Below are 57,671 nucleotides of genomic sequence, written 5' to 3' on the forward strand. Positions count from 1 at the left end.
GCATTTTTTTAAGACAAATAGCAATCCTGTGAACAAGTTTAGGCAAAAATGATCAAAAATTAGTGATTTTTAATCAAATTGATTGACCAAAAAATTCACTGAACTATTTTCTATGGCAAATTCAATCAAATTTATTTCCATACATTCGCACACTTGGTTACAATTATTTAAATATTTGAATTTTATAAATATAATAAACAAAAAAAACCACATACAACTTTAGTCTTATTCCTATTGCATCTTAGATAAATCATAAAATTAGCCTATTGGTTAGATAAATTTGCATCTGGAATGATGCATAAACAAAATTTTAAAAATTAGGAGTTTTCCATGAATATTTCTGAATCAGTGCCTCATGGTATCCATCAAACCCAACAATTCCATCGTCAATATGGCGTCAATGCCATATTGCCTGAAATTGATTGGAAAACTGTTTTCCCACATACTAAATTAGAAAATACTCAATTAAATGCTTTAAATGCGCTTTATCAGGCAGCCGTTCCTTTGGCTTTGAAAGTCTTTGAAGAGCTCAAATTTGATGTGTTTTTGCCTGCTGCGTATCAACCACAAGGTTTAGGTTTATTTGATAAAATCGCACAACAAGAAGAATTACTCATTCAAGAACTTAAAGATGAATGCAAATCTTTAGATGAAGAAACACGCCATCAAATTTGGAGCATGTTGCTACGAGGTGGTGCTGTTCTGGTTTTTAAAGCATGGCTAGGTAAAGTTAAAACAGGTGAAAATAGTTTAGATTTAACTCAATTTGATGAACTTTCTGACTTATTATTTGTGAAAACCTCACCAACCACATTGGCACAACGCTTAAATGTAGACACACATGCAGATTATGATCATGTCTTTTTAATGTATGGTGATGATATTTTCTTAGATCGTTTCAATAGCTTAGAAACAGCAGCTTTATTTGTTGATCTTGAAGTTTATGATGCTGCTTTCCTGAGCTTACGTGATGATCGTGTTGCGGAGTATTTAAAATCAAAAGATTATGTAACCCAAGAGCAAATCGATGATCTTAAATACGCGTTAAATCCATTAGGATGCCCTGACTTGATTTCTAAACAAGATTGTCTAGCTTAAACATCTAAAATGGATCATGCCTAACTTTCCTCAGTTAGGCATTTTTTATGGGTGATGAGAAATTTTTCAATGAATGCCGAAACTTGCTCAGCATGCACATGTGCTAAATCATGTTGTCCATTTTCAATGATATGCAGTTCAGATTGAACGATTTTCTGATGTAAATACTGCCCAACTGTTACAGGGCTGATCGGGTCTGAACCGCCCCAAATCAGTAAAACGGGACACTGTATTTTTTCCAACTCAGCATCAAGCTCGACATGATGTTGAACAAACCAATCAGGTACAGCAAAATTAAGTTGATAGTCTGTACGCCAGTCGGCAACTTCAAACTGACTCAAATCAATTCCACCTGAAGTTGCAATCAAAACCAAAGTAATAACCTGCGTTGATTTTTGTAAAGCGGCTTGTACTGCAAATATTCCCCCCATAGACTGCGCAATCAATACAGAAGGTTGCTGAATTTGCTGCAATACATGGTGTTGTAAGTCTTCAAAACTGTGCACATGATCATTATCAGGATGACCACCAAAGCTTGGATAGGCAATCACTTGTGTAGTGACATCTAATGTTAAGCACTGAATAACATTATTCCAAAATGTGGTATTGCCTGACGCACTAGGTAAAAAGATCAAATTCATCAATAAAACCCAATATAAAAAATGGCATTTTCCTTAAAAAACACCATTTTTTATTTTTCTATGACTAAAGAATAGACGTGTTGATTTCTACACTTCGTAATAATGTCTTTGTTACAGGGGTTTTCTGACAAATATCCAAAACTTTTTGATGTAATTCTTCAGTCAAAGGCTGTGCAAAAGCCAAACGAGGATCTATCCATTCTTTGCCTTCTTTATTGGCATTAAAATCAGCTTCAACTGTAAATTCACCTAAGTCAAAACCTTTATGCTGTGCGTACATGCGTAGCGTAATCATGGTACATGAGATTAACCCTGAACAAATAAAATCATAAGGCGCTAAACCCTGATCTTGTCCACCAAATGACTCGGGTTTATCCGTAATGAGTCTGTGCTGACCACTACTGACCTCTCCTGACCATGCTTCGGACAATGTTTTTACCTTTGCATTTGCGATAATTGCCATTTTATTTTACTCACTTTTCACTATTTTTATTTTGAAGGACGCATTTTATCAGGAAATACAGGTGCTTCTAAACGAGGACCGTCATAACTTGGAATACGTCCAAAACGCGCATCTTCTGCTACCCATTGCTCACGTGCAATCTTTAACTCTTCTTGCGTACGACCAACAAAATTCCACCACAGTAAAATTGGAGATTCAAAAGGCTCACCACCAATGAGCAATAGACGAGCACCTTTATGGAGTTGTACTTCAATTTTATGAATACCAGGTTCTAATACCACCATATTATCGCTGTTGAGTTCATGTCCATTCACAACAGCCTCACCTTCGAGTGCCATAAAACCATATTCAAATTTTGGATTTAAAGGAATGATGGTGGTGGTTGATTCTTTTGCATAAAAATCGACTCCAACCAGTTCAGAATGTACCTTCACAGGCGAAGTTGTTTTTAGAAACTCACCCACTAAAACTGTAAATTCAACCTCATCTTGTTCAACCACAGGCAACTCAGGATAATGGTCAAACTGTGGAGCCATATTTATTTTATCATCAGGCAAAGCAATCCAAAGCTGAGCTGCATGCATTTTTGTTTCATTGTCAGGTGCAACTTCTGTATGGGAAATACCATAACCTGCGGTCATGAGATTGACTTGTTTAGGTTGAATGAGTTGATTGGTCGTACCCAGACTATCACTATGCAACATCGTCCCTTCAATCATCCAAGTAAAGGTTTGTAAACCAATATGTGGATGTGGTCCTACATCTAAGCCATCACCTTGAGGAAAAGTTACAGGTCCTGCATGATCTAAAAAACACCATGCGCCAATCATACGCTTATGACGGCTTGGTAAAGCACGTTTAATCACAGTGCCTTTGCCGATCTCCGCAGAGCGAATTTGAAAGTTTTGAATAAATTGATTGACGTATTTTTCGCAATCATCAGAATTAGAGATTTCACTATAATTGGTATTTGTCATATTTTTATCCTAAATAAATGCTGCATAAAATTTGCGATGGCGATGCTGATCTATCCATATTCTAGTCAATTTTCAAGATTTGACCTAGATAACATTTAATACGCTGAATACTAGTAATAGGACAATAACAGAATTGTTTTTGTTGTAAATTTCTTTTAATTTTTATTTTTTTCAGCTTTGTCTTAAAAGAGCAGTCCCTGTTATTATTTTTCTTCTTGGACTTTGAAAACTAAGCATGACTGAAAATGATTGAGCATTATTTACTTTGCTCTTTAACTTCCAAATATTCAATTTCTGCTGAGTCAGCAGGCAAATTTAAACGAATTTGACAACCTAATTCATATTCACTTTTTTGGATAACCAAAATTTCGGATAATACTTCTATTGGGCGCCCAACTTTAAAATCCGTTTTTTCCAAATACTGCCCAAGCTGTTGTGCATAAATATAATCTAATTGACCAATTTTAATGTCTTTTAACATCACATCGATCATATATTTTTCATGCTGAGACTCTGGCACACGTTGTAAGCGTACTTTTTTATAATATGGCTGTGCTGTCGGTTTCAACATCTGCTCAGTAATGATCTTACGCTGAGCTGCATAGCTGATCTTGAGTTGATAGGAAAATTCTGTTGTATCTTCAATAACTAAGGGATGAGATCTAAAAAACATATCTCGTTCAAACTGATAACGTTGCCAGCGTCGCTCATCCATTTTTTGCACAATAACAAAACCAAATATAACAACAACAGCAACCAAAACTAAAAACACCATGAGTGCATTAACCTGAAGCAAATCTATTTAACAAAAATAAGGAGCGATACGCTCCTTAAATCTTAATTATGTAATCTAAAAGATTAAATACCATATTTCACACGGTATGCTTCCATTTTAGCTAAGGCTTCTTTTTCACCTTTTGCATCTAAATAGTCCATCAAATCTTTCATGGTAATCAAAGCATGTACAGGAATTTCTAACTCTTTTTGTACTTCTTGAATCGCAGAAAGTTGACCTTGACCTTTTTCTTGACGATCTAACGCAACCAATACACCTGCAATACTTGCACCTGCATTTTTAAGAACCGTCACGACTTCACGAATTGCTGTGCCTGCCGTAATAACATCGTCAATAATCCAAACCTTTTTGCCTTCAACCGCAGCACCAACCAAAACACCACCTTCACCATGATCTTTTGCTTCTTTACGGTTAAAACCCCAAGGCACACTTACGCCATGAACTTGAGAAAGTGCAACAGCCGTTGCAGCAACAAAAGGAATGCCTTTATAAGCTGGACCAAAGATCACTTCAACATTGTTACATTGTGTGAGTTTATCTGCATAACCTTGTGCTAACAGCGATAATGCTTCACCGTCATTGAGTAAGCCTGCATTAAAAAAATAAGGACTCACACGACCTGATTTTAAAGTAAACTCACCAAATTTAAGCACACCACGTGATAAGGCAAGTTCGATAAAAGTTTGCGGATTGAATGTCGCTGCTGATGTCATGAGGTGCTCCGAAATTCTGTAATAGAGGTAAGACTTGCGCATGATACCAAAGAGTAGCTATCCAAGTGATCAAAAAATTTTAAGAGTTGTCTCAATTAACGTAAATGGTTTACGTGCATCTGTCACAAAAGGCTTGCTAGATTGGCTTGAACAGTCTGAGGCGGATGTCATTTGTATGCAAGAAAGTCGGATCACACATACACAGTGGACTGATAAATTTAAACCTGAAGGTTGGTACACGCATCTATTTCCCGCAGAAAAAGCAGGCTATGCAGGGACTGCTATTTATAGCCGATTACCTTTTGTTTCCATCAAAGATGGTTTAGGTTTTGAATTAGCCGATTCACAAGGTCGTTTTATCAGTGCTGAATTTGATCTTGGTTTAGAACAAAACGTACATATCTGTTCCCTTTACCTTCCTTCAGGTTCTTCAGGTGATGAAGCACAAGCACGCAAAGATCATTTTTTAGAAGAATATAAAGTCATTCTAAAAAAATGGCGTGATGAAAATAAATCAGTCATTGTCTGTGGCGATTACAATATTGTGCATAAACGTCTTGATATTAAGAACTGGTCAGGCAATCAAAAAGCATCAGGCTGCTTACCACATGAACGTGCTTGGCTCGATCATATTTATGATGATTTAGGTTATGTAGATACCTTCCGTGAAGTACGCAAAGAAGCTGATGTTTACTCTTGGTGGTCAAATCGAGGACAAGCACGAGCAAAAAATGTCGGTTGGCGCATTGACTATCAGGCATGCTCGCCTGACTGGAAAACCCGTACTGTCAACGCTTGGGTCTATAAAGAACAATGGTTTAGTGACCATGCACCTGTCATTATTGACTATCAATTATCAGTTTAAAATATAGAACCCTCACTATTAAGTGAACACTTGTTCACTTAATAAGTGTAAATATCTCACAATACTTGTCGTGTTATCGTATTTTTTCTTCACCCCAATAAGCGCATTATTGTCTCACGGCACAGGGACATTGTCAGGATGACAGCAAAAGGATAGGACGCCGTAGGACGAAAGGAAAATACTAAACGCAAGTTTATATTTTTAATGGATTTGACATTGGACGTTGTACTGAGACCCGCATAGTCAGGATGATTAGATGCGGGTTTTCTCTTTCTTATGTTTTAAATAATTACTTTGTTATTTTCAAGTCTTTTCGTTGTTTATCTTTATAATTTTTCTTCATGTTTATAGCAATTAATTTAAAGACTTTATCTTTCATTTTTATGACAACTTATATTTTCACATTATATTTCCCATTTTAAATTTTAAATGGTTTTAGTCCACGCATTTTTTTTGCTACCCTAAAATTCAGCAATATCAAAATTTAAAGACAAATAGGTTATATATTATGTTGAAAATTTACGGAATCAAAAACTGTAGTTCGATGAAAAAAGCGTTTGACTTACTCAATGAACTGTCTATTCCTTATGAATTTCATGATTATAAGAAACAAGGCATTGATGCTGAAACATTAAAAAGATGGCTCAACCAATTAGGACAAGAGCTTATTCTCAATAAAAAAGGCACAACATGGAAAAAACTTTCTGAACAAGAACAAAAAGAAGCTTTAGAAAACCAAGACAATCTGATTCAAGCTTTAATCGCACATAGCAGCATGATCAAGCGTCCTGTTATTGAAAAAGATGAACAATATGTCGTCGGCTTTGATGAAGAAAAAATCAAAGCTTTAAAATAAAATAGCGTCTATCTGCTGTTTAATAAACAATAAAAAGCTCGATATTAATATCGAGCTTTTTCACATGATTGATGCAAAAATTAGTTAGCACGAATCCAAGTTTGGTTACGACCTAAAGCCGAAACGCCCATATAGCCACGAAGGTTGAGCTTACTGCCTGCTAACTCACCTTTTAGCTTATAGCTTTTGCCATTTTTAGGGTCAAGAATTGTACCGCCTTCATATTTACCATTTACATTTTTTAATCCATGAACAATGGTGACACCTTTCAAAGATTTATTGTGATACTTGCCTTCACACTTCGTACATACATTTTCTTCGCCTGGCGTCACAATACTTTGGATCGTGGCAGAAAGTGTGCCATTACTTTGCTCAGTAAATTTCACAATCGCTTTCGGCTGTTTGGTTTCATCATCAATGGTTTTCCATACTGTACCATTGAGTGGATCTGCTGCATTAGCAAATGCCGTCGCTGCGAATAAGCCGATCATCAATGCTATTTTTTTCATTTTTGTTGATTTCCCTAGTCATCATTAACATATGATAGTATTCAAAAATTGCAACAAATATGCAATTTTTGAATGTGACTATTTAGTGTACCCTTGTAAATAATGTTGGTCATTCAACAAATAAAAACAGTAAAGATCAAACAAAATGGAAAAAGCATGAAGATTAATCCGTTAATGAAACAATTCATCACAGAAGCTATTTTAAAGACCAGTTTTAAAATGCCAAGTCGCTTAAATCTCCCACCGACTGCTGTGCGTTTTACTCTCGAACAACTCACACGTGTTTTTCCTCAACCAAAAGATGTTGTGCTTCGTTCTTTGCGTATTGCGGGCATACATGCTGAAGAAATAAAGCCGCAAGCCACAACTACACAGATGATTTTTCACATTCATGGTGGTGCTTTTTTCGTTGGTTCACTCAAAACACATCGGGCTTTTTTATCTGAAATCGCTGTTCGAACACAAATGCAAGTCTTACATGTTGACTATCCATTAGCACCTGATCATCAATATCCTGAAGCAAGCGATGCGATTTATGACATCTATCAAATGCTGATGGATCAAGGCGTACAACCAAAAGATATTATTGTTTCAGGGGATTCTTGTGGTGCAAATTTAGCTTTAGCTCTTGCCTTAAAACTCAAAAAAGAAGATCCAGAACATCTACCAAGTGGCTTAATTTTAATGTCACCTTTTTTAGATTTAACATTAACCAGTGAATCTTTACGTTACAACCAAAAACATGATGCATTACTTTCTGTAGAAGCTTTAGAAACAGGAATTAGTTACTATGTCCCTAAAGATATAGATCCTTCAATTCCTGAAATTTCACCTATTTTTGGTGATTTTTCAGGTCTTCCACCCACCCTTGTTCAAGTGGGTTCAAAAGAAATCTTGATGGATGATGCCATCCGTTTCGAGAAAAAAGCCAAAAAAGCTGATGTCGATGTCACCTATAAACTCTATACAGGCATGTGGCATAACTTTCAGATGTTTAGCCCATGGTTTGATGAAGCCAAAAAAGCACTTGCTGATATTGCTGACTTTGCTCATCGACTTGATCAAACTTGATCAATTTTTTAAAACAAAAAGCAGTCAGTGGCTAAATAGCTGCTTACTGCTCTGCTTGCATGATATTTTTAGAAATAATTTATAAAATACAATTCTTTAATAATTTTAGATAAAAACATGCAGAAAATAATCATTTAGGTTTATAATTTCATCGCACATCATTTATGCATTATTTTCTCTTTTAGTCTATTTAACACTGACTGAAACTATATGTAAAATATCTCCTCGGTCAGCTTCATAACAGATTAAATTTCAAAATGCTCCCATAAAAATACTGTATTTTTTCTTAAAATATTTTACATTTTTAGAGCATGTATAGGAAATACATGAATAACGAGTTAATCTAACCAAAATAAAATGGATTTAATATAACTCCCATGAATAATTTAGCAAAAAAAATGATCAGTTATATACAGTCTAATATTATTATGAGTTGGTCTAACATTCATAAATGTATTTTAGTTTTGGTATTGGCTATTTTAATTCATTTAATCTGGATTATGTGGAAAGTTTATATTTTAATCACACCAACACTTTGGCAATGGTTAAATATTTCATTATTAAAAAATCAGCTTATGATCAATATTATTTCGATTATTTGCTTAACGATTTTAATTATTGTCAGTATTTTCAATCATAAAAAGACATGGATAAATCATTATTTTAGCTACTTTGTGATTACAACCTTTATTTTAATTTTAGTTTTAGACGGTTATCTAGTTGGAATTTATAGTCCTGCAACGATTTTCACGAGTGTTTGTGTAACAGGTATAGGATTAGTTTTATTTAATCAAAAAATTATTTATTTTAATTTAATTTTAGCTACATCTATTTTTTCTGCCTTAATTTATCTGACCACTAAAAACATCATTCCTTATGCACCTATTTTTAGCCATCAATTATTAAATAGTATTCCCTATCATAATAATTTTTGGGTTTATAGTATGATTTATTTCATTATACCTGTGTTATTTGCGGGTCTACTTTTCTTTGAAATACTTTTACTACAGTGGCGTCATAGAGAATCTTTATTTCAAGAAATTAGCCAAATAGATCCATTAACGGGTTTGTATAATCGGCGTTTTTTTAATGAAAAAATTAAAGAGTTACAAAAACAACAGCTTTCTTATCTCATAATTTTACTGGATTTAGACCATTTCAAAGCAATTAATGATCATTATGGGCACTATACAGGTGATTTGGCACTCAAACACATCGCAAAAACATTGTCTCTTTCAGTTCGCAAAACGGATATTGTTGCGCGTTATGGTGGTGAAGAATTTATTTTACTCTTACCACAAATTACAGAAACACAAGCTTTAGAAATCGCAGAAAAGTGTAGAAAAACGATTGCCAACCATCCTTTAAAACTCAATGATGGGCAACAAATTTATCTGACGGCTAGTTTTGGTTTAGGGCTAACTTGCCCTCAATCGAATATTGATCAAGCGATTTATTTAGCAGATCAAGCACTCTATCACGCCAAACAAGCAGGACGAAATCAAGTACAAATTTATGATGGAACAACATTTCAGTCATTCCAACATAAAACGCTAAAATCTTGAATAATCAAGTTTAAGCACTATGCTCTACTTCTAAAGCAGGATAATCAATATAGCCTTCTGCCGTTTGTGAACCGATCATATTTTCAAATACCAGTTCATTCAAAGGTGCATCCTGAAGTAGGCGTTCATATAGATCAGGGTTGGCAATATAGGCTTTACCAAAAGACACGGCATCGGCTTTGCCTGAGGCTAACAGTTCAATAGCATCTGCACGGCTTAACTTCATATTGGCAATATAAGGTACGCCACCTGAACGCTGTTTTAAATAACCACTGATGCTACCTTCATCAATATGCTCACGGGTAAAGAAGAACGCGATTTTACGTTTACCCAATTCTTCGAGCGCATAGCCAAATGTTTCACGTGGATCAGCATCGCCCATATCATGTTCATCGCCACGAGGTGCTAGATGCACACCTACACGACCTGCACCCCAGACTTCAATCAAGGCATCAGTCACTTCAAGCAATAGACGGGCACGGTTTTCCACAGAACCGCCGTATTCATCATCACGCTGATTAGTTTTGCTCTGTAAAAACTGATCGATCAAATAACCATTGGCAGCATGGAGTTCCACACCATCAAAACCTGCATCTTTGGCACGGATTGCAGCCTGTTTATATTGCTCGACAATGGTTTTGATTTCAGAAATCTCTAAAGCACGTGGCACAACATAATCACGTTTTGGACGCAGTAAACTGACTTGCCCTGCTTGCTGTACGGCACTTGCAGAAACAGGCGTTTCACCACCCAGTAGATCAGGATGTGAAACACGCCCAACATGCCAAAGTTGAGCAACAATCAAACCACCCTTATCATGTACTGCCTGCGTGGTCAGCTTCCAGCCTTCAACCTGAGCATCGGTGAATAATCCCGGCGTGTTTAAATAACCATTGGCTTGTTCAGAAATTACCGTCGCTTCAGAAATGATTAAACCTGCACTTGCTCTTTGAGCATAGTACTCTGCCATCATTGCGGTAGGAACACGGTCTATGGTCGCACGACTGCGGGTTAAAGGTGCCATGATGACACGGTTTTTAAGGTGTAAATCGCCTAAAATAAGCGGAGAATTCAGTTCAGCCATTTTTGCCTCATTCAGCACCAAAGAGAGAGAATCTCAGCCTCTGCTGAGTCTTACAGTGCTTGCTGTAAATGTTCAATATATTGCTGAATAAGGGTTTCATTGCGGGAAAAATAAGACCATTGACCATATTTTTCAGCCTGAATTAGACCTGACTGTTGTAACACAGACAAATGATTTGACATGGTGGATTGTGAGACCTTACCGAGTTTTTCGATATTCCCTGCACAGACCCCACGACTAAAGCCTCCACACTGCTCTTCACACAGATATTGCTGCGGGTTTTTCAACCACGCCAAGATCTGCCGTCGAGTCGGATTTGCCAACGCTTTAGAAATTAAATCAATATCCATACTTATAACTCGTATCAGACACATTCAAATTCACAACAAAGCATTATCCAGCATTGTTAAACTCAATATATCGTATTTTTTCGATTTTAATATCGATTATTTTAGATATATTGTAAACATGTAGATAATGCTTTGCTTTTTATCAAAATTTAATTTCAGCAATTAAAGCCCTTGCTTTAAGCTCGCCTCAATAAATTTATCCAGATCACCATCAAGAACCGCACCTGTGTTGGAATTTTCCACGCCTGTACGTAAGTCTTTAATACGTGAATCATCCAATACATACGAACGAATCTGACTGCCCCAACCAATATCAGACTTCGAGTCTTCAAGTGCCTGTGCTGCTTCGTTACGTTTACTCATTTCCAGTTCATACAATTTTGCACGTAACTGTTTCCATGCATGGTCACGGTTGGCATGTTGTGAACGTTGGTTCTGACACGCCACCACGATGCCTGTTGGTGCATGTGTTAAACGTACCGCAGAGTCCGTTTTGTTAATGTGCTGACCACCTGCCCCTGATGCACGGTAGGTATCTGTGCGCACATCGGCAGGGTTAATATCAATTTCAATATTGTCATCGACTTCAGGTGAAACGAATACTGCTGAGAATGAGGTATGACGACGGTTACCTGAGTCAAACGGTGACTTACGCACTAAACGGTGTACACCCGATTCGGTACGTAACCAACCATAGGCATATTCACCTTCAACACGAATGGTTGCAGATTTAATCCCTGCCACATCACCATCCGATTCTTCCATCAGTTCGGCTTTAAAGCCATGACGTTCAATCCAACGCATATACATACGCAATAACATTGACGCCCAGTCCTGTGCTTCTGTACCGCCAGAACCTGCCTGAATTTCCACATAACATGGGTTCGGGTCCATTGAGTTACTGAACATACGGCGGAATTCAAGTTTCGCCAATTCTTCTTCAGCAGAAGTCAATTCAGCCTGAACATCGGCAAGCAAACTTTCATCCTCAGCTTCAACAGCAAGGTCAAGCATTGCCTGAGCATCTTCAAGCTGAGTCGCTAAGCCTTCAAGTACATTAATGACGTTTTCAAGCTCGCCTTTTTCTTTTGCCATCGCCTGCGCACGGCTCTGATCATTCCAGATGGCAGGGTCTTCCAGCTCGCGAAGTACCTCTTCTAAACGCTCTTTCTTTAGATCGTAGTCAAAGATACCCCCGTAGTGTTTGACCACGGTCGTTTAAGTCTTTTAGCTGTATTAGATAAGGATTAATTTCCACGCGTTTTTATCTCACGGTTAATGATGTTTAATTCGCAGGCATTCTACCACAGAGTCAATAAAAGATAAGAATTTGCGTTTCTGTCCGACAACTGTATTGACCAAACTGTATTTTTTATGAACAATTCACGCTCATTATTTATGACAATTTTCTTAAACAACAATAACCTAAACTGAATGGGGAATTCATGAAACGTGTATTCATCGCTTGTACTTTAGCAACACTCACTATGTCTAGTTTTGCTTATGATGCTCAAATTGAGGGTGGCTTTACCTATTTAAATCATGATGATGATTTTACCAAAACCGACCATCAGCTTGATGCCAAAGCGACATTCTACTTTTCGCCAGTACAAACAAAAAGTGCTCCTCTAAATGAAGCCGCTTTTTTAGGAAACGTAAGTAATCTCTATGGCACATATCGCTATAATTTTCTAGAAAGTGAAAATTATATTGATATGTTTGGTGCTCATAATGCGATTGCCAAAAGTGAACGTGATATTCATTCTGTTGTGGGTGGTTTAGAATATTTTTATCAGCAATTTTATGTGAATGGTGAAATTGGTTATAGCCAACTTCAAGATCAAACTGTTGCACATGTAAATGGTGGAAAAGAGAAATATACTCACGACGTTGATGTAACAACCTATCGTGCATTGGTCGGCTTTATGCCAGTCAGTAATTTATTACTTGCGGCTGGTGTTGACGGTTATACAACAGATGAAGATGACCAAGCCAATCTTGCTCTAAAAGCAAAATATGTTACTTCCCTTGGGCAAAGTGGACAATATTTAAACTTTGAAGCTGATGGTACTTTTGGTGATCTAGACCAATTTACCTTAGCTACAGATTATTATTTTAATTACGCTTTTAGCTTAGGCGCAAGCTACACACTACAAGATGATAATCACAGTAATATTGATTTTTTCTCAGTACGTTCAAAATATTTCATCAACCAAAACTTGGCGCTTGGAGGTGAGGTTGGTTTTGGTGATGACTTGCAAGGCGTTCATGTAAATGCAACTTATCGCTTCTAAAAATATAAGAATGATTTAGATAAAATATTGAAGCATTTCATACATGAGGTGCTTTTTAATTACACTTTTCTCTTATTTTTTACCTAAATATCAAGATTATTCATAATATTCACACAATTTTAATAAAACAAAACAATGTTTTTATTGTTTAAAAATCAAATAATTAGTGTTGTAATTTTACACAAAATTACCAACATTACAGTTCTGTTACTTTGCAGTGATTGACGCGCTTTTTATTTCCCTTAGACTGAAGTTGTAACAAAAGATTTAAAACACGAATGAAATCATATTTCAGAGGGGAGAAGAATCCATGAAAAAACTAGCGTTAGCTTCAGCAATCGCACTATCAGCGATCGCAGTTTCAAGTGCTGCAAATGCTTATCAAGCAGAAGTAGGCGGTTCTTATACTTATACTGATTGGGATGATTTTGATGCAACTCATCAATTTGGTGTAGATGGAACTTATTATTTTAACCCAGTACAAACACGTAATTCACCTTTAAATGAAGCAGCCTTCCTTGACCGCGCAAGTAATGTAAAAGCCAATGTCGGTTATGCAGATAACGATGGTGTAAAAGATACGCAATATGGTGCAGGTATTGAATATTATGTGCCAGGCAGTGATTTTTATGTCAGTGGTCGTGTAGGTCGTGATGAACTTGAAGTAGACAACACACCGATTGACTCTAAAGTAACAACTTACGGCGCTGAAGTCGGTTACTTACCAGCACCAGGTTTATTACTTGCTTTAGGTTTAACAGGCTATGATGCAAAACATGGCGATGATGGCGTAGACCCAACAGTTCGTGCCAAATATGTTACTCAAGTGGGTCAATACGATGCAAACTTTGAAGCATTTGGTGCATTTGGTGATTTAGACGAATATCGAGTTCGTGGTGATTTATACCTAGACAAAACTTTAAGTGTTGGTGCTGATTACTACAACAATGACTTAACAGAACGTGATGAATTCGGTGTTTCTGCTAAGAAATTCTTAAATCAAAATGTAAGTGTTGAAGGTCGTGTTGGTTTTGGTGATGACTACAATACTTATGGTGTACGTGCAGGCTACCGTTTCTAAGCCGCATAGATCACACATAAAAAAACCGCTCAACATGAGCGGTTTTTTTATTTTTATATCAAATCAATGCATTAAATGCAAAATTCTGAGTTGCAGACTTACATTTCCATTAAATTGATTTTTATCTAGTTCATAAACAAGATGAACTTTTTCTTGTGTAGGATCAAACTGAAATTTATCTCGTGCATTAAAAGCAATCGCATCAACACATCGTCCATCTTGTAAAGCGACCTTTAACTTCAAATGCACTTCTTTTAGCCAACGATGCTCCACGACCTTAAACTGACCTTCAAAAATTGGAGCAGGAAATTTATGCCCCCAAGGACCTAAATTTTCTAGCAAATTCACAGTGTGGATTTGAAAATCTTGCGCAGCTAATTCACCATCTGTCCATAAAGTTGCTTGAAATAACTCAGCATCAGATTGGGCAATGAGTTGATTAAAAACTTGTTTAAATTCTTCAAAATGCTGTTTTTTGATCGTCAAACCTGCTGCTGCTGCATGACCACCAAAAAAACTGACCAAGTGAGGATGCTGTTCTGCCACTTTTTCAATACAGTCTCGAATATGAATACCATCAATAGAACGTGCCGAACCTTTGATATGAAGCCCATCTTTATCTGCTGCAAAGACGATACTTGGTCGATGGAATTGTTCTTTTAAGCGTCCAGCGACAATCCCAATGACACCTTGATGCCAATGTTCTTCAAACAACACCAAGGCTACAGGTAAATTGGTTTGATCAAACTGTAATTTTTCAATTTCAAGCAAAGCTTCTTGCTTAATTTGTGACTCGACTTGACGGCGTTCAAGATTTAAATCATTTAACTGTTGTGCCAAAGCATAAGTACTTTGCATTTCGGTTGCTAACAGACATTCAATACCAATATCCATAGTTTCCATGCGTCCAGCAGCATTGATACGTGGACCAAGAACAAAGCCCAAATCTGATGCTTGTAACTGGGCAGGATCTCGTCCTGCAATATCCAATAATGCACTGATGCCAACACGGCACTGATTTTGCTGAATCCGCTTTAATCCTGCATCAACCAAAATTCGGTTGTTATAGTCTAAACTTGCAACATCAGCATAAGTACCTAATGCAACCAAGTCTAAATATTGCGACATTTTTGCAGTGGATTTAGCTAACTTTGCGCGATAACTACTTAAATTTGCCAGTAAATAAAATGCAACTCCGACACCTGCCAAAGCTTTACTTGGAAATTCACAGCCTAATTGATTTGGATTGACGACAGCTTCTGCTTGTGGCGTTTCTTTTGTTGTTAAATGATGATCTGTAATAATGACTTGCATAGCATGGGCTTGCGCTTGTGCTACACCTGCATGGCTCGAGATTCCATTATCTACCGTGATTAACAAATCAGGTTGATACATTTCAAAAGCTAAATCAGCAATTTTTGGCGTTAAGCCATAACCATATTTAAAACGGTCAGGGACTAGATAATTAACATTCGCGCCCATTTCAGTCAGAGCAAGAATCATCAAGGCTGTACTGGTTGCACCATCGGCATCATAATCGCCAACAATAACGATTTTTTTCTGTGTATCAATTGCTTGATCAATAATTTGAATGGCTTGATCAAGACCTTTCATCGTCGGTGCAAGTAAATACTTTAATTTTAACTCTAGCTCTTGCTCAGATTGCACACCACGGCGTGCCAAAATATCGGCAACAAATGAGGAGACGCCCTGAATGTTTTCAGGGCGTGTGATAAAGGGGCGTTGTTGAATTTTAATTTTTGACATTTACGGCATCAAACGTTGTAAAGTCCAGAGACTATTTTCTTTTTTATAAATCAAGCGATCATGTAATCGATTTGGGCGACCTTGCCAAAACTCATAATGATCGGGTTGTAAACGATAACCACCCCAAAATTCTGGTTTGGCTAATTCATTTTGTTGCTCAACCTGATCATGTAAGTCTTTAAAGCGTTGTTGTAATAACTCACGGCTTGCAATCACCCCACTTTGTGGCGTACTGATATGTGCTGCAATTTGGCTGTCACGCGGTCGCTTATGATAATAGTCTGTTGATTCCTGTTCAGAAATCCGAGTCACTCGCCCACTAATACGAATTTGTCGCTCTAATTCAGACCAATAAAATAAAATTTCTGCATAAGGATTTGCAGCTAAATCTAGACCTTTTTGGCTGTCATAATTGGTATAAAAATCATAACCATCTTGCGTTGCACCACGTAACAAAACAGTGCGTACATGCGGACGACCTTGACCGTCCGCAGTTGCCAGTGACATTGCATAAGGTTCATGAAGATTTGCATTTAAAGCAGAGTTAAACCATTGAAGAAATTGCTCATGTGGATAAATATCCACATTTTCCTCATGCAGTTCATCTTTTTGATAAGTCAGACGCAGCTCACTTAAATCTTTAATTACATCACTCATGAACTTTCCTCTTTTATATTAAGCGTTAGCGTTTTGACGTACTTGATCTGCCAAATGGTTAGCTAAATCAGTTACTTCTTGCTGATTATCACCTTCAACCATGACGCGAATAACAGGTTCAGTCCCTGACTTACGAATCAAAATACGACCACGCCCTTTAAGTTTTGCTTCAACTTGATCAAATTCTGCGACTAATGCAGGAATTGCAAAAGGATCAAACATTTGCTCTAAACGAATATTCACTAAAACATTCGGTAATAATTTAAAGTCTGCAACCAACTCATCTAAAGCTTTATCTTGTTCAACCATAACCGTTAATACTTGCAATGCGGCAATGATTGCGTCACCTGTTGTACTCTTATCCAAAGTCAAAATATGTCCTGATGGCTCACCACCTATCACCCAATTATTTTCTTCAAGATTTTGTAATACATAACGGTCACCCACTTTGGCACGTACAAAAGGTACTTGTGCTTTTTCTAAAGCGAGTTCAAGCGCCATATTGCTCATCACTGTACCCACAATCCCAGCAGGTTTAGTATTGGCTTGAGTCGCTAAGATATACAAAATGTGATCACCATCAATCAAGTTACCATGACGATCGACCATGACAACACGGTCAGCATCACCATCAAAAGCAATCCCAAGATCAGCTTGATGTTCAACTACAGCAGCTTGTAACTTTTCAGGATGTGTTGAGCCACAACCTTCATTAATATTTAAACCTGTTGGTTCATTATATAAAGCTATAACTTTTGCACCCAACTCACGGAAAACAGCAGGTCCAACGCTATAAGCTGCACCATGCGCACAATCCACCACAATTTTTAAATGGCGCAAGTTGTAATGATATGGGAATGTTGATTTACAAAACTCAATATAACGTCCATTTGCATCGTTGACGCGCACACTTTTTCCTAAGTTTGCATTATCATCAATGACTATTTCATTTTCTAATTCTTGGTTAATCGCTTCTTGAATTGCATCAGGTAGTTTTTTACCTTCACCAGAAAAGAATTTAATTCCATTATCAAAATATGGATTATGTGATGCCGAAATCACAATACCTAAATTGGCATGCAAAGCACGTGTTAAATGTGCAATTGCTGGCGTAGGTAATGGTCCAAGCAAATGCACATAAACACCCGCAGCATTTAAACCTGCTTGTAATGCAGCTTCTAAAATATAACCAGAAAGACGTGTATCCTTACCTAAAACAACAATAGGCTTAGTTTTTGGACTGATTTGCTTTAATACTTTTCCTGCTGCAAATCCTAGTTTTAATGCAAATTCTGGGGTAATTGGGAGTTCACCAAATTTGCCTCGAATCCCGTCTGTACCAAAATAACTCATTTTTTACCCGCTTATTTATCGTGTTGTTTAACAGTTGATTTTCAATCGCATTACTTTACACCAAAATAAAAAAACCGCCATAAAATGGCGGTTTTAAAATGTAAAATTACACGAAAATATTAACCAACACGGTAGTTTGGCGCTTCTTTTGTAATTGTTACATCATGTACATGTGACTCAGACATACCTGCTGCGGTAATTTTTACAAACTTCGCATTTTGACGTAAATCTTCGATTGTTGAAGAACCTGTATAGCCCATAGATGAACGTAAACCACCCATCATTTGATGCACGATATTGCCCATAGGACCTTTGTACGGTACACGACCTTCAATACCTTCTGGTACTAATTTTTCAGCGCCTGCTTTTGAGTCTTGGAAATAACGGTCAGCAGAACCTGTCGCGCCTGCCATCGCACCCAATGAACCCATACCACGGTATGCTTTATAATAACGACCTTGGAAGAATTCAACTTCGCCAGGTGCTTCTTCAGTACCTGCCATGAGTGAACCGACCATGATTGTACTTGCACCTGCACCAATCGCTTTTGCCATATCACCAGAGAAGCGAATACCACCATCTGCGATCAATGGAATTTGATCTTTCAATGCATTTGCAACAGAATCAATTGCAGAAATTTGTGGCATGCCAATACCTGCAACAATACGTGTTGTACAAATTGAACCAGGACCAATACCGACTTTAACTGCATCTGCGCCTGCATCAAGCAATGCCAATGCTGCATCACCTGTTGCAATGTTACCGCCAATGACTTGAACTTGTGGATAGTTTGCTTTTACCCAACGTACGCGTTCAATTACACCCGCAGAATGACCATGTGCAGTATCAACCACAATCGCATCGACACCTGCTTCAACCAATGCTTCTACACGGCTTGGTGTTTCAGCACCTGTACCTACAGCAGCACCTACACGTAAACGACCCAAATCATCTTTACAACTGTTTGGATAAAGCTCAGCTTTACGGAAGTCAGTGACCGTAATTAAGCCTTTAAGTTCGTTGTGCTCACCAACCACAATCACTTTTTCAATACGATTTTTTTGAAGAAGTGCTTGGATATTTTCTTTAGACTCATTTTCACGTACTGTGACTAAACGGTCTTGACCTGTCATGATATTGCTAACAGGTTGTTCAAGATTGGTTTCAAAACGCGTATCACGACCTGTCACGATGCCAACCACTTTGCCATCTTTAACAACAGGTACACCACTGATATTGTTTGCTTGAGTAATCGCAATCAATTCACGTACAGTTGTTTCTGGTGTTACAGTAATTGGGTCTTTCACCATACCTGCTTCAAATTTTTTCACACGGCGAACTTCTGCTGCCTGAGCAGAAATGTCCATGTTTTTATGCAGGATACCGATACCACCATTTTGCGCCATTGCAATCGCCATACGTGACTCAGTCACAGTATCCATTGCTGCTGAAACCATAGGAATATTCAGTTGAATGCCGCGGGTAAGGCGTGTCTTTAGAGAGACATCTTTTGGGAGGACAGTAGAATAGGCAGGGAGTAATAAGACATCATCGAAGGTAAGGGCTTCTTGAACGATGGTCAACATAACAGTCTCGCTGGTAATTTCCGTGAGCTATTATATACAAATTTCAGTTTAAATTTCATTTTTTATTGTGATGAATTGCTTTATTCTTGATTAGATCAATTTTTTCAACCACTAAGAAAAATCAAAATGGGCTTTGAATATAAAATTTTAGTCAATTTAACACCACAACAATCCTTAGAACTTCATTGAATTTAGACATTCTAATAATGACAATCCTAACTGGAGACCAAATTTAAATTTATTGTTTGAAAATGACGTTATCTATATTTGTAATAATTCAATCATACTGATCTGGAATGATCTGTAGATCATCAAAAGTTATCTTGAACAGCATGATTTAGTATATTGCCTATTTGATTATTCAGAATAAATTCAAACGACATTTATTTTGAAGTATAGGCAAATGCCATTTTATGCCTCTTGGAATCATAAAGAATGAGCCTTAAATCAACAAAACGATATTGAACATTCAATATTTTAGCTGTTTCTATTTCACTCATTAACCGATTATTTTTTGCTAAGGCAAAGTCACTGGTCAAATACACATCATCTGCAAGCAAATTAAAAGTCATCAAAAGACCTCATCCTTTAACACACTTGGTCATAACCATCATCATTACTTGGTAATACAGGTTCAATTTCAACCAATGGAATTAAACCATGTGCAGAACGTGCTTTATTACACTGTGCATCACCTGCTTGAACTTCTTTACAGCTTGAACTGCGTTGTTCATACATTGTGCAACTCACTTGTTGCCCAATTTCACCTGACAACATCACACAACGTGGATTTTTTTGATTGGTACCTTTCATACATGAATAGACAGGCGTTAATTCATCTACCACACCTTCAGGCATAATTTCACCTTCTGCCCAATAAAATGAAACCCTGAAAAAGGCGCAACACGCCCCACAGCTTAAGCACGCATCCTGTGCTGAGATTTGAGACAACATATTTTTAAAATTCTCGCGGTCAAAAAAACCTCCTTCATTTTTTAGTCATGAAAGAGGTTTCAAAAAATAAATCAGAGTTTTTACAACACATCAAAAAGTGGCGATCTATCCCGTTTTAAACAAATATAGATCACAACTCAAATGAGGAAAAAATCCATTGTGTAATACAAATCCTAATTATTTTTTTTCTTCAACTCAATATTTTTTTCTAATTTTTTGTTCATTTATTGTGGGTATGAAAATACCATTTCATCCATCAAATCTATGCCACATTGCAGATTTTCAATCCAATCTAAAAATTCATTAATCATCGTTTTACCTACAAAAGGCGTTCCATGTTGCGGCACGATCATTTCAATATCCATTTGACGCACCATTTTCACCCAAAGACGAATCACACGATTTGAACACATATAACGCTGATGAAAACCTTTCATTGTGGGAATATGTGCTGCAAAATTATCAATCGGTTTCGAAGCATCTTTCACCATAGATGCCCCCATATCACCAGAAAATAAAATTTTGGAAATTGGATCATAAAATTGAAAGTTTCCAACCGAATGTAAAAAATGTGCAGGCACAGCAATAATTTGACATTCGCCTAAAGAAATCGCAGCTCCTTGATCAGGTAACTCAACTAAGCGCTCCAACCAACCACCTTTCATACGATCACTCATAAATGCAGAGTTTAAATGTGGTAAAAAACGTGCCCATAATTTTGAAGCAACCACTTTGGCATCGGTATAGACCAACCAACGCGGCATAGAGGTAATAATGTCAGGGTCTTGGTGCGATGCCATGACATAATCAAGGTTTTGTAAACGTGTATATTTATTGAGTTCCATGGTGAGTGGAACATAAGTCAAATCACCCCCCGGATCTAAAACCGCAGCACGCTCATGATCAAGAATCAGAAATTGATTGGCTTGTACCCCCTCTCCTTTCACCAAACTGGTAAAACTAATACATTTATGCGTACCGTTATCAAACAGCACTTGCGATGTTGTACGATCCAAAGCCATATCCAACCCCAAAAAATTCTTTAAATAAAATCGTTTTTTAATTTAATATTCACAATATAAGTAGTTTAACAAAGTTACAATACATACACATAAAAATTTTAGGGATTTATTTTTATTTTAAATTTTCCAAAAAAAAGCCCAAATATCATTGAGCTTTTAATCTATTCATTTTTAAATTAGAAGAAATAATGTTGTACCAATGCAGCAACACCAATCACCAAGAAAATTAATGCACCAATTTTATGAATTAATGAAATTGGAAGTTTATCCGCCAATTTATTACCAATAAATACTGCAGGTGCATTCACTAACATAATCCCGATGGTTGTACCTAATGTCACCCAACCAATACTGTCAAAACGCGCAGCTAAAGCAACAGTCGCAATCTGGGTTTTATCGCCAATTTCAGCCAGAAAGAACAACACAAATGTTGCGCCAAAAACACCATATTTTTGCCATTTATTAATACTTTCAGATTCATCATCCAACTCATCTGGAATCAGCATCCAAGCTGCCATCGCAATAAAACCAAGAGAAACAATCCACAACAAAACAGTTGGACTTAAAACAGTGGTAATCCATTGTCCAAGTACAGCAGAAACACCATGATTCACCACAGTTGCTAGAAAAATAGCGATAAGAATCGGTACAGGTTTACGAAAACGTGCAGCAAGTAATAATGCAAGGAGTTGGGTTTTATCACCCATTTCTGATAAGGCAACAACCACTAAAGAAATAAGAAAGGCACTAAACATGTCATATTCTCTGGCTAGCAATATTTACCGATGACTTACCCCTCCTGCTAGCCTAGATGAATAGTTGCCTATCCAATGCAGAGTGATAAATCAAAGGTCTTGCCAACAAAAGAAACTGAATCTTCAGTTAAATTGGTTCTTTGCTATGATGACCATGTTCTGTTGAACAATTATGTTGACCATCACCTATTCACAAAAATGTGAATAGCGGCTACTCCCCAATGAAGTGTATTGCTATATTAATCTGCTTCTGTTTTATTTTCAATGAAATTCAGCTAAAGCGACTTTTCTTGAGTATACCTATAAAAAAACCTTGCCGAAGCAAGGTTTTTTTATTGATTTTTAAGGCTGAAATTACAGCAAAATATTACGAATATCTGCTAATAGCTTGGTCAGTTTATTGGTAAAACGCGCCGCATCCGCACCATTAATCACACGGTGATCATAAGACAATGACAACGGCAACATCAGTTTTGGATCAAAACCTTCACCATTCCATACAGGTTGCATGGTCGCAGGTGAAATGCCCAAAATTGCCACTTGAGGCCAGTTTACTAACGGTGTAAATGCTGTACCGCCAATAGAACCCAAGCTAGTAATGGTAAAGTTGGCACCTTGTAAGTCTTTCGGTGAAAGTTTCTTATCACGGGCTTTTTTACTGAGTTCACCCAATTCAATCGCAATTTGCTTAATTGATTTTTGATCAGGATTACGCAGTACAGGAACAGTAAGACCATCAGGTGTTGCGACAGCAATTCCCATATGGATTTCGTTACGTAATACAACTGACTTTTGATCATCCGCTAAATGACCTGCAAAGTATGGTTCTTCTTTCAACAGGAATGCCACCGCTTTAGCAATGAATGCCAAAATCGTCAGGCTGATACCATCTTGTTTGAATTTACCTTTGAGTTCACCACGCCAAGCTTCAAGCTCAGTGATATCTGCCAAGTCAAACTGAGTCACTTGTGGAATGAAATTATTCAATGATAACTGCGGTACAGACACTTGCTGTAAACGGGTCATTGGTGCAATTTCACTACCACCAAATGCACTAAAATCTGGTAATGCTGGCAAACCTGAAGCAACAGGAGCAGCCACTGTCTGAGCTGCTTGTGGCGTTGTCAATTTCACTTTCACAAATGCGAAAACGTCTTCCTTCATGACACGTTCATGTGGACCTGAAGCTTTTACTTCCGCTAATACCACGCCTAATTCACGTGCAAGTTTACGTACTGCTGGACCTGCATAGACTTTGGAATTGGCTGCATTTTGTTCTTTGCTTAACTTATCTGCGCTGTGTGTTTCAGATGCTGTTTGAACAGGAGCAACTGCTTTCGGTGCTTCAACTTTAGCAGGTGCTTGTGCAACAGGTGCAACAGCTTGACCTTCAGCCTCAATGGTCACTAAAGCAATACCTTCAGATACATTTTGCCCTAAAGTGACATGAATGGCTTTAATGGTACCTGCTGTTGTACTCGGTACTTCTACCGTTGCTTTGTCTGATTCAACCACAATGATGCTTTGGTCTTTCTCAACCTTGTCACCTACTGCAACTAAAATCTCAGCCACCGCTGCTTTATCTACACCCAAGTCAGGAACTGCGATTTCAACAGCACCTTTTGGCGCTGCTGCCACAGGTGCAGCAACTTCAACTTTAGCAGTTTCAACCACAGGAGCCGTAGCTGGTGCAGCCACAACTTCATCTGCGACAGGTGTAGCTGATGCAGTTTTCACTTTCAGTAATACAACACCTTCTTTAACACTATCGCCAACTTGGATGATCACAGCGTCAACAATACCTGCAACAGTACTTGGTACTTCAACAGTCGCTTTGTCTGACTCAACCACCACAATGCTGTCATCTAAAGCAATTTCATCACCAACAGCAACTAAAATTTCAGATACTGTGGCTTTTTCAACACCAATATCAGGCACTTGAACATCAACCACTTGCGAAGATGTAGCTGTCACAGGTGTTTCAACAGTTTTTGCTTTCTCTTCAGCAGCAACAGCTTGTGTTGCTGTTTCTACTGGTGCTGTTTCAGCAACAGGCGCTGCCGTTTGACCTTCAGCCGCTAATTCGATCAGTACAGCCCCTTCAGCGACTTCATCGCCCTGCTGAACTAAAATACTTTTCACCACACCTGCCGAAGTGCTTGGCACTTCAACAGAGGCTTTGTCAGATTCTAATAATACAATACTGTCATCGACAGCAATCGTATCACCGACTTTGACCAAAATTTCAGCCACTGTGGCTTTATCTACACCAATATCAGGAGTCGTAATGTGCATAATTAGTTCTCCTCTTTATAGTCAGCAACAGCATTGACTGAAGGTGTTGCTTGAGGTGCCCAAGCCACAGGACGGTCGGTTTCTAGTTCAAAGCTAACAATTGCATCTTTCACTAAACGAGGATTTACTTCGCCTTCATCGGCAAGTTTCTTCAAGGTTGCGACCACAATATGAGCTGCATCAACACCAAAGTAACTACGTAATTTTGCACGTGTATCAGAACGACCATAACCATCTGTACCTAATGCCACGAATGGGCGGTTATCAGGTAAATATGCACGAACTTGTTCACTATAAGCACGCATATGATCCGTTGCAGATACGATAATACCTTTGGTATCACGTAATTGTTCAGTGATCCATGCTTCTTTCTGTTCTTCAGTCATTGGATGTAAGCGGTTATATTCTTCACATGCCATACCATCACGTGCCAATTCGTTGAAGCTTGTTACACTCCATACGTTTGCATGAATTTGATATTCTTCACGTAAAATTTTCGCTGCTTTAATCACTTCACGTAAAATAACACCTGAGCCCATCAACTGCACAGTAGCTTTGTCATCTTTTTCAAATAAGTACATACCACGCTTAATGCCTTCTTCGGCATTTGCAGGAATCGCAGGATGTTCGTAGTTTTCATTCATCACGGTTAAGTAATAGAACACACGCTCTTGGTTGACATACATGCGTTTTAAACCATCATGCACAATCACTGCTAACTCATAACCAAAACATGGATCATAAGAAATACAGTTTGGAATCGTGTTCGCAAGAATATGTGAATGACCATCTTGGTGCTGCAAACCTTCACCGTTCAGCGTTGTACGACCCGCAGTTGCACCAAGTAAGAAACCTTGTGCCTGTGCATCACCTGCCGCCCATGCAATATCACCAATACGTTGGAAACCAAACATTGAGTAATACATATACATTGGAATCATTGGTAAGTTATTGGTTGAATAACTTGTACCCAAAGCAGACCATGCACTCATTGCACCTGCTTCGTTGATCCCCTCTTGTAGCATATGACCGTCTTTAGCTTCACGGTAATGCATTAACTGTTCTTGGTCTTCAGGGGTATATTTTTGACCATGTGCGGCATAAATACCCAATTGGCGGAACATACCTTCTAAACCAAATGTACGTGCTTCATCAGGTACAATTGGAACTACACGGTCTTTAATGGCTTTTTCTTTCAGTAAAGATGAAATCAAACGTACCATTAACATGGTGGTCGACTGTTCTTTACCTGCAGAGCCTTTCAAAACCGCATCAAAAACTGATAATTCAGGAATCGCCAATTGTTCGCTTTCTTTACGACGTGCAGGCAAATAACCACCCAATGCTTCACGACGCGCCTTCATGTATTTTAATTCAGGCGAGTTTTCACTTGGACGATAGAACGGAACTTCTTCAAGTTGCTCATCAGTAAATGGTAAGTTAAAACGGTTACGTACATATTTTAAAGATTCAAGCTGCATCTTTTTAATCTGATGCGTTTTATTCACCGCTTCGATCTCTTCAGATAAACCATAACCTTTCACTGTTTTCGCTAAGATAACAGTTGGTTGACCTTTAGCAGTCATCGCTTCGGCATAAGCTGCATAAACTTTATATGGGTCATGACCACCACGATTGAGATTATCAATATCTTCATCGCTTAAGTTCTTCACCAGCTCTTCTGCTTCAGGGTAGCGACCAAAGAAGTGCGCACGTGTATATGCACCACCTTTTACTTGATAACGCTGATAATCACCATCTACCGCTTCTTCCATAATGGCTTTTAAAGCGCCTGTTTCATCTTTCGCTAACAGCGGATCCCAATGACGACCCCAAATGACTTTGATCACACGCCAACCTGCGCCACGGAACAATGACTCAAGCTCTTGGATAATTTTACCATTACCACGCACAGGACCATCAAGGCGCTGTAAGTTACAGTTCACCACCCAAATAAGATTATCAAGTTTTTCACGACCTGCGAGTGAAATTGCACCTGTACTTTCAGGTTCATCCATTTCACCATCGCCAAGGTAAGCCCACACTTTACGGTTTTCTTCTTTGATTAAACCACGGTTCATCAAATACTTTTGAATGTGTGCTTGATAGATCGACATGATCGGACCAAGACCCATTGATACGGTCGGGAACTGCCAATAATCAGGCATTAAATATGGATGTGGATATGATGGTAAACCCACGCCATCCACTTCACGACGGAAATTATTTAAATGCTCTTCAGTCAAACGACCTTCTAAGAAAGAACGTGCATAAATACCAGGCGCACAGTGTCCTTGGTAATAAATCATGTCACCACCAAAGTGGTCACTGTTCGCACGGAAGAAATGGTTAAAACCGACATCATAAAGCGTTGCAGAAGAAGCAAAACTTGCCAAGTGACCACCAAGATCATCACCTGTTTTGTTGGCACGTAGCACCATTGCCAATGCATTCCAACGAATGAGCGCACGAATACGACGCTCCATATCTGCATCGCCTGGCATTGCAGGAGTTTCTTCTACAGGAATGGTATTTAAGTAGGGGGTATTTAATCGCTGAATAGGAACATGCTTAGAAATCGCTTGCTGATAGAGTTTTTCTAATAAGAATGCAGCACGCTCAGTTCCCATATGTTGCAACACAGAATCGAAGGCATCTTGCCACTCTTGTGTTTCTTGAGCGTCGGTATCACCATAATACGCCATATCCCATCTACTCCTTGAACTATTTTCTATATCTTATATGTATCATGTTTTAGGGGTGTTAAGTTATCGTTACAAATGAATGTCGATTGTGAGCATTATTTAGTAACTAAATACTTAGTGACTATTTAACACACAAAGAAACAAAAAACCGCCAATTTAGGCGGTTTTTTATACAATATAGATTTATTTTAATGATAAGCTTTTAGTCTAGAAATACATTTTGCTCATCATGTAAGGCTTAAGGCAGCATTGCTAAATAAGTTGATGGATTGCGACGTTGACCATCTTTTACAACTTCATAATGCAAGTGTGGACCTGTACAACGACCTGTACAGCCGACATTGGCAATATGTTCACCTGCTTGTACTTGATCACCTACACGAGCAATTAAACGTGAAGCATGTGCATAACGTGTGATATAGCCATTACCATGGTTGATTTCAACATATTGACCATAACCTGTGCCCCAACCTGACTTGGTTACAATACCTGGACCAGTCGCATAGATGGGTGTTCCACTTGGTGCAGATAAATCTAAACCTGAATGATTTTCAGCACGTCCACCCATAGTGCGTCCACCATAGTTTGAACTCACGCGCTTCATATCAGGTAGTGGATGTGCAATTAACCATGAATGTTGAGAATTTGCTGAGTAATTTACTCTAGATGAAGATGAAATTGCAGCTGAACCATATTTTTGTGCAATCGTTGCGTTGTTGAGTTCAACTGGTTTTTCATTTGATGTACGCAAATGCGGTTGGAATGTTACGCTTCCTGGAATATCCATATCGTCAGGATGAGTATATGAGCCTTGAGATACGGTGGTATGAGATAGCGTCTTAGAAAGTTGCTCTAAGCGATCTGGAGCAGATGTATTAGAAGCATCTAATTGGACTAAATCTGCGAATGCAACCGATGCAGCAGAAGCCGCCAAAGAAAATGCCAATAAAATACGTCGCGAATGCATAAAAACCTCTTTTAACTGTTCTTAATCAAGTTCCTTGAGTGATCTCGTCCTTGATATCTACTGAAACGAGGGCTTAAGATAAGACATAACTATGTAGGAAAAATGTATGTCTGAACCTAAAAATCTCTTTCATCAAACAAGACAACACGTAAAAACAGGAAACTTATCGTTTCTTAAAAAGCAAGTTGCCGAATGGCAAAAACTCACTAAGCTAATCCAACCTTTGCTACCTCAACCAGAAGTATGGCAGGTTGTCTGTTATGAACATGGTATTTTGACCATCACCGGTGAAAATCAAGCCATGATTAGTCAACTCGGTTATCTTCAAAAACAATATATTTTTCAATTGTCACAATTAGAAGAATTTCAAAATCTAAAAAAATTGCAAATTAGACTACGTGAAAACACAGAAAAATCGACAATTCCTCAAAAATCTGTTCAATCCCTCACACCAGAAACACAAGAGATGTTGCAACATGCTGCTAGTTTTGTGAACGACGCTAAGCTTAGCCAAGCTTTGTTACGTTTGGCAAGCAATAAAAAGTAAACAATAAAATAAAATATTGGATATTGTATTTACAAAAAGCCAACCGTGTCACATTATTTTGCGTTACTTTATAACATTGCCGCTTAAAAGCAAGGACTTATAAGACTTGTACATATTGTATTGGACAGCTTTTCATGTCATCAAATGTTACAATTTCATAACTGCTTGGATCACTTTTAACATTGCGTAAAAGTTGATTATTGAGCGCATGTCCAGATTTATAGCCATCAAATTTCCCAATAATTTGATGACCCAGAAGGTATAAATCCCCAACTGCATCTAAAATTTTATGACGGACAAACTCATCAGCAAAACGTAAACCTTCTTCGTTTACGACACCCGTATCATCTAAACCAACAGCATTTTCCAAACTCGCACCTAGAGCTAAATTATGTGATTTTAAATAGTCTAAATCTTTCATAAAACCAAATGTACGCGCTCCACTGACTTCATAAACGAAAGTTTCAGTAGAAAAATCGATGGTTGCTGACTGATATTCTTTAGCAAAAGCAGGATGATCAAAATCAATTTCAAAGTTTAGTTGAAAACCATGATGAGGTGAAAAAATAGCTCTTTTGTCATCAATTAATGCTTCAACAGGTTTAAGCATACGAATAAATTTTTTAGGTGCGTCTTGCTCAACCAAACCGCCCTGCATAAGCAAGTAAATAAACGGTCCCGCACTCCCATCCATAATTGGGATTTCTGACGCAGATACTTCAATAATGAGGTTATCAATGCCTAAACCAGCAATGGCACTGGTCACATGCTCAATAGTGCCTACTTTGGCATCTTTTTCGACTAAATTTGAACACATGAATGCTTCTTGGATCAGCATTGCATCTGCCTGAATATCAACGGGCGGATTTAAATCAATACGACGGAACACAATACCCCCATCAGCTACATGAGGTAAAAAGTTAATCATGACTTTCTGCCCGCTATGTAATCCGATTCCACTCGCTTTCACGACTCGTTTCAGGGTACGTTGTTTCAACATGCTAATTCGGTCTTCATTCTCAAATCCGCTATACGTTAGCACATTTAGCCATTGATAAAAAACAAAAAAGGCAGTGAAACTTACTGCCTTTTTCGATCATGATCAGTCTTTATTTGAATTATCAATTATTTACGTTGTTGATTTTTCAAATAATCTTGAATACTCATTGGAGTAGAACGTGGCGATGCACTTGAGTTCGTTGCAGGCGCATCACTGTTTTGACGCTTGCTGATCGCAGGTACATCATCTTCATCAACTGGATTTTGGCTGGTTTTTTGCACATTTGCAGCAACATTAACAGAAGCACGACGCTTTACTTCTGCTTCATTGGCATTGCGTGTTAAACCTGTTGCAATCACAGTCACACGAATTTCATCACGCGCATCTGGATCAAATACTGTACCAAAGAAAACTTCACCTTCATCAAGGTCAACAATCTGATTGACCACATCTGTGATGATCTCAGTTTCACGTAAAGTCACATCTGCGCCACCTGTGATGTTAATTAACACCCCTTTGGCATTCATGATATTTACGTTATCTAATAATGGACTACGAATAGCAAGACGCGCAGCTTCTTCAGCGCGGTCTGGACCACTGCTCTTACCTTCACCCATCATTGCATAACCACGTGTACTCATCGCAGTTTTTAAATCGGCAAAGTCAAGGTTAATATGACCAGGACGAACAACGAGATCAAAGATACTACGCACAGCGTTCAGTAATACGTCATCTGCTTTACGGTAAGCATCTTGCATAGAGATGTCACCATAAACACTTAATAAACGCTGATTTGGAATAATAATCAATGAGTCTACATGTGCTTCAAGCGCTTCAATGCCCTTTTCAGCCGAACGTTGACGACGACGACCTTCAAAGTTGAATGGTGTTGTGACAACACCAACGGTCAAAATACCCATTTCCTGAGCAATTTCAGCAACAACTGGCGCAGCACCTGTGCCTGTACCACCGCCCATACCAGCGGTAACAAAGACCATGTCTGCACCTTCAAGGTGTTGACGAATCAATTCACGACTTTCTTCAGCAGCAATTTGACCTACATCTGGGTTTGCACCTGCACCCAAACCACGGGTACTTTGTTCACCGAGTTGGATTTTAAATGGCGCATTCATACGATCTAAAGCTTGTTTATCTGTATTTGCACAAACAAACTTTACCCCTTTAATGTCAGACTGCACCATGTGTTGTACGGCATTACCACCGCCACCACCAACACCAAACACAGTAAAACGGGCTTGACCGTTACTATCGGTTTGTTCATCTTCTAAAAATTCAAATGAGGCCATGACCTTTAGATTTCCTACTTAATGTATGGCAGTCACTTAAGCCCGTATACTGCCTTGATCTTCAATAATAAAATTTGTTTTTAGGATGCTGTTCATTGTCAGACTTGTCAAGTACAGGACGACATGCTTACAACTTTTTAACAATATTCCCAAAAAACCACACCTAAAAAATACCTTTTAATTTGTTATTCAACGCGACCCAGCCATTTGCCACACGTTCCCAAACTGAACGATGACTATTAACTTCAGGCTCTTCTACAGCATCTTGCATATCACTTTGGCTGAATAACAATAAGCCAGATGCAGTTGCATACATTGAACGACGTAAAGCAGATAAATGTTGGTCATCAGCATGAACATTAACTGTTGGATTACCCAAATGGGCAGAAACACCCAACATTCTACGTGCTAACGTTACCATACCTTCGATTTGACATACATCCCCAGTCAATACCACGCCATGATATAAGCTTTGCAATGCGCCACGTTGTTCTAATTCATGATGAACTAAACTCAAAATTTCTTCGTAACGTGCAATAATAATTTCTGCAAGTTCAATACGACTAATCGTTTGAGTTCCATCAATTGCTTCAAACTGAATCATATGTTCAGGTTTAACTTGATGCAAATCTACACAACCATAGAGTAACTTAATTCGCTCTGCTTCTTCTGTAGTCGTTTGTAATACAGCTGCAATATCTCGCGTCACATTTTCACCACCACGTTGAATGGTATGCGCTAAAACGAGATGCCCTTCTATATAAACTGCAATATTGGTGGTACCTGCGCCAATATCAAGTAAACATACACCATATTCTTTTTCGTCTTTGAGCAAACTACCTTCAGCAGTTGCCAAACACGATACCACCATTTTTTCTACAGAAATATTTGCGCCTTTCATTGCCCGATCTAAGTTTTGCATCGTAGCAATAGGCATCATCATTAATTGATAATGCGCAGTCATACTATGCGCCGTTAAATTAATCGGGTTTTGCACCCATTCAGGCGAATCATCTAACTCAAAACCTAAAGGTACTGCTGTAGCAAGATAATGATCTGCCGTCATATGACTGGCTTTAGCAAGATCTAATGCGCGTACAACTTCTGAAGTGGTAATCGTACGTTCTGGGTTTGAAATAGGTGTACGTCCAACTGCATAATGACTTTGTAATTCTGTACTTGGAATAGATACCCATGCAGAATGTACACGGCATTCTGCCATGTCTTCCGCTTCTTGTACGGCTTGTTTAATTGCAGTTATGACTTTTTCTAGGCTGACAATTTTGCCTTTGGTCATACCTTTATTGCGTGCACTAGCCATGCCAATAACCTGAATATTATCAGGGGCATGCACCTTACCTATTAGAACTGAAACTTTATGTGTCCCAATGTCTATCGCAACAACTGAGGGAACAGCTTCACTCATCACTTCGCTACCATTATCTTCATTGTTTATCTTTGGCTCATCGCCTCTTTATAAAGCCATCTATTATGGCTGCACTACTCTTGCATCTGCAACGCTTGGTTCATCGCTCGTTACAACAAAGCCACCATTCAAAATTTTCGGTGACCTTGAATCTTTCCATTGAATTGCAAGACCATTTCGATAACGTAAATCAATCGCAGAAATCGTTGACCAAACAGGTTTTAAATCGGTTTGTGCTAAATGACTTAAACGTTGCAACTTGCTCATCGTCTGATCTTGATCAACAATAATGCGTAAACCCGAATCAAACTGCATAAACCATGTCATACGCTCAGTTAAATACAATTCTTTTAATCGCAAATTCGCAGGATGAAATAATTGATTTATTTCATTATAACGACGCATCATGACTTTAGATTGGCTGAGTGGACCATGTAAAAGAGGTAAATTGCTATGATTACGCACTTGTACCTCAGTATAAACATCTCCACTGTCACTTAATAATCGCCCCGTTCCCCAACGGGCAATCGCATGACGCGGCATCACTCGAACACGAATTCCATTTGGCCATGCACGTGCGACAACCACTCGATCAACCCATGATACTTCAAGGGCTTTATCTCGGATTTGCTCTAAGTCTGAAGTAAAGTAATTGTCTTTTACAACAGGTGCTAAGTGCTGCGACAATACTTCATTTTCCAGTGCTGATTGAGTACCTACCACTTGCAAGGTTGCAACCTTAGCATCTGTCACAACTTTGTATAAACCAAACAATCCTACACACAATACAAGAAAGGCGATCAGGAGCAACACCCATCCTCCCGCATTGATGAACTTCTCTTTGCGGGTAGGTGGTTTATCATGTATTGATGTAATGGCTGCGCGTTTACGACGCATTGAAGCAGGAAGTTGAGCCATAAACTTAGTGTGCTTGTTCCGTTAAAGTCTGCGCTAAAATCGCTACACACAATTCATCAAAGCTGTAACCTACAGCATTTGCAGCTTTAGGCACAAGAGAATGGCTCGTCATACCTGGTACAGTATTTACTTCTAATAACCAAAAGTTGCCTTGCTCATCTAGCATGGCATCAATACGTCCCCAACCGCTTGCACCAACTGCTTGGAATGCACGTAAACAAAGCGCTTGTAGTTGTTTTTCTTCTGCATCACTTAAACCACATGGAATACCATATTCCACATCATTACGATTATATTTTGCTTCATAATCATAAAAAGCTACATCAGCAGGTGGTTGTAAACGAATAACAGGAAGAGGCTGACCGTTTAAAAATGAAATTGTATATTCACGCCCTGTAATCCACTTTTCAGCCATGACAATAGCATCATGCACAGTGGCTTTATCAATCGCATCGGCAAGGTCTTCAATTTTTTCAACCTTACTCATACCCACACTAGAACCTTCATGTACAGGCTTGATGATTAGAGGTAAACCCAGATTTGCAACAATTTCTTCTAAATCAGAATCTTTTGAAATAATACGATAAGGTGCAGTTGGTAAGTCAGAACCTTGCCAAATTTGCTTGGTTTTAACTTTGTCCATACCAATGGCTGAACCTTGTACACCAGTTCCTGTATAAGGAATGTTTAACCATTCCAAAACACCTTGGATTTGACCATCTTCACCACCACGACCATGCAATACAATAAATGCACGATCATAATTTACAAGTTCTGTCACGCTACGCTCTTGCGGATCAAAAGCTTCTGCATGAACACCTGAACGTAATAATGCTTCTAATACAGCTTTACCACTATCTAATGACACCTCACGCTCAGCGGATTTTCCACCAAGCAATACCGCTACTTTGCCGAATTTAGAAGCATTTGACACGTTTAAATCCTTAAACTTATAAGTTAGTCAATAAAATAAATACTGAGCTTCATCTATACAACAGTACAGATGAAGCACTTTACTCAGTCATTATTTTAAATAAAGTTGGTTTTGAGCCAATTCTACCGAAATTGCACCCACGTTACCCGCACCTTGTGTTAATAACAAGTCATTTGCTTGTAACACTTTTTGTATCGCGTTTTGTAAATTACCTTCAACAGGATCAATTAAAATAGGTTCAACTTCACCACGCAAACGAATACTACGTGCTAAAGCACGACTGTCTGCACCCACGATTGGTTTTTCTCCCGCAGGATATACTTCTAAAAGAAGTAATTGATCAACCTGAGACAGCACATCAACAAAGTCATCAAAACAATCACGTGTACGACTGAAACGATGAGGTTGGAACATCATCACCAAACGACGCTCTGGATGACTCGCACGTGCCGCTTTAATTGTTGCTTCAACTTCTTTAGGATGATGACCGTAGTCATCAACAAGTTTTACATTACCTTCACCAAGTTCAAATTCACCTTGCACTTGGAAACGACGACCAACACCACTAAAGCTTTCTAAAGCACGTGCAATGGCAGCATCTGAAACACCTTCATCGGTTGCAATACCAATCGCAGCCAAAGCATTTAAGATATTGTGCAAGCCCGGCAAGTTAATGGTTAAACGCAAAGGTTCACGATCTTTACGTAAAACGGTAAAGCTTGATTGCATGCCAATTTGTTCAACATCAATTGCACGAATATCATTGTCTTCATTAAAACCATAAGTTAAAACAGGACGACCGATACGCGGCATAATTTCACGAATATTGGCATCATCACCGCAGACAACAGCTAAACCATAAAATGGCATTTTTTGTAAAAACTTAACGAAGGTATCTTTTAATACATCAAAGCTACCGCCGTAGGTATCCATATGATCTGCATCAATATTCGTTACAATCGCAGCCATTGGTTCTAAGTGTAAAAATGATGCATCTGATTCATCTGCTTCAGCAACGATATAACGACTTGCTCCAAGCGCTGCATTTACACCTGTACGATTTAATAATCCACCAATCACATACGTTGGATCCATATTTTCTTCAGCAAGCATGCAAGTGACTAAGCTGGTTGTTGTCGTTTTACCATGCGTACCTGCAACTGCGATGCCATGACGGTAACGCATCAGCTCACCCAACATCTCAGCACGACGAACGACAGGAATGCGGTTTTCAATTGCTTCTTTAACTTCAAGATTTTCAGGGTCAATGGCAGTTGAAACCACTAATACATTTGCACCTTGAATATTTTTAGCTGTATGCCCGATATAAACCTTAATGCCATTTTCTTCAAGCTGTGCTGTTGTTTTAGATGCCTTAATATCAGAACCTGAAACTTTATAACCTTGGTTTTTCAACACTTCGGCAATACCACACATGCCTGCACCACCGATACCCACAAAATGGATATGTTTAATACGGCGCATTTCAGGAATTTTAATGAGGCTTTTTGCTTTATCAGCTGGGCTTGTTGGAGACATAATCAACTCTAACTTACAAATCTTGAATTAAACCAACCACACGCTGTGTTGCGTCAGGTTGGGCTTGTTGACGAGCTTTAACCGCCATTTCCATCAATAATTGGCGATTCATCAACGGCGTTAATAAATCCTTTAACGAATCAGGTGTCATGGTGGCTTGCGGGCAAATTTTAGCAGCACCAATTTTCTCTAAAAAACGAGCATTTGCTGTTTGATGATCATCTACTGCACTTGGTAAAGGAACAAAAACTGCGGCTACACCTGCAGTTGCAACTTCAGTTACAGTCAGCGCACCTGCACGACAAATAATTAAATCAGCGTCACTATATGCTTTTGCCATATCTTCAATGAATGGCTGGACTTCAACATGCAAATTTTCAGGTAAATTTACATATAAAGCTTGTGTTGTTTCTTGTTTATTTTGACCACATTGATGAAAAACATGAAGTGGAACATTGAGCTGTTTTAAAGCGTGTGGCACACACTCATTTAAAGCTTGTGCACCTAATGAACCACCCACAATAAGAATACGAATAGGTTCACTTGAATTTTCACGTTCTTTGTAACGATAAGTTGGGTTGTAAATTGCAGTAATTTCTTTACGTACAGGATTACCTGTAGTCACAATTTTTTCAGATGCAGGAAAGGTATTTGGAAATGCCTCACATACTTTTTTTGCCACACGTGAAAGTTGTGTATTGGTAAAACCTGCAACCGCATTTTGCTCATGAATAATGACAGGAATACCCAATAAGCGTGCAGCCAAACCACCCGGACCTGCAACATAACCGCCAAAGCCTGCAACAGCATCAACTTTAAGTTGTTTCATATGACGCATTGCGCTTAAGGTCGCTTTTAAAATTTTAAAAGGTGCTGCTAATTTACGGACAAGACCATTGCCACGCACACCTTGAATATCGATTTGATAAATTGGAATATCATGTTGTTTTAATAAACGATTTTCCATTCCTGTCGGGGTTGCTAACCATGAGACTTGGCACCCTTGTTGTTGCAACTCTTTAGCGACCGCTAAGGCTGGAAATACATGCCCACCTGTACCTGCTGCCATCATCATGACATGTTTAGGTGTAGTTTGTTGAGGTTTGCTCACAGTCTAATTCTTCAATACCAAAAAATAAAATTTAACGAGTCTTTAAGCAGACAATTGTAATCACAAACCATGAGAGGGAAAAGTTTATTTACTTTTTTTCGCCTGACACTTCATTGTTTTTTTCTACTGATTTGAAAGTTTAAACTAGTTTTGTTATTAATCTATCAGAAAATACTTATTTTTGTACAATTTATATATTTTAAATAGAGATTCCTGTATGCCTTAAGTATTTATCGTATCTTTCTCTTTATATGAAAAATTTATCTATAAACTTAAAATTGTTTTTATAGAAATATATTTTATTCTCTTTATACTCAAATTTTACTTAAAAATTATTCATGGAAGAATAGACATCGTGACACAACATACTTCACGACATGATCTTTGGATTATTGCAGCAGGATATTTGGCTGCGGTTCATGTTGGTAAACTCTCCCCGATTATCCCTATTTTACAAAAACAACTCGATCTAAATCTTGCACAAGCAGGACTTGCTTTGTCTTTAGTACAAGCGGCAGGTATGTTATTTGCGTTATGTTTAGGAAGTTTTAGTGAGAAAGTTGGACTTAAACAGTGCTTTATTGCGGGTTTAGTGATTTTAGGTTGTGCGAGTTTAAGTGGTGTTTTTATTAGTTCACTATTCAGTTTATTTTTCTTTAGATTTTTTGAAGGAATTGGCTTTTTATTGATTACCCTCACTGCCCCTGCAATTTTAAAAAGAATCTGTGATCCACAAAAAATGAATGTCAAAATGGGCATCTGGGGGTCTTATATGGGACTCGGTGTAGGAATTGCCATGCTCAGCATTCCGTTATTATTACAGTACTTTTCTTGGCAGCATATTTGGTTTGGTTTAGGACTGCTCTGTTTAGGCTTTGCAGCAATTGTACAAGTTTTACTTCATCTTCCACGTACACATTCAACACAGACCTCATCATTATCATTTTTAAGTGTTGTTAAAATGACACTGCGTCACGCACCTGTTGTCTGTTTAGCCATCATTTTTGCTGCTTATACCAGTCAATGGCTGACCGTCATTGGTTTTTTACCAAGTATTTATCTCAATGCAAAAATTGATTTTCAAGTTGCAGGGATATTAACCGCTATTGTTTCAATTTCTAATATTGCAGGAACCTTGGCTGCAGGTGGACTTTTGCATCATGGTATTACTGCCAAAAAACTCATCATCACAGGTTTTTTGACCATGTGTACGATGTGTTTCGTTATGTTCGTATTCAATCAATATTTACCATTTCCAATTCAATATTTAAGTGTCATTATTTTTTCTGCTGTAGGCGGGCTGATTCCTGCAACCGTTTTTGCGATTACTTTAAATTACGCACCTCATCCGAATGCAATTGCAGCAAGTGTCGGTTTAGTATTACAAATCTCAGCTTTTGGACAATTTATATTGCCACCTCTGAGTGGAATGCTCGTTTCATATACACATAATTGGAGCAATATTGTCTGGATTACCACAGCTTTATCTTTACTTGGCATAGGTGCAGTTTGGCAGTTATTTAAAGCGCACCCCTTAAAAATACAATAAATGTCATTTAAAAATTTCATACATATTAAGAAAACACCAGCTTGATGCTGGTGTTTTCAAATCGACTTAAAACGATTAACGTCCTGCTTCTAGGACAGCAAATAAGTCATCAGCAATTGAGGTGCCAAATTGTGTATCAATTTCTCGAATACACGTTGGGCTGGTGACATTAATTTCAGTGACATAATTACCAATCACATCTAAACCAACAAAAACTAAGCCTTTTTCTTTTAAAAATGGACCCACTTTTGCTGCAATCGCTTTGTCATTTTCAGTCAATGGTCGAGCTTCACCTAAACCACCTGCTGCCAAGTTACCACGCACTTCTCCATTTTGTGGAATACGTGCCAAGCAATATGGAACAGCTTCGCCATTGATCATGAGAATACGTTTATCACCGTCAACAATTTCAGGAATATAGCGCTGTGCCATAATCGGTTGTGTACCGTTATTTGTTAAAATTTCAATGGTTGAACCAATATTTACCCCATCTTGGTATAAACGAAAAATACCCATTCCACCCATACCATCTAAAGGTTTAACAATCACATCACCATGTTCTTTTAAGAATTCACGAATCAGGCTTTGTTGTGATGTCACTAAAGTTGGCACTTGTAGCTCAGGGAACTGAGTTGCAAATAGTTTCTCGTTACAGTCACGTAGGCTTTGTGGCTTATTAATAATCCATGCACCTTCACGCTCTGCTTGTTCTAAAATATAAGTAGTATAAACAAAGTTCATATCAAATGGTGGATCTTTACGCATCAAAATCACATCATAATCAGCCAAAGATTGCTTTTGTTTTTCACCCAATTCGTAATAGTGGTTGTAATCTTCAAATACTGTTAAAGGATGAATTAAGCCAAACGCTTTACCTTGATCAATATATAAATCTTGCTGTAATGCATAGCCAAGTTCATGCCCACGTCGTGATGCTGCCCATAACATTGCCATGGTTGAATCTTTTTTGAGATTTACATTTTCAATCGGGTCCATCACTACAAGTACACGCATATTACTGCTCTTTTTCAATGTTTAATGGTTTTAGTATAGCGGAGATTTTTCTTGCATTTCCCTGATTTTTGGTAAACCTTTAACTGATATTGTGCTAAATGTTTTGAGGAATATCATGCAACAAGCCATGATTGCTTTTCATATTGACCATGAAGGTCATTGGGTGGCTGATCTTGCTTGCGGTCATACGCAACATGTTCGTCATACGCCACCTTGGCAAAATCGTCCGTGGGTTATGACTGAACAAGGACGTAATGAAAAGATCGGCATGATGTTGCAGTGTAAAGAATGCGATTTACAACAAACGTCTGCTGAAAATATTTTAAATCCTCCCAATAAAATATAAAAATACCCAATAAGCAATATCACACTTATTGGGTTTAATCTGTCATAAATGATGTTGGCTTACTCAGACAAATCAACACATAAATATTTCATTTCTAGATAATCATCAATGCCGTATTTAGAACCTTCACGCCCCAAACCTGACTGTTTAATCCCACCAAAAGGAGCTACTTCTATAGAAATCATTCCTGTGTTGACTCCCACCATGCCATACTCTAGTGCTTCACCCACTCGCCATTGACGTGATGCATTTTGTGTAAATAAATAAGCAGCCAAGCCAAATTCAGTATCATTTGCCATTTGCACAGCATCTTGTTCTGTTTTAAACGAAAATAATGGTGCTAAGGGTCCAAAAGTTTCTTCACGTGCAACACGCATCTCTTGTGTAACACCCATTAAAACTGTGGGTTCAAAGAACGTATTACTTTCACTTAAGCGCTTACCGCCTGTAGCAAGCGTCGCCCCTTTTGCCAGTGCGTCTTGAATGTGTGATTCAACTTTGGCAACTGCAGCTTCATCAACCAATGGACCTTGCGTCGTCCCCTCGATTCGACCATCGCCGACTTTCAGTTTATTTACTTCTTCTATTACACGTTGTGCAACAGCATCATAAATACCCTCTTGAATATAGACACGATTGGCACAGACACAGGTTTGTCCACTATTACGGAACTTACTTGCCAAAATCCCTTTTACTGCTTGTTCAATATTGGCATCATCAAACACAATGACAGGTGCATTTCCACCCAATTCTAGAGACAGTTTTTTAATGGTTGGCGCACATTGTTCCGCCAAAATACGCCCAACTTCAGTTGACCCTGTAAACGTAAGTTTACGGACAATATCACTTTCACACAGTGTTTTACCTACTGCGACTGAGTCACCACTCAATGTGATCATCACATCGGATGGTAAACCTGCCTGTATTGCCAAGACTTGTAAAGCATAGGCACTTAGTGGTGTTTGTTCCGCAGGTTTAATGAGCATTGAACAACCTGCTGCAATTGCAGGTGCGATTTTACGTGTAATCATTGCCGCAGGAAAATTCCATGGTGTAATCGCAGCCGTCACACCAATGGGCTGTTTGATCACCAATAAACGCTGCTGTGCTTGTGGTGATGGTAAAATATCTCCATCTATACGGCGCGCTTGCTCTGCAAACCAACGAATAAATGAAGCTGCTGACCCAATTTCACCACGCGCTTCTGCGAGTGGTTTACCCTGCTCTGCAGTTAAAATCTGTGCTAGATCTTCTTGATGATCTAACATCAAGCGATACCACGCCATCAAAATATCAGCACGTTGTAAGGCTGTGAATTTTTTAAATGCAGCCTGCGCTTGCTCGGAACGTAAAATAAAATGTTCAACAGAAGCACGATCATGCTGCTTGACCCAAGCTAAAGATGTGCCATTGGCAGCATCTTTTACTTCGATATATGCACCTGAAGTCGGCGCTTCAAATGCAATATCAGCATGATTTAATAAATAATGATATTTTTGATCAATCATGCAGGCATATCCTCTTTCTTCGTCGCAATCGCAGCAAAGCCTTCCTTAATAATCTCCAAAGCATTTTGGAACTGTGCATCTGGAATTGTTAAAGGATATAAGAAACGAATCACATTAGCTTTTTTACCACAAGACAATAAAACCAGTTTTTTGCTCATCGCATATTCTTGTACCACTTTGACTTGCTCAGCCGTATTCAGTTCAATCGCAATCATTGAACCTAAACCACGAATATCACGTATAAAACTATGCGTATCACGTAAGTCTTCAAGTACATTGATTAACTGCGCACCAAGTTTATTGGCACGATCACATAATTTTTCTTCTTCAATCACATCAATGACAGCATGTGCAGCGACAACTGCCAAAGGATTACCCGCATAAGTACCACCTAGTCCACCTGGATTTGGTGCATCCATAAGATCAGCACGTCCTACGACACCAGAAATAGGGAAACCACCGCCTAAACTTTTTGCCATCGTAATCAAATCAGCTTTGACGTCTGGATAATGTTCCATTGCAAATAGTTTCCCTGTACGTGCAAAGCCTGTTTGAACTTCATCTGCGATCAGTAAAATACCATGTTGATCACAGATTTGACGCAAACGAATCATCAGTTCTTGTGGTGCAACATTGAAACCACCTTCGCCTTGAACAGGCTCAAGTACAATCGCAGCAACATCATGTGCAGCAATATCTGTACTGAAAATATCTTCTAAACTTTCAATCGCATCATCTACACTGATGCCATTCACTGCAACAGGATAACGTGCATGAAATACGCCTGAAGGCATTACCCCAAAATCACGCTTATAAGGTGCAGTTTTACCTGTCATTGCCATAGTCATAAAAGTACGACCATGGAATGCACCACCAAAAGTGATTACGCCATGACGCTTAGTTGCTGCACGTGCAATTTTAACTGCATTTTCAACAGCTTCTGCACCTGTAGTAAATAATGCAGCCTTTGCTGGACTTGTAACTGGTGCACGTTCAATAATACGTTCAACCAAAGAAACATAACTTTCATACGGTACAACTTGGTATGCAGTATGCGTAAATTTACCTAATTGTTCAGTGACTGCCGCAATAATTTTCGGATGGCGATGTCCTGTATTTAAAACAGCAATACCACCTGCAAAATCAATATATTCATTGCCTTGAGTGTCCCATAAGGTCGCATTTTCAGCACGCTCAACAAACCATTGACACATCACTCCAACACCACGCGGAGTTGCTGCTAATTTACGGACATTCATTGCAGAATCTTGCTGACCCATATCGTTTACCTCAATCATTATATTCATGGTGTGTACTGTTCATACTTCACGATTTGAAAGTTTTCACAGTGCACTTGATAAATCTAATGTGGCTTGAATTTTTGCATGAAACGAGAGCCAATTTCATATATTAATCAGGTACCAATTTTATTCCTGATGAATCACCAAAATTTCACCTCAAAAATATTTTCTTAAAACCATCTACGACTTTAGTCTAATTTTTTATATTTTTACAATTAAATCAATAATTTTATAAATCATATACTTATATATGTTTTGAATAGTTTTTGTGTTTTTAAGCATTTACCAACACTTTCACACTTTTATTTTTTGCTATTTGACAGTCGAAATAAAACATAATACATATAGTGTTATATGTAATAGTTTAAAACCAAGGACAAGGAATAAAAAATGTCGAACAATCAACTTAAACACTTTATCAATGGTGAATACATCACCGCACAATGCACAGAATACTTTGACTTGGTCAGCCCAGTAACAGGACAAGTCTATGCTCAATCACCTAATGCAACTGATGCAGAAGTGGATGCTGCCTATGCAGCTGCAAAAGATGCTGCAAAAATTTGGGGGCGCAGTACACCATCAGCGCGTCAAAAAGCATTATTAGCTTTGGCTGATGCCATTGAGGCGAATGCAGAACGCTTGATCGAAGCACAGAGCCGTAACACAGGGCAACTCAAACACCTGATTGCTTCTGAAGAAGTTGGCGCATCAGCAGATCAAGTTCGTTTTTTTGCAGGTGCTGCACGTTTACTTGAAGGCACTGCTTCAGGTGAATATCTTGAAGGTTTAACCTCTAGTATCCGTCGTGAACCTGTGGGTGTGGTTGGTCAAGTTACACCATGGAACTATCCACTCATGATGGCAGTCTGGAAAATTGCACCTGCTTTAGCCGCAGGCAATACAGTTGTACTCAAACCAAGTGATACGACACCTGAAAGCACATTATTACTTGCAGAAATTGCAGCACCATTTTTCCCGAAAGGGGCATTTAATGTGGTCTTAGGACAAGCACAAGTTGGCTCAAAAGTCGTATCACACAAGACCCCTGCTTTGGTTTCAATCACAGGTTCAGTACGTGCAGGTTTACAAGTAGCAGCGTCAGCCGCAGCTAATTTAGCAAAAGCACATTTAGAACTTGGCGGTAAAGCACCTGTTTTAGTTTTTGAAGATGCCGACCTAGAAAAAGCAGTTGAAATGATTGCAATGACAGGCTATTTCAATGCTGGTCAAGACTGTACAGCAGCAACACGCGTCATTGTTGCTGAAACAATTTATGATGAATTTGTCAGCAAATTAGTTGAAGCAGCAAAAAATACACGCTTTGGTGACCCAGATGATCAAGATGCATTATATGGTCCATTGAACAATGCCAATCAACTGCAAAATGTTAAAGCATTTATTGCAAATCTACCTGCACACGCAAAAGTTGAAACAGGTGGTAAACAAGCAGACCGTCAAGGTTTCTATTTTGAACCAACAGTGATCACAGGTTTACAGCAACATGATGAAGCCATTCAAAATGAAATCTTTGGACCAGTGATTACTGTACAAAAATTTGTGGATGAAGCCGATGCAATTGATAAAGCCAACGATGTGGAATATGGCTTAGCATCAAGTGTTTGGACTAAAGACCATGCCCGTGCAACTCGTCTTTCTCGTGAGCTTGATTTTGGTACAGTTTGGATCAATACCCACATTCCATTAACCGCAGAAATGCCACATGGCGGCTTCAAAAAATCGGGCTATGGCAAAGATTTGTCAGGTTATGGTTTTGAAGAATATACCCGCGTGAAACATGTCATGAGTTCAAATGATTAATGCGTTGATTAACTCAGGTTTAAGCCTCTATGGCTTAAGCCCTAGATAAATCAGTTTACATCGCATATTAAACCATTTAAGCCACAGGTTTTAGCAATGATCAACACTCCAATATGATCATTACCATAACAACAGTAAAACCTGTGGCTTTTTTAAAAAGCAATTTTAAGAAATGGATGACAAAATGAATAAACAGGAAATCAAAGACTTAGTCAGCAAAGCACATCATGAATTATTTACTTTGCATGATATCAGTGCATTAGATCGTTATTTTTCAGAAGATTTTATTGAACACTCGCCACTGGTTGCAGATGGAATTTCAGGTTTACGCCAACTGGTAGAAGACCGTCCAGAAATGAAACATGAAGCCGTTCGTATTCTTGCTGATGGTGATTTGGTTGCCATTCATGGGCGTTTCCAAGGACTTGATGAACAGCCTTTGGTTGGCTTTGACATTTATCGTGTAGATAATGTTAAAATCGTGGAACATTGGGATGGTTTGGTTTCTGAAGCATCACCAAATGTCAGTGGACGCACGCAATTAGATGGCGAGACTCAAATTTTCCCGAGTGAAAATAATGAAGAAAACCGTGAAATCGTCACATCTTTCTTTAAAAAGACCTTAATTGGTGGGGATTATAACGGTTTCAAAGACTATGCCCAAGGTAACCATTTTTTACAACACAGCCCCGATATTGGTGATGGCATCGAAGCTGTCATCGATTTTTTAAACAAAATCCGCAATGAAGGTCAGGGTTTAGTATACTCAAAAATTCATCGCACAATTGCCGATGGACAGTTTGTTCTCACCCATTCTGAAGGCAGTATTTCTGGCAGTCGACATGCATATTTTGAACTTTGGCGTGTTGAAAATGGTAAAATTGTAGAACTTTGGGATGCAATTCCTGCTGTGCCTGAAGATGAGCATGCTGTTCATTCTTATGGCGTATTTTAAACCCTTTATTTGCTTGTATGAGCTAGGTCAAAGATCTAGCTTTTTAGAGAAACGGCTATGTCAGCATATACGATAATTTTTGCACCCATCGGTCAGGCAACTCGTTCTGAACAAGTTGTTGAGCGCTTGGAAAATGCAATTATCTCTGGATTGCTCAAAAGTAATGAACAACTTCCAAATGAAGCTGATTTAGCGCGCTTAATGGGTGTTTCTCCAATTACTGTACGTGAAGCCTTAAATACTTTACGTGTAAAAGGTTTGATTGACACACGCCGTGGTCGTAATGGTGGCAGTTTTGTCTGTGAACTACCACCAGATTTACTGTTAAATCAGCATCCACTACGCCAAGCATCCAGTGAATTTCTCGCAGATTTAGGTGAATTTCATAGTGCTAATTTTAGCCATAGCGTGTATTTAGCCGCACAGCGCACAACACAATATGAACTCAGTAAAATCCAAGAATTAATTGAACAATTTGCCCAAGCAACTGAGCCTGATACACGTGCCCAATACGATTTACGTTGTTTATTGACCATCACATCCTTTGCTCAATCTGCACGTCTTGCCAATCAAGAACTCATGATTCAAGCAGAATGGGCACCGCTCATTGCTGTACTTTATCAAGATGATGATTTTCATTTCAAAATGATAGAGCAATATCAACAACTCTTATCTTCATTTATCCAAGCCAATGAAGATGATGCGTTAACCCAAGCAAGAAAAATTATTTCCATGCTAACCGATCAAATGCTTCGCTATAAGTTATCAATTCAATAAAACAAAAAACAGATAAACTAAAATAAAGCATTGAAATCAATATGGAATTTAGGAGTTACAGGAATGACCCAAAATCTATATGTCAAAGAGCTTCAGGAGCTACTGAAACAAGTCATTGATGAAACTACATCAACGGCTGAACGTTTGGCAAAACAAGCCAGTCAAATTTGTGCACAGCATCAATTTGAACGAAATAAAGGAATCAAACTTTCAGTTGCAGAACGTACTGCTTTGCAACAGGAAATCAAAATGGCGCTCTATAACAGCAGCTATAGTCAAGGCATGGGATTTGCAAGTTATAGCCCTGAAACACTGGAAGAACAAGACTATTGGACACTTGAATGGTGGTATAAAAAAGAAGGAAAACTGCAACAAGCACAGCTTGAAAATTATCAAAATGCGCAGCGTTTTTTAGATTTCCGCTCATTTGAATGGTTTCAACAACCTGCCCGTAACAATCAACCTTGTTTCTATGGACCTTATGTAGATTATATCTGTAACGGTGCTTATACCATCACCATTGCACATCCTGTCATGTTAAATGAGCAATTTATTGGCGTGATTGCAACTGATGTTTTAGTGTCTGCATTAGAGAAAATTTTGATGCCAAAACTCAAAAATATCAAACAAAAAGCGGTCATTATCAACAATAGTGCTCGTGTGATTAGCTCTAATGATGTCAGTATTCGTATTGGAACTTTACTCAAAAATCAAACTGTACAAGTGAACACTCGCCCCAGTGCCTCACTCCAATTGGTTTTGGTATAACTAAATTTAAATGTGTATTCAACATATTTAAAATTTAAAAACTCGCAATATTAGACCACAAACAACGCTCGTTTAATTTTCTTAAAAATCGAGCAAGGGCTTCGTGCAGCCCAAATTTAAGCAAACTTTCTAGGACAGGAAGTAAAAACAAAAATTCAAGGTTGAAATCGCATGGAAAATATTGAAACTTCGGGCAAAAAATTGTCATTGTGGCAAGTCACGATCATTGGGATTGCCTACATGACGCCAATGACTGTTTTTGACACATTTGGTATTGTTTCAGGAATCACCAATGGTCATGTACCACTCGCATACTTATTGGCATTAAGTGCAATGCTACTGACAGCATGGAGCTATGCACGTTTTAGTCGCAACTCTGAAAAATCAGGTTCAGCATATAGTTATACAAGCGAAAGTTTAGGTCCTAAAAGTGGCTTTTTTGTTGGTTGGTGCTCACTGCTCGATTATTTACTTTTACCCTTAATCAATGTGTTATTGGCTGCAATTTACCTCACGGCTCTCATTCCCAGTGTACCTTATTGGGCTTGGGTAATGGTCTCGGCAGGTTTAGTTACATTAGTGAATTGTTTTAGAATCAAAATCCTTGCCAACCTCAGTTTAGTCTTTGTTTTTGCACCTATTATTTTAATGGTTGTTTTTGTATATCTGGTCATACAAGGCATCAGTTCACAGCAAAGTTACCAACATATTTTAACGTTAACACCGCTTTGGCATGGACAGCAGGACATTTTACCCTTGATCGCAGGTGCTTCAGTTTTATGTTTTTCATTTTTAGGTTTTGATGCAGTTACGACATTATCAAATGAAACTAAAAATCCAACTAAAACCATTCCACGTGCTGTGATTTTAACCACACTAACAGGCGGAGCAATCTTTTTTACTGCCTCATGGTTTATTCAATTGTATTTTCCGAGCAATATCCAGTTTAAAAATCCTGATGAAGCATTACCAGAAATCGTGTTGTATGTGGGTGGGGCATTATTTCAGTCCATATTTTTATGTGGTCAAATCATGAATACTGTTGCCTCTGGGCTTGCCTCGCATGCCAGTGCATCACGTTTACTCCATATCATGGGACGAGATAATATTTTCCCAAAAAAATATTTTGGTTCAATGCATGCATCATTAGGCACACCTTTTTTCTCCGTTTTATTTGTAGGGCTGATCTCACTCTCCGCGATGTTTTTAGATTTGGCTCAAGTGATTAGCCTGATTAGTTTTGGTGCATTAGTTGCTTTTACTGCGGTAAATTTCTCAGTATTTGTCAAATTTTATATTCGTGATAAGCAACGTGATGGATTTAGAAATAAGTTTCTTAATCTATTTTTACCTCTTCTCTCTGTCATTTGTATTCTTTGTTTATGGATCAATCTTGATTCATCTTCACTGACTTTTGGTTGTTTCTGGTTAGCGATTGGCATTTTGCTATTTGTCTATAAATTACTGAAAAAGCAAAATATTGCTATAAGCAGCGCCTATTAATTTATGTTAAGGAAAGCCCACATGAACACACTTATAAAATCTCAGCACATTGCAAAGCCGCAGCATTTAAAAGATGTAAAATTTAAAGACAGTGCCGCTACACAAATGGGTAAAGAATGGAGTTGGATTAACCCCAAACATAAACAAGCTCATGAAAAAATTGGCTCAAACCCTGCAAATTATTATGAAAGTTCACTTGAAGATTGGCATACATTTGAACCATTAACAGCAGATATTGAATGTGATGTTGTAGTGATTGGTGCAGGTTTACTCGGGTCTTCAACCGCATTACATTTGGCTGAACAAGGCGTCGATACTGTGGTTTTAGAAAAAAATCGTATTGGTGCTGCGGCATCTGGTCGCAATGGTGGGCAACTGACACCAGGACTTGCTCGTTGGGAAGCAGCAGAAATGGCTGAGCGCTTAGGATATGAAGATGCTAAAAAATTGTGGCATTTTACATCTACAGAAGCAATGCGTTTAATAGATGATATTTCACAAAAATATGAACTTGATTTAAAACGTAAAAATGGTCATATCACAGCAGCAGTACATGAAGGTCATTTGGTTGCATTAACACAAGGTTCAGATGCACGAAAATATTTAGGTGAAGACCATACACAAATTATTGGTCAACATGAATTACAGGATTATATTAAGTCAGATTATTATACTGGAGGCTTATTAGATAATTTAGGAGGACAAATTCATCCTTTAGCTTTAAATCGAGGCTTAATCTATAGCTTTTGCCAAAATGGTGGCAACGTCTATGAGCAAACTGAAGTCCTTGAAATTGAAGAAAAATCAGATGGAGTTTACATCAAAACAGCACAAGCAATCGTAAAAGCTAAAAAATCTGTAGTGCTCGCAGTTCATCATGCCTCATTCAAACTTTTACCTGAACATAAACAAACCACGATTCCATTTTATACTTATGTCAGTACAACTGCACCTTTAGAACTTGATATAAAAGCGTTACTCCCTTTTGAACATCCTGTGTATGACACGCAGTTTCAGATTGACTACTATCGTCCTGTTACAGAAAATCGTTTATTGTTCGGTGGGCAAGGTACAGGTACATGCTGGGGCGCAGAAAAAACATTAAGTTATCTGAAACAACGCATTCATACAGTTTTTCCACAAATTAAAAATTTGGAAATGGATTTTGTTTGGAGTGGAACAACTGATTTAACTGTGAATGGTGCTGTTGATAGCCGTAAATTTCACAATAAATTTCCTATATATGCAGTACATGGTTGGAGCGGACATGGCGTTGCACAAACCGTTCGAATCGGTAAAGCCATCGCAGATGATTTTATAGGACAAAGTGCTGATTTTGAAATGTTAGCAAAAATCCATCATCAAAATATCTTATTGGGACGTAGCTTAGCACCCTTGGTTATTCCAATTGCAAAAAGTGCTTTTGGATTAGGAGCAATGATCAACCCAGGGAAAATGGTTTCATTTTAACCCCCTAAAGTAATCATGAGATGTTTGAAATTTCCCTATAAAACCCTCAAGCATCTCCTTATTTTCTTGTTGATATTTAGACAGATCCTCTAAAAATTACCAAAGTCTTGATCTTTATAAATAACAAATGCTGTATGCTAAATCATGAAAATAAAAGGATTTTTATCAATTGGAGAAACTGTTTGCGTAGTTTATTAGGTGATCATCTTTTACAACGCCTACAACAACAAACTGAAGGTGCATTATATCAACGTGTTTTTCGTTGTTTACGTGATGCCATGATCGAAGATGTACTGCCTCCCAAAACCCGACTACCAGCATCTCGTGATTTGGCACATGAGCTTAATGTCTCTCGCAATACTATTTTAAATGCTTATGAGCAATTACAAGCGCAAGGATATGTTGAAGCATTTACAGGTAGTGGTACGTGGGTGAGTGAAAAATTACCTGAAACTTATCTAAATGTTTCAAGTAATGAAAGCTCAATCAAAGCTCAGAATTCTTATGAATTAAAAAACTTATCTAAACGTGGCATGAATTTTTTTGAAAATGCCGCTGCATCGCCAAATCAATGGGGAGCATTTGTACCAGGTGTACCCGATGTCACTGAATTTCCTCATGCTGAATTTAGTAAAATATTACTACGACTCAATCGACAGCCAAGTGTTAACAATTTAATTTATACCAATGAAGGGGGTTGCTTAGAGTTAAAACAAGCACTGGTTGAATATTTACGTGTTGCTCGCTCAGTCAAATGCGATACCGATCAGATTTTAATTACAGAAGGTATTCATCAAGCCGTTGATTTTATTTCTAGAGTCTTATGCGATGTTGATGATCATGTTTGGGTTGAAGATCCGGGATATTGGGGAGCACGAAATATATTAACCATGAATGGTTTAAATATTCACCCAATGGCAGTAGATCATGAAGGTATTATTCCTGACCCTACAGCCCCTGTACCCAAACTCATTTTTGTCACACCATCGCATCAATATCCTTTAGGTTCACATTTAAGTTTGTCACGGCGTCGCCAATTGTTAGATTTAGCGCGTGTACATCGCAGCTGGATCATCGAAGATGACTATGACAGTGAGTTTCGTTTTGAAGGTCAACCCTTTCCCTCATTACAAGGTTTAGAAGAAAATACACCTGTGATTTATATGGGAACATTCAGTAAAACGATTTATCCTGCATTACGTGTCGGTTATATGGTCGTACCCAAAAGCCTCGTTTCAGGTCTAAAAACCATTTCTGCTGAGCTATATCGGGGGGGACATATGCTCACCCAACAAGCATTAGCTGAGTTTATTCAAATGGGACACTATGCTGCACATATTCGACGTATGCGACTCCTCTATACCAAGCGACGTGCATTTTTAATCGAGTTAATTGAACGTTATTTAGGTTCAAACTTTGTACATGAATATAGCCATGAAGCAGGCTTACATCTGGTATTAAAGCTACCTGATCATGCAGACGATGTTGCTATTGGTCAAATTGCGCTGACACGCGGTGTAAAAGTACGCCCTCTTTCTCAATATTTTATACAAAATCAAAATGCGACTCGTGGATTACTCCTAGGGTTTGCTTGTGTTGCTGAAAAAGAAATGCTGATGGCATTTAGTGTGCTCAGACAATGCTTAAAAGAACACGCCATATTGCCAGAAAATTAAAGTAAAAAAGACTTCTTTTATTACAGTGAAAAAGAAGTCTTTTAACTAAAAAAACGAGAATATTAATTAAATCTACGTTTCAACTGAGGAACTGCCACATGCTTATTTTTCGCCGCGCGTACCTGAACAATAACACCTATCAACATCACCAATGCAGCCGCAGCCCCTGTTGATAAGACCAAAATTCGATATTGTTCAATAAAAGTCATCGCGATCAAAGACAGACTAATAAAAACAATCACCACATAACTTAACCATGGAAATAACCACATTTTCAGTTTAACTTCCTGCGCTTCACGCTGCATTTTATAACGTAATTTGACTTGGGAAATTGCGATGACCAAATAAACCAACATGGCAATCATCCCTGTTGTATTCATTAAAATATCTAAAATTTCTCTAGGTTTTAATGCATCGAAAAAGTTCATACAAGCAATGGCAAATGCCATAACGCAGGAAGCAAATACAGCAAAAATAGGCATTCCATTCGCACGCGTTTTTTGGAAAATTTGTGGAGCATCACCCCGTTTTGACAATGAATACAACATCCGAGATGCAGTATAATGACCTGATACAAAACAGCTACTTACTGAAGTTAACACCACAAAATTCATCACCCATTGCGCACCAGGTACACCTAAAATTTCAAAGGTACGTCGATAAGCACCATAACCTGTTTGACTTAAAAGTGGATCATTCCACGGCACAATACACACGATTAAAAAAATTGAGCCAATATAAAAAAGACAAATTCGCCAAACAACAGACTTGATGGCACGCTTGGTTTGTTCAACAGGATTTTTCGACTCTGATGCTGCAATCGTAACGATTTCTGCACCTAAAAAAGAAAACATGACTCCTAATAATGCAACAATGACGGGTCCCATACCATTGGGCATAAAACCGCCATGCCCTGTCAAATTATGGATTGCATTGACTTCAGCCATAGGTAAAAGTTTCACAACCGCCAAAATACCTAAAATAATAAATACAAAAATAGCGATGACTTTAATTAAAGCAAACCAAAACTCAACTTCACCATATTTACTCACTTGCATAAAGTTGATAAAAATCAAACCAATGGTCATCGCCAATGTAAATACATTGACACTAATATAGGGAAACCAATCATGCAAAATAATTCCTGCAACATACGCCTCCCACGCCATCAATAAAACCCAAAACCACCAATATAACCAACCGATCGTAAAACCTGCCCAACGCCCAATCGCACGTTCTGCATAAGTTGAAAAAGAGCCTGTATCTGGAGATGTTGCTGCCATTTCGCCCAGCATGCGCATAATAAAAACAACCAATGCGCCACCAGCGAGATAAGCTAAAATCACAGCGGGTCCTGCTGCTGCAATAATGCTACCAGAGCCCACAAATAACGCTGCACCAATCACACCTGCAAGCGACATCATAGTGAGATGCCGTGTTTTTAAAGAGGCACTGAGTTCATTCGATGACTCATTCTTATTGATTTGCATATTTGATTCATTCCATGAATAATTTCTTAAGTAACTGACATAGATAAATATTTATAAAATTCCAACATCCAAATTTGGAAAATAAATATCAAACCTACTCTTTTTTGCTTAAATTTTTTGTTTTACTCCTCAATCCCTCAAGTACAAAAAATATTCAATCCTTAATTTCTTATGTTTCAGGTCAGATCCAGCATCAGATCAATCTCATTCAGATTAAAACGGCTATTTTTGTAAAATAAAAAATCATATATTTTTCTATATTTCACAATAGTTTGAAGCTTATCAAAACCAACTTAAAACAATAAAATCAATGATTTAAAAAATATTTACACTACGGTTTTTAAACTCAAAATTAAATTCTAAATCACAAGAATTTTAATTTTTCTATCAACTATTTTTCTTTACTTGGATAATGTCTGCTCAATACAGTTTCTTTTCGAGTACCGCTTTCACTACAATTTAGGGTACCAATTTTGATATAGAAGATTTTTTAGATCGGCAAATGTTGATGGTTTCTGCTCAAAATATGCTGTTTCAGATAATTTTTTAGACTCTAGATTTGTTATATTTTTAATGCTCATAAAAAATGGGCTAAGTCCAAAGACTTAACCCATTTGAGAAATTATTTAATCAATAAATAATTATTCCCATTCAATTGTTGCTGGTGGCTTACTTGATACGTCATAAACCACACGAGAAACGTCAGCAATTTCATTCATGATGCGAGTCGAGATTTTATCAACCAAATCATAAGGAAGGTGTGCAAAACGAGCTGTCATAAAGTCAACAGTTTCAACCGCACGAAGCGCAATGACCCATGCATAACGACGACCATCACCCACTACACCAACTGATTTAACTGGTTGGAATACTGCAAATGCTTGAGCAGTTTTGTCATACCAACCACTTGCACGAAGCTCTTGCATAAAGATGTCATCAGCTAAACGAAGAATGTCAGCATATTCTTTTTTCACTTCGCCAAGGATACGAACACCTAAACCTGGACCTGGGAATGGGTGACGATAAAGCATCTCATGTGGTAAACCTAAAGTTGTACCTAAACGACGTACTTCATCTTTAAATAAGTCACGGATTGGCTCAACCAATTCAAATGCTAAATCTTCAGGTAAACCACCCACGTTGTGGTGTGATTTAATCACGTGTGCTTTACCATTTTTAGTTGCAGCAGATTCGATCACGTCAGGGTAAATCGTACCTTGAGCAAGGAAGTTCACGCCATCAAGTTTACGTGCTTCTTCAGCAAATACTTCGATGAACTCACGACCAATGATTTTACGTTTTTTCTCAGGATCAACTTCGCCTGCAAGTGCAGTTAAGAAACGCTCTTCAGCGTCGGCACGGATCACACGGATGCCCATGTTTTTCGCAAACATGTCCATCACTTGCTCGCCTTCATTCAAACGAAGTAAGCCATTGTCCACAAATACACATGTCAATTGGTCGCCAATCGCACGGTGTAAAAGTGCAGCCACAACAGATGAATCCACACCACCTGAAAGACCTAATAATACTTTTTGATCACCAATTTGCTCACGTAATTGTTCTACACGTAAGTCGATGATGTTTTCAGAATTCCAAAGGTTACGGCAACCACAAATGCCATGAACGAAATTCGATAAAATCTCTGCACCTTTGGCAGTGTGCGTGACTTCAGGGTGGAACTGGATACCATAGAAACGACGTGCTTCATCAGACACCATCGCAAATGGGCAGCTTGGTGTGCTTGCAGTAACTTGGAATCCTTCAGGAATACGCGTTACTTTGTCACCATGGCTCATCCATACTTTCAATTGGTCTTTAGAATCTTCAAGATCGCCAATCAATTTGTCACGAACCTGAATATTAACTTCAGCATAACCAAACTCATGCACATCACCTGGCTCAACTTTACCGCCAAGTTGCTCTGACATGGTTTGTAAACCATAGCAAATGCCCAATACTGGTACGCCTAAATTAAAGACGATTTCTGGCGCACGTGGACTGCCTTCTTCATGCACACTTTCAGGACCGCCTGAAAGAATGATCCCGTTCGGGTTAAATGCACGGATGTCTTCTTCTGACATATCAAACGCATACATTTCAGAATAAACACCAGCTTCACGAACACGGCGTGCAATCAATTGGCTATATTGAGAACCGAAATCCAGAATGAGGATACGATCTTCAGTAATTTGAGTATTGGTCGTCATGGATATACAACTATGCAGGCAAATGGATTTAAGCGCCATATTCTAACATTTTTCAGCGCAGGACGCACACCCTTCCATCAAGTTGACACAATTTTCAAAAGTAAAATGACTTATTTTTAAATTATAATGCGTTTAAAGATTTTAAACTTTTTTCCACATCTATAAACGATCTCAATTTCAGCTCAAAATAATATGTTCCATATCACAGAAGAAATACTCAAAATTCAAAATACCCATTTTTTAAAAATATGGGGCATGCAAATTTTACAGATCAATCTATTGTTTTCATTAAAAATATTGAAAGTGCTTTTATATACCCTCAAGAATCAGACTTTAAAAATATCTATCACCAAGTCAAATGGCTTCCAACAAGTCTAAGTGAAACTAACCCTTTTTATACGATGACTCAAAAACCTCCTGAATCAATTATTATTTTAAGAAAACAAATCACTCAAGCCTTAATGCAATCTATTCGAACTGTTGATCCTCAATTATTTAAATATGACCAGTATGATTTTCAATATGCCGCAAAAAATGCATTGTGTTTTGCTTTTCGCCAAGCATTGATTGAAAAATATTATGGACTAGGACAACACTGGGAAAAAATCACTGAACTTTACTATTTAGGTCATTGGGTCATTGGATATACAACTGATCAATATATTGTCATTTAAACATCAAAATCTAAAAAAGCCAGATTGATTTCTGGCTTTAAACTCACTGTATTAATCTTTATTTTTCAATCAGATGATCAAGACTGATTTTTCCCGCACCATGTAACATTAGGAAGAATAAACCACCCGCCATAGCAAAGTTTTTCATCAAATTAATCGCATCTTCTGCACCACTATGAAAGATAAAAGCTGTAATTAAACTAAATAGAGCTAATCCCATCGCAGCAAAACGCGCTTGAAAACCCAATAACAAGGCTAAACCACCACCAAATTCAACCAAAATTGTCAAAGGTAACATAGCGCCAGGAACACCCATAGACTCCATATAACCTACGGTTGCGCTATATGCAGTAATTTTCCCCCAGCCCGCCATAATAAAGATATATGCCATGAACACACGTGCAATGAGTGTAAGTAACGCTTCAGCTGATGTTTGATTGACTACATTTTTTACAACAACGTTTGGATTAAACATGAGAACACCAATTTTTTATTTCATATTGAAGATGATGCTATGTTAGAGCCGTACTAAATTTGAATAAATATGTCATTATTCAACCCATCGTATCAAAAACAGAACGATAATAAATGCATTTATTTACTTTTTAATACTGACTTTCCCGTCTCACACTGCTAGGATTTGTGCACAATTTGACTTAGCTTTCACCTCATGAATCTCATTGATTTTATTTTACATGTTGATCAACATTTATTTGAATTTATAACAAATTATGGTTATTGGGTTTATGGAATTTTATTCCTAATTATTTTTGTCGAAACAGGCTTAGTGGTGATGCCCTTCCTGCCTGGCGACAGTTTACTTTTTGCAGCAGGTGCTTTAGCAGCTTCAACAGGTGCAATGGATCCTGTATTGTTGGTCATCTTACTTTTTATTGCAGCCGTGCTGGGTGACACTTTAAATTATCATATCGGTAAATATATTGGACCTCGTGTCTTTGAAATTGAATCACGCTTTATCAACAAAGAGCATTTGGTTAAAACCTCACAATTCTTTGAAAAACATGGTGGTAAAACCATTATTTTTGCTCGTTTCATTCCTTTTGCACGAACTTTTGCACCTTTTGTTGCAGGTGCAGGAAGCATGAATTATAAGTATTTTTTAACTTATAATGTGATTGGCGCATTATGTTGGGTGGGTTCATTTATTACATTGGGTTATTTATTTGGTAGACACCCATTAGTCAAAGATAATTTTACACATTTAGTCTTTGGTATCATTATCTTAAGTATTTTGCCGGGTATTATTGGTTATATTCGCCATAAATTTTTTAACAAAGATAAAGCTTAAAAAAAACGAACTACAACAGGCAACATACATAAGACTAAAAATAGCGCTGATCCTTTATACCATTGGTCAGCGCGAATGCCTTTCATATTTCCAG

At 38.2% G+C, this 57,671-nt stretch carries 53 protein-coding genes and 1 riboswitch (1 of these 54 running past the window's edge); of the genes, 19 read left to right on the forward strand and 34 right to left on the reverse strand.

All coding sequences use genetic code 11. The features are described from left to right. Positions 1-330 precede the first annotated feature (330 nt). The gene (locus HX124_RS08275; RefSeq protein ID WP_286382933.1) at positions 331-1,098 is read left to right on the forward strand and encodes a hypothetical protein; all 768 of its coding nucleotides are present in this window, start codon (positions 331-333) and stop codon (positions 1,096-1,098) included. 20 nt (positions 1,099-1,118) lie between these two features. Here HX124_RS08275 and HX124_RS08280 read toward each other — a convergent pair whose 3' ends face one another. The 5 genes from HX124_RS08280 to pyrE form a co-directional block, all read right to left on the reverse strand. Beyond that, entirely contained in the window at positions 1,119-1,739 is a 621-nt protein-coding gene (locus HX124_RS08280) for an alpha/beta fold hydrolase (protein ID WP_286382931.1), read from the reverse strand. Between the two features lie 64 nt (positions 1,740-1,803). Further along, positions 1,804-2,202 (reverse strand): OsmC family protein, encoded by a 399-nt coding sequence (locus HX124_RS08285; RefSeq protein ID WP_286382929.1) that lies wholly within the window; start codon positions 2,200-2,202, stop codon positions 1,804-1,806. A 26-nt stretch (positions 2,203-2,228) separates the two neighbouring features. Further along, on the reverse strand, positions 2,229-3,179 hold the full coding sequence (locus HX124_RS08290; RefSeq protein ID WP_286376131.1) for a pirin family protein: 951 nt from the start codon (positions 3,177-3,179) through the stop codon (positions 2,229-2,231). Positions 3,180-3,435: 256 nt separating this feature from the next. Further along, on the reverse strand, positions 3,436-3,954 hold the full coding sequence (locus tag HX124_RS08295) for a hypothetical protein (RefSeq protein WP_286382927.1): 519 nt from the start codon (positions 3,952-3,954) through the stop codon (positions 3,436-3,438). 83 nt (positions 3,955-4,037) lie between these two features. Further along, entirely contained in the window at positions 4,038-4,688 is a 651-nt protein-coding gene (pyrE, locus tag HX124_RS08300) for an orotate phosphoribosyltransferase (RefSeq protein ID WP_107007255.1), read from the reverse strand. Positions 4,689-4,728: 40 nt separating this feature from the next. Here pyrE and HX124_RS08305 point away from each other — a divergent pair, with 40 nt between their 5' ends. Together HX124_RS08305 and HX124_RS08310 are read left to right on the forward strand one after the other, a co-directional pair. Beyond that, the gene (locus HX124_RS08305; RefSeq protein ID WP_286383037.1) at positions 4,729-5,553 is read left to right on the forward strand and encodes an exodeoxyribonuclease III; all 825 of its coding nucleotides are present in this window, start codon (positions 4,729-4,731) and stop codon (positions 5,551-5,553) included. Between the two features lie 508 nt (positions 5,554-6,061). Next, entirely contained in the window at positions 6,062-6,409 is a 348-nt protein-coding gene (locus HX124_RS08310) for a Spx/MgsR family RNA polymerase-binding regulatory protein (RefSeq protein WP_107007257.1), read from the forward strand. Positions 6,410-6,489: 80 nt separating this feature from the next. Here the strand turns inward: HX124_RS08310 and HX124_RS08315 are convergent, their stop codons facing one another. After that, on the reverse strand, positions 6,490-6,918 hold the full coding sequence (locus tag HX124_RS08315; RefSeq protein ID WP_107007258.1) for a DUF2147 domain-containing protein: 429 nt from the start codon (positions 6,916-6,918) through the stop codon (positions 6,490-6,492). Between the two features lie 156 nt (positions 6,919-7,074). On the opposite strand from HX124_RS08315, the gene HX124_RS08320 reads away from it, so the two are divergent. Together HX124_RS08320 and HX124_RS08325 are read left to right on the forward strand one after the other, a co-directional pair. Further along, on the forward strand, positions 7,075-7,989 hold the full coding sequence (locus HX124_RS08320) for an alpha/beta hydrolase (protein WP_286382925.1): 915 nt from the start codon (positions 7,075-7,077) through the stop codon (positions 7,987-7,989). Between the two features lie 377 nt (positions 7,990-8,366). Beyond that, positions 8,367-9,554 (forward strand): GGDEF domain-containing protein, encoded by a 1,188-nt coding sequence (locus tag HX124_RS08325; protein ID WP_286382923.1) that lies wholly within the window; start codon positions 8,367-8,369, stop codon positions 9,552-9,554. Positions 9,555-9,564: 10 nt separating this feature from the next. On the opposite strand, the gene HX124_RS08330 is transcribed toward HX124_RS08325, so the two are convergent. The 3 genes from HX124_RS08330 to prfB form a co-directional block, all read right to left on the reverse strand. Then, positions 9,565-10,638 (reverse strand): alkene reductase, encoded by a 1,074-nt coding sequence (locus tag HX124_RS08330; protein ID WP_286382922.1) that lies wholly within the window; start codon positions 10,636-10,638, stop codon positions 9,565-9,567. A gap of 50 nt (positions 10,639-10,688) precedes the next feature. Further along, the gene (locus HX124_RS08335; RefSeq protein WP_107007261.1) at positions 10,689-10,988 is read right to left on the reverse strand and encodes an ArsR/SmtB family transcription factor; all 300 of its coding nucleotides are present in this window, start codon (positions 10,986-10,988) and stop codon (positions 10,689-10,691) included. A 162-nt stretch (positions 10,989-11,150) separates the two neighbouring features. After that, positions 11,151-12,246, reverse strand: a protein-coding gene (prfB, locus tag HX124_RS08340) for a peptide chain release factor 2 (protein ID WP_286382918.1) whose coding sequence is annotated in 2 segments (ribosomal slippage) — positions 11,151-12,173 and positions 12,175-12,246 — 1,095 coding nt in all. Because the reading frame shifts where the segments join, the coding sequence is not laid out codon by codon here. A gap of 187 nt (positions 12,247-12,433) precedes the next feature. Between prfB and HX124_RS08345 the strand changes: the two genes are divergently transcribed. After that, positions 12,434-13,282 (forward strand): putative porin, encoded by an 849-nt coding sequence (locus HX124_RS08345; protein WP_286382916.1) that lies wholly within the window; start codon positions 12,434-12,436, stop codon positions 13,280-13,282. 310 nt (positions 13,283-13,592) lie between these two features. After that, positions 13,593-14,363, forward strand: coding sequence for a putative porin (locus HX124_RS08350; protein ID WP_286376138.1), 771 nt, complete (start codon positions 13,593-13,595; stop codon positions 14,361-14,363). A 63-nt stretch (positions 14,364-14,426) separates the two neighbouring features. Here the strand turns inward: HX124_RS08350 and recJ are convergent, their stop codons facing one another. The 11 genes from recJ to HX124_RS08405 all read right to left on the reverse strand — a co-directional run bounded on the left by recJ (position 14,427) and on the right by HX124_RS08405 (position 28,424). Further along, positions 14,427-16,130, reverse strand: a complete 1,704-nt coding sequence (recJ, locus tag HX124_RS08355; protein WP_286382914.1) for a single-stranded-DNA-specific exonuclease RecJ — start codon at positions 16,128-16,130, stop codon at positions 14,427-14,429. Further along, a complete protein-coding gene (pdxH, locus tag HX124_RS08360; protein WP_286376140.1) occupies positions 16,131-16,787 on the reverse strand; it encodes a pyridoxamine 5'-phosphate oxidase in 657 nt (218 codons plus the stop codon). 18 nt (positions 16,788-16,805) lie between these two features. Beyond that, on the reverse strand, positions 16,806-18,140 hold the full coding sequence (gene glmM / locus HX124_RS08365) for a phosphoglucosamine mutase (RefSeq protein ID WP_286382912.1): 1,335 nt from the start codon (positions 18,138-18,140) through the stop codon (positions 16,806-16,808). A gap of 119 nt (positions 18,141-18,259) precedes the next feature. Next, positions 18,260-19,726, reverse strand: a complete 1,467-nt coding sequence (guaB, locus tag HX124_RS08370) for an IMP dehydrogenase (protein ID WP_286382910.1) — start codon at positions 19,724-19,726, stop codon at positions 18,260-18,262. Positions 19,727-20,109: 383 nt separating this feature from the next. Continuing rightward, positions 20,110-20,298, reverse strand: coding sequence for a hypothetical protein (locus HX124_RS08375; protein ID WP_286376142.1), 189 nt, complete (start codon positions 20,296-20,298; stop codon positions 20,110-20,112). A gap of 16 nt (positions 20,299-20,314) precedes the next feature. Further along, a complete protein-coding gene (locus tag HX124_RS08380) occupies positions 20,315-20,680 on the reverse strand; it encodes a YkgJ family cysteine cluster protein (protein WP_107009469.1) in 366 nt (121 codons plus the stop codon). A gap of 224 nt (positions 20,681-20,904) precedes the next feature. Continuing rightward, entirely contained in the window at positions 20,905-21,702 is a 798-nt protein-coding gene (locus HX124_RS08385) for an oxygen-binding di-iron domain-containing protein (protein WP_286376143.1), read from the reverse strand. 176 nt (positions 21,703-21,878) lie between these two features. Further along, positions 21,879-22,457 (reverse strand): TMEM165/GDT1 family protein, encoded by a 579-nt coding sequence (locus tag HX124_RS08390; protein ID WP_107009467.1) that lies wholly within the window; start codon positions 22,455-22,457, stop codon positions 21,879-21,881. An 88-nt stretch (positions 22,458-22,545) separates the two neighbouring features. Next, positions 22,546-22,689, reverse strand: a riboswitch (yybP-ykoY riboswitch). A 122-nt stretch (positions 22,690-22,811) separates the two neighbouring features. Beyond that, on the reverse strand, positions 22,812-24,752 hold the full coding sequence (locus HX124_RS08395; protein WP_286382906.1) for a 2-oxo acid dehydrogenase subunit E2: 1,941 nt from the start codon (positions 24,750-24,752) through the stop codon (positions 22,812-22,814). A gap of 2 nt (positions 24,753-24,754) precedes the next feature. Further along, on the reverse strand, positions 24,755-27,457 hold the full coding sequence (aceE, locus tag HX124_RS08400; RefSeq protein WP_286382904.1) for a pyruvate dehydrogenase (acetyl-transferring), homodimeric type: 2,703 nt from the start codon (positions 27,455-27,457) through the stop codon (positions 24,755-24,757). 238 nt (positions 27,458-27,695) lie between these two features. Further along, positions 27,696-28,424, reverse strand: coding sequence for a M23 family metallopeptidase (locus tag HX124_RS08405; RefSeq protein WP_107009464.1), 729 nt, complete (start codon positions 28,422-28,424; stop codon positions 27,696-27,698). A 106-nt stretch (positions 28,425-28,530) separates the two neighbouring features. Here HX124_RS08405 and HX124_RS08410 point away from each other — a divergent pair, with 106 nt between their 5' ends. Next, entirely contained in the window at positions 28,531-28,971 is a 441-nt protein-coding gene (locus tag HX124_RS08410; RefSeq protein ID WP_107009463.1) for a DUF721 domain-containing protein, read from the forward strand. A 97-nt stretch (positions 28,972-29,068) separates the two neighbouring features. Here the strand turns inward: HX124_RS08410 and lpxC are convergent, their stop codons facing one another. The 7 genes from lpxC to murG form a co-directional block, all read right to left on the reverse strand. Beyond that, positions 29,069-29,971: a UDP-3-O-acyl-N-acetylglucosamine deacetylase gene (lpxC, locus tag HX124_RS08415; RefSeq protein WP_107009462.1), complete on the reverse strand. Its 903-nt coding sequence runs from the start codon at positions 29,969-29,971 to the stop codon at positions 29,069-29,071. 125 nt (positions 29,972-30,096) lie between these two features. Then, positions 30,097-31,278 carry a cell division protein FtsZ gene (gene ftsZ, locus HX124_RS08420; protein ID WP_107009461.1) on the reverse strand — a complete coding sequence of 394 codons (1,182 nt, stop codon included), beginning with the start codon at positions 31,276-31,278 and terminating at the stop codon, positions 30,097-30,099. 163 nt (positions 31,279-31,441) lie between these two features. Next, a complete protein-coding gene (gene ftsA / locus HX124_RS08425) occupies positions 31,442-32,704 on the reverse strand; it encodes a cell division protein FtsA (RefSeq protein WP_286382901.1) in 1,263 nt (420 codons plus the stop codon). A 63-nt stretch (positions 32,705-32,767) separates the two neighbouring features. Then, on the reverse strand, positions 32,768-33,622 hold the full coding sequence (locus HX124_RS08430) for a cell division protein FtsQ/DivIB (protein WP_286382899.1): 855 nt from the start codon (positions 33,620-33,622) through the stop codon (positions 32,768-32,770). A gap of 4 nt (positions 33,623-33,626) precedes the next feature. Then, positions 33,627-34,556 (reverse strand): D-alanine--D-alanine ligase, encoded by a 930-nt coding sequence (locus HX124_RS08435; RefSeq protein ID WP_286382897.1) that lies wholly within the window; start codon positions 34,554-34,556, stop codon positions 33,627-33,629. 90 nt (positions 34,557-34,646) lie between these two features. Continuing rightward, complete coding sequence (gene murC / locus HX124_RS08440; protein WP_107009457.1) at positions 34,647-36,095, reverse strand: UDP-N-acetylmuramate--L-alanine ligase; 1,449 nt, start codon at positions 36,093-36,095, stop codon at positions 34,647-34,649. 13 nt (positions 36,096-36,108) lie between these two features. Next, complete coding sequence (gene murG, locus HX124_RS08445; protein ID WP_286376149.1) at positions 36,109-37,206, reverse strand: undecaprenyldiphospho-muramoylpentapeptide beta-N-acetylglucosaminyltransferase; 1,098 nt, start codon at positions 37,204-37,206, stop codon at positions 36,109-36,111. Between the two features lie 355 nt (positions 37,207-37,561). Between murG and HX124_RS08450 the strand changes: the two genes are divergently transcribed. Next, a complete protein-coding gene (locus HX124_RS08450) occupies positions 37,562-38,755 on the forward strand; it encodes an MFS transporter (protein WP_286376150.1) in 1,194 nt (397 codons plus the stop codon). A 75-nt stretch (positions 38,756-38,830) separates the two neighbouring features. Here HX124_RS08450 and gshB read toward each other — a convergent pair whose 3' ends face one another. Further along, positions 38,831-39,769: a glutathione synthase gene (gshB, locus tag HX124_RS08455; protein WP_107009454.1), complete on the reverse strand. Its 939-nt coding sequence runs from the start codon at positions 39,767-39,769 to the stop codon at positions 38,831-38,833. 115 nt (positions 39,770-39,884) lie between these two features. Between gshB and HX124_RS08460 the strand changes: the two genes are divergently transcribed. Further along, positions 39,885-40,115 carry a DUF3565 domain-containing protein gene (locus HX124_RS08460; RefSeq protein WP_107009453.1) on the forward strand — a complete coding sequence of 77 codons (231 nt, stop codon included), beginning with the start codon at positions 39,885-39,887 and terminating at the stop codon, positions 40,113-40,115. A 59-nt stretch (positions 40,116-40,174) separates the two neighbouring features. On the opposite strand, the gene HX124_RS08465 is transcribed toward HX124_RS08460, so the two are convergent. Then, a complete protein-coding gene (locus HX124_RS08465) occupies positions 40,175-41,623 on the reverse strand; it encodes an NAD-dependent succinate-semialdehyde dehydrogenase (protein ID WP_286382895.1) in 1,449 nt (482 codons plus the stop codon). Continuing rightward, positions 41,620-42,903, reverse strand: a complete 1,284-nt coding sequence (gene gabT, locus HX124_RS08470; RefSeq protein WP_286382893.1) for a 4-aminobutyrate--2-oxoglutarate transaminase — start codon at positions 42,901-42,903, stop codon at positions 41,620-41,622. The genes HX124_RS08465 and gabT overlap by 4 nt, the downstream gene beginning before the upstream one ends. A gap of 411 nt (positions 42,904-43,314) precedes the next feature. On the opposite strand from gabT, the gene HX124_RS08475 reads away from it, so the two are divergent. From HX124_RS08475 to pdxR, 7 genes are all read left to right on the forward strand, one after another. Next, positions 43,315-44,745, forward strand: coding sequence for a gamma-aminobutyraldehyde dehydrogenase (locus HX124_RS08475; RefSeq protein WP_286382891.1), 1,431 nt, complete (start codon positions 43,315-43,317; stop codon positions 44,743-44,745). Positions 44,746-44,929: 184 nt separating this feature from the next. Continuing rightward, the gene (locus HX124_RS08480) at positions 44,930-45,700 is read left to right on the forward strand and encodes a nuclear transport factor 2 family protein (RefSeq protein WP_286382889.1); all 771 of its coding nucleotides are present in this window, start codon (positions 44,930-44,932) and stop codon (positions 45,698-45,700) included. 57 nt (positions 45,701-45,757) lie between these two features. Next, the gene (locus HX124_RS08485; protein WP_107009448.1) at positions 45,758-46,477 is read left to right on the forward strand and encodes a FadR/GntR family transcriptional regulator; all 720 of its coding nucleotides are present in this window, start codon (positions 45,758-45,760) and stop codon (positions 46,475-46,477) included. Positions 46,478-46,540: 63 nt separating this feature from the next. Further along, complete coding sequence (locus tag HX124_RS08490; RefSeq protein ID WP_107009447.1) at positions 46,541-47,245, forward strand: cache domain-containing protein; 705 nt, start codon at positions 46,541-46,543, stop codon at positions 47,243-47,245. A gap of 171 nt (positions 47,246-47,416) precedes the next feature. Next, positions 47,417-48,748, forward strand: coding sequence for an APC family permease (locus HX124_RS08495; RefSeq protein WP_286382885.1), 1,332 nt, complete (start codon positions 47,417-47,419; stop codon positions 48,746-48,748). 21 nt (positions 48,749-48,769) lie between these two features. Next, on the forward strand, positions 48,770-50,218 hold the full coding sequence (locus HX124_RS08500; RefSeq protein WP_286382883.1) for an NAD(P)/FAD-dependent oxidoreductase: 1,449 nt from the start codon (positions 48,770-48,772) through the stop codon (positions 50,216-50,218). 182 nt (positions 50,219-50,400) lie between these two features. Then, the gene (pdxR, locus tag HX124_RS08505; protein WP_286382881.1) at positions 50,401-51,894 is read left to right on the forward strand and encodes a MocR-like pyridoxine biosynthesis transcription factor PdxR; all 1,494 of its coding nucleotides are present in this window, start codon (positions 50,401-50,403) and stop codon (positions 51,892-51,894) included. Between the two features lie 62 nt (positions 51,895-51,956). Here the strand turns inward: pdxR and HX124_RS08510 are convergent, their stop codons facing one another. Beyond that, a complete protein-coding gene (locus tag HX124_RS08510) occupies positions 51,957-53,384 on the reverse strand; it encodes an amino acid permease (RefSeq protein ID WP_286382879.1) in 1,428 nt (475 codons plus the stop codon). Between the two features lie 641 nt (positions 53,385-54,025). Further along, entirely contained in the window at positions 54,026-55,594 is a 1,569-nt protein-coding gene (guaA, locus tag HX124_RS08515; protein ID WP_286382877.1) for a glutamine-hydrolyzing GMP synthase, read from the reverse strand. Between the two features lie 248 nt (positions 55,595-55,842). On the opposite strand from guaA, the gene HX124_RS08520 reads away from it, so the two are divergent. Then, the gene (locus tag HX124_RS08520) at positions 55,843-56,268 is read left to right on the forward strand and encodes a hypothetical protein (protein WP_286382876.1); all 426 of its coding nucleotides are present in this window, start codon (positions 55,843-55,845) and stop codon (positions 56,266-56,268) included. A gap of 58 nt (positions 56,269-56,326) precedes the next feature. Here HX124_RS08520 and HX124_RS08525 read toward each other — a convergent pair whose 3' ends face one another. Next, on the reverse strand, positions 56,327-56,743 hold the full coding sequence (locus HX124_RS08525; protein WP_286382874.1) for a DoxX family protein: 417 nt from the start codon (positions 56,741-56,743) through the stop codon (positions 56,327-56,329). A gap of 195 nt (positions 56,744-56,938) precedes the next feature. Here HX124_RS08525 and HX124_RS08530 point away from each other — a divergent pair, with 195 nt between their 5' ends. Beyond that, entirely contained in the window at positions 56,939-57,577 is a 639-nt protein-coding gene (locus HX124_RS08530; RefSeq protein WP_286376161.1) for a DedA family protein, read from the forward strand. Here HX124_RS08530 and HX124_RS08535 read toward each other — a convergent pair. Continuing rightward, positions 57,574-57,671: the 3' portion of a LysE family translocator gene (locus HX124_RS08535; protein WP_286382872.1), read on the reverse strand. Its footprint extends 493 nt past the window's final position; the window shows 98 of its 591 coding nt (coding positions 494-591); its start codon lies beyond the right edge, outside the window; its stop codon occupies positions 57,574-57,576. The two genes, HX124_RS08530 and HX124_RS08535, sit on opposite strands and share 4 nt — an antisense overlap.

This window comes from Acinetobacter sp. 226-1, from assembly GCF_030329325.1.
In the GTDB taxonomy this organism is placed as follows: Bacteria; Pseudomonadota; Gammaproteobacteria; order Pseudomonadales; family Moraxellaceae; genus Acinetobacter; species Acinetobacter sichuanensis.

Coding starts and splice junctions, on each gene's coding strand:
- HX124_RS08475 (WP_286382891.1), top strand. CDS start 43,315: ATGTCGAACAATCAACTTAAACACTTTATCAATGGTGAATACATCACC.
- HX124_RS08375 (WP_286376142.1), bottom strand. CDS start 20,298: ATGACTTTTAATTTGCTTGCAGATGATGTGTATTTGACCAGTGACTTT.
- ftsA (WP_286382901.1), bottom strand. CDS start 32,704: ATGAGTGAAGCTGTTCCCTCAGTTGTTGCGATAGACATTGGGACACAT.
- HX124_RS08320 (WP_286382925.1), top strand. CDS start 7,075: ATGAAGATTAATCCGTTAATGAAACAATTCATCACAGAAGCTATTTTA.
- HX124_RS08530 (WP_286376161.1), top strand. CDS start 56,939: ATGAATCTCATTGATTTTATTTTACATGTTGATCAACATTTATTTGAA.
- guaA (WP_286382877.1), bottom strand. CDS start 55,594: ATGACGACCAATACTCAAATTACTGAAGATCGTATCCTCATTCTGGAT.
- HX124_RS08520 (WP_286382876.1), top strand. CDS start 55,843: ATGGGGCATGCAAATTTTACAGATCAATCTATTGTTTTCATTAAAAAT.
- guaB (WP_286382910.1), bottom strand. CDS start 19,726: ATGTTGACCATCGTTCAAGAAGCCCTTACCTTCGATGATGTCTTATTA.
- HX124_RS08335 (WP_107007261.1), bottom strand. CDS start 10,988: ATGGATATTGATTTAATTTCTAAAGCGTTGGCAAATCCGACTCGACGG.
- gshB (WP_107009454.1), bottom strand. CDS start 39,769: ATGCGTGTACTTGTAGTGATGGACCCGATTGAAAATGTAAATCTCAAA.
- HX124_RS08395 (WP_286382906.1), bottom strand. CDS start 24,752: ATGCACATTACGACTCCTGATATTGGTGTAGATAAAGCCACAGTGGCT.
- HX124_RS08405 (WP_107009464.1), bottom strand. CDS start 28,424: ATGCATTCGCGACGTATTTTATTGGCATTTTCTTTGGCGGCTTCTGCT.
- HX124_RS08480 (WP_286382889.1), top strand. CDS start 44,930: ATGAATAAACAGGAAATCAAAGACTTAGTCAGCAAAGCACATCATGAA.
- HX124_RS08500 (WP_286382883.1), top strand. CDS start 48,770: ATGAACACACTTATAAAATCTCAGCACATTGCAAAGCCGCAGCATTTA.
- HX124_RS08315 (WP_107007258.1), bottom strand. CDS start 6,918: ATGAAAAAAATAGCATTGATGATCGGCTTATTCGCAGCGACGGCATTT.
- HX124_RS08380 (WP_107009469.1), bottom strand. CDS start 20,680: ATGTTGTCTCAAATCTCAGCACAGGATGCGTGCTTAAGCTGTGGGGCG.
- HX124_RS08325 (WP_286382923.1), top strand. CDS start 8,367: ATGAATAATTTAGCAAAAAAAATGATCAGTTATATACAGTCTAATATT.
- HX124_RS08460 (WP_107009453.1), top strand. CDS start 39,885: ATGCAACAAGCCATGATTGCTTTTCATATTGACCATGAAGGTCATTGG.
- aceE (WP_286382904.1), bottom strand. CDS start 27,457: ATGGCGTATTATGGTGATACCGACGCTCAAGAAACACAAGAGTGGCAA.
- HX124_RS08390 (WP_107009467.1), bottom strand. CDS start 22,457: ATGTTTAGTGCCTTTCTTATTTCTTTAGTGGTTGTTGCCTTATCAGAA.
- HX124_RS08345 (WP_286382916.1), top strand. CDS start 12,434: ATGAAACGTGTATTCATCGCTTGTACTTTAGCAACACTCACTATGTCT.
- pyrE (WP_107007255.1), bottom strand. CDS start 4,688: ATGACATCAGCAGCGACATTCAATCCGCAAACTTTTATCGAACTTGCC.
- HX124_RS08465 (WP_286382895.1), bottom strand. CDS start 41,623: ATGATTGATCAAAAATATCATTATTTATTAAATCATGCTGATATTGCA.
- recJ (WP_286382914.1), bottom strand. CDS start 16,130: ATGTCAAAAATTAAAATTCAACAACGCCCCTTTATCACACGCCCTGAA.
- HX124_RS08490 (WP_107009447.1), top strand. CDS start 46,541: ATGACCCAAAATCTATATGTCAAAGAGCTTCAGGAGCTACTGAAACAA.
- HX124_RS08285 (WP_286382929.1), bottom strand. CDS start 2,202: ATGGCAATTATCGCAAATGCAAAGGTAAAAACATTGTCCGAAGCATGG.
- HX124_RS08510 (WP_286382879.1), bottom strand. CDS start 53,384: ATGCAAATCAATAAGAATGAGTCATCGAATGAACTCAGTGCCTCTTTA.
- pdxH (WP_286376140.1), bottom strand. CDS start 16,787: ATGAGTGATGTAATTAAAGATTTAAGTGAGCTGCGTCTGACTTATCAA.
- HX124_RS08290 (WP_286376131.1), bottom strand. CDS start 3,179: ATGACAAATACCAATTATAGTGAAATCTCTAATTCTGATGATTGCGAA.
- HX124_RS08350 (WP_286376138.1), top strand. CDS start 13,593: ATGAAAAAACTAGCGTTAGCTTCAGCAATCGCACTATCAGCGATCGCA.
- HX124_RS08280 (WP_286382931.1), bottom strand. CDS start 1,739: ATGAATTTGATCTTTTTACCTAGTGCGTCAGGCAATACCACATTTTGG.
- HX124_RS08295 (WP_286382927.1), bottom strand. CDS start 3,954: ATGGTGTTTTTAGTTTTGGTTGCTGTTGTTGTTATATTTGGTTTTGTT.
- glmM (WP_286382912.1), bottom strand. CDS start 18,140: ATGAGTTATTTTGGTACAGACGGGATTCGAGGCAAATTTGGTGAACTC.
- ftsZ (WP_107009461.1), bottom strand. CDS start 31,278: ATGGCCTCATTTGAATTTTTAGAAGATGAACAAACCGATAGTAACGGT.
- gabT (WP_286382893.1), bottom strand. CDS start 42,903: ATGGGTCAGCAAGATTCTGCAATGAATGTCCGTAAATTAGCAGCAACT.
- HX124_RS08485 (WP_107009448.1), top strand. CDS start 45,758: ATGTCAGCATATACGATAATTTTTGCACCCATCGGTCAGGCAACTCGT.
- HX124_RS08310 (WP_107007257.1), top strand. CDS start 6,062: ATGTTGAAAATTTACGGAATCAAAAACTGTAGTTCGATGAAAAAAGCG.
- HX124_RS08275 (WP_286382933.1), top strand. CDS start 331: ATGAATATTTCTGAATCAGTGCCTCATGGTATCCATCAAACCCAACAA.
- HX124_RS08330 (WP_286382922.1), bottom strand. CDS start 10,638: ATGGCTGAACTGAATTCTCCGCTTATTTTAGGCGATTTACACCTTAAA.
- lpxC (WP_107009462.1), bottom strand. CDS start 29,971: ATGTTGAAACAACGTACCCTGAAACGAGTCGTGAAAGCGAGTGGAATC.
- HX124_RS08495 (WP_286382885.1), top strand. CDS start 47,417: ATGGAAAATATTGAAACTTCGGGCAAAAAATTGTCATTGTGGCAAGTC.
- HX124_RS08525 (WP_286382874.1), bottom strand. CDS start 56,743: ATGTTTAATCCAAACGTTGTTGTAAAAAATGTAGTCAATCAAACATCA.
- HX124_RS08305 (WP_286383037.1), top strand. CDS start 4,729: ATGATACCAAAGAGTAGCTATCCAAGTGATCAAAAAATTTTAAGAGTT.
- HX124_RS08385 (WP_286376143.1), bottom strand. CDS start 21,702: ATGGCTTTGGATCGTACAACATCGCAAGTGCTGTTTGATAACGGTACG.
- murC (WP_107009457.1), bottom strand. CDS start 36,095: ATGTCTCCAACAAGCCCAGCTGATAAAGCAAAAAGCCTCATTAAAATT.
- HX124_RS08430 (WP_286382899.1), bottom strand. CDS start 33,622: ATGGCTCAACTTCCTGCTTCAATGCGTCGTAAACGCGCAGCCATTACA.
- HX124_RS08410 (WP_107009463.1), top strand. CDS start 28,531: ATGTCTGAACCTAAAAATCTCTTTCATCAAACAAGACAACACGTAAAA.